The following is a 56,766-nucleotide window of genomic DNA, read 5'->3' on the forward strand; positions in this document are numbered from 1 at the left end:
CGAGACCGTAACAGACGCCGCGATGTTCAGCGCATTCGCCGAGCGCGAAGATCGAAGGATCGGAGGTCGCCATGCCGTCATCGACGACGATGCCGCGATTGGTTTCCAGTCCAGCATCCTTGGCGAGCGCCGCCGCCGGGCGGATGCCCACCGCCATCACCACCATGTCGGCGGAGATGATGCGGCCATCCTCCAGCTCGACGCCTTCGACTTTGCCGCTCCCGAGAATCTGTTTGGTATTGGCCTTGGTGATGATCTCGATGCCGCGATCGTCGAGCGCCTTTTCCAGCAGGTAGGCGGCTGCCGGATCGAGCTGGCGCTCCATGATCGTGTCCATCAGGTGCAGCACAGTGACGCTCATGCCGCGCTGCTTCAGCCCGTAGGCCGCTTCAAGCCCCAGAAGCCCGCCGCCGATGACGACCGCATGGCCCTGCCCTTCGGCGATCTTCAGCATCCGGTCAACGTCATCCAGATCGCGATAGGCCAGCACGCCCGGCAGATCGTGGCCCGGCACGGGGATGATGAAGGGCGAGGAACCGGTGGCGATCACCAGCCGGTCATAAGAGGCCGTTACGCCGTTTTCGGCGGTGACGGCCTTCGCCTCCCGGTCGATCTTCGCAACCTTCGCGCCGCGATGCAGCGTCACGCCGTGTTCCTCGTACCAGTCATCGCCATGGATGATGATGTCTTCATAGGTCTTTTCGCCCGAGAGCACGGGCGACAGCATGATGCGGTCGTAGTTCACCCGGGGTTCGGCGTTGAAGATGGTGACGTCATAGAGGCCGGGGGCGCGCTCGAACAGCTCTTCGAGCATGCGCCCGGGCGCCATGCCGTTTCCGATGATGACAAGTTTCTGGGCCATGATGTCTACTCCGCTGCGACGCGTTTGTTGCAGGTCTGCCGGCTGATGCGCTGGTCGCGCTTCTGCCTGATGGCGGCAAGCTGTTCCTCGGCGGGCGAGGCCCCGCCTTCATAGGCTTCGAGAAATTCCAGCAGTTCTTCGCGGTAGGCGTAATAATCCGGGTGGTCGAGCAGCGCTTTCCGAGAGCGCGGGCGCGGCAGGTCGACCTCCATGATATTGCCGATGCGGGCATTCGGCCCGTTCGACATCATCACCACCCGGTCGGCCAAGAGAATTGCCTCATCGACATCATGGGTCACGCAGATGGCGGTGACCTTGGTGCGCGACCAGACTTCCATCAGCACCTCCTGCAGCTCCCAGCGGGTCAGGCTGTCGAGCATGCCGAATGGCTCGTCGAGCAGCAGCAGCTTAGGCGACAGCGCGAAGGCGCGGGCAATGCCGACGCGTTGCTTCATGCCGTTCGACATGTCGGCCGCCGCACGGTTCATCGCATCGCCAAGACCGACGCGCTCGAGATAGTATCCGACGACATCGCGACGTTCGGCGGGGCTTGCCTTGGGATAGACCCGGTCAACGCCGAGCGCGACATTCTCGCGGGCCGTCAGCCAAGGCATCAGCGAGGGGGCCTGAAACACCACGGCACGATCCGGCCCGGCGCCGGAGATCTCGCGGCCATCGAGAATAATGCCCCCGGCATTGATCGGGTTCAGCCCCGCCGCCATCGACAGCACAGTCGACTTTCCGCAGCCGGAGTGGCCGATGATGGAAATGAACTCGCCCTTCTTCATCTTCAGGTCGAAGCCCTCGACGACGGTCAGCGGCCCCTTGGGCGTCGGATAGATCTTGGTGACGTTGGAGAATTCCACATAGCCGCTCTCGATGGGCGACTGCGCCTTTTCGCGATAGGCCGCCGGCAGCGGCTTCGAGGTCGATTTGAGCGAAATCGGAACGACATTGGGTAGCGTTTCCACCCGCGCGGTTTCAGGCTTGGCGCTAACGCCGACATCCATCAGATATTCGGTGACAGCCGAGCGTAGCCGGATGAAATCCGGGTCGGAATTCATCGCCGCGCGCTCGCGCGGCCGGGCAATGTTCACATCGAAGGAGGGACCGAAAGTGGCGTTGGGGCCGGGCGTCAGCGGCACGATCCGGTCTGCCAGAAGAATGGCCTCGTCGACATCATTGGTGACGAGAATGATGGTCTTCTTCTCTTTCTGCGAGATATCGGCGAGCTCGTCCTGCAGCTTGGCGCGGGTCAGCGCATCAAGTGCGGACAGCGGCTCGTCGAGCAGCAGCAGGTCCGGCTGCATGGCGAGCGCACGGGCGACCGAAACGCGCTGGCGCATACCGCCCGACAGTTCCGACGGCTTGCGGTCGCGGGCGTGTTTCAGGCCCACCATCGCCACATACCAGTCGACGAGTGCGGCCCGCTCCTTCGCCGGCTTTTGCCTATGCACGGCGTCGACGGCAAGTCGCACATTGGCCTCCACCGAAAGCCAGGGCATCAGCGCATAATTCTGGAACACGATGCCGCGCTTCGGCGACGGGCCTTCGACCGGTACGCCACGAAACAGGATTTCGCCGCTGTCCGGCTTATCGAGACCGGCGAGCATCGACATCAGCGTCGACTTGCCCGCGCCGGAAAAGCCGAGGATCGCGATGAATTCGCCCTCTTTGACATCGAGCGAGATGTCGGCGAGGACGTCATGGCGCTTCAGGCCTTCGCCGAAACCCTTGTTGACATCCTTGAGCTGAAGAATGGTCGACATCATGCCCTCCTTAGCGGTTCGCCGAATAGGTGAAGGCGGTCTGCAGCGCGAACATCACCCGGTCGAGGAAGAAGCCGATCAGGCCGATGGTGATCACCGCGACGATGATGCGGGCAAGCGAATCCGAGGAGCCGTTCTGGAACTCGTCCCAGACGAATTTGCCGAGGCCGGGGTTCTGAGCCAGCATTTCCGCGGCGATCAGCACCATCCAGCCCACACCGAGCGAAAGCCGCATGCCGGTGAAAATCAGCGGCAGCGAGGACGGCAGCACCAGCTTGCGGATCGTGGTCCAGGTGGAAAGCTGCAGCACCTTGCCGACATTGACGAGATCGCGGTCGATCGAGGCAACGCCAAGGGCCGTGTTGATGATCGTCGGCCAGATGGAACAGAGCGTCACCGTGATCGCCGAGATCACCATCGACTTCGGCAGAAGGTCGTTCTGGCTTTCGTAAAGCGCGGCCACCACCATGGTCACGATCGGCAACCAGGCGAGCGGCGAGACCGGCTTGAACAGCTGGATCAGCGGATTGATCGCGCCCTCGAAGGTCTTCGACAACCCGCAGGCGATGCCCACCGGAACGGCAATCACCGTGCCGATGAAGAAACCGAGCGCGACCGTCAGCAGCGAGGTCCAGATCTGGTCGAAATAGGTCGGCTTGCCGGTATAGGGCCGCACCTTCACCCGGTCGGCATAGCCTTCGGCGATCAACATCTGGTTGCGCTCATCCTGCCGGGCGTAAAATTCCTCGGCCTTCTGCCGTTCGGCGAAATGATCGTCCATCAGCACCTCGGCCTGCTGGAACACCGCCGCCGGGCCGGGGATCGCGCCGAGCGAGGTATGGACCTTCGGCGCCAGGAATGCCCAGGCCGCCAGAAAAGCGAGGATGCCGATCAGAGGAACGAGCAGCATCTGTTTCAAATCCGCCCATTGCTCGGACGGGGTATCGCCGGCGGCCAGCTTCATAAGCGGCACGACGAAGCCGAGGCCGAAGGGCGCGAGCACCTTGCCCGCCCGGTTGATCCGGGCGATGCGCCGTTCACGGCGGACGGCGATTTCGGGGTCCATCATTTCTGTGGCAATGGTCATAACGTCTGAGCCTTTCCTGTCCGTGCTGGTGTCAATCGCGCTCAGCGTCCGGCAATCTTGTTGCCGTCGATCACTTCATCGCCCTTCAGGCCGATGGGGAAGCTTTCGAGATAGGCGTTCGGATGGCGGCCGTCATAGGTCACGCCGTCGATGAACTCGTTTGTCGCGGGCTTGTAGCCGTCGGTGTCGAACGGGAAATCCGCTTCGGTGGCGTGGCCTTCGTCGATCAGCTGACGGGCGGCCTCCAGATAGATATCCGGCAGATAGACCGAGCGGGCGACCTCGTCATACCAGCCGTCTTCCTGCGGCTCGGCGATCTGGCCCCAGCGGCGCATCTGGGTGAGATACCAGACGGCATCGGAATAATAGGGATAAGTGGCGTAGTGGCGGAAGAAGACATTGAAGTCCGCAGCCGGACGCGTGTCGCCCTTCTCATACTCAAACGTGCCGGTCATCGAGTTGGCGATCACCTCGGCATCGGCCCCGACATATTCCGGCCGCGACAGGATCTCGACGGCCTCCTCGCGATTGGCATTGTCGTTCTCGTCCAGCCACATGGCCGCGCGGATCAGCGCCTTGGTCAGCCCCAGCGTCGTCTGCGGGTATTTCTGCGTGAATTCCTCGGTCAGGCCGAAGACCTTTTCCGGGTTGTTCTTCCAGATATCGTAGTCGGTGACGACCGGTACGCCGATGCCCTTGAACACGGCCGCCTGGTTCCAGGGTTCGCCGACGCAGTAACCGTCGATCGTTCCGGCTTCCATCGTCGCCGGCATCTGCGGCGGCGGGGTGACGGAGAGCAGAGCATCGGCCTGAATCTGGCCGGAGATATCGCCGGGCGAATAATAGCCGGGATTGATGCCGCCGGCCGCCAGCCAGTAGCGCAGCTCGTAATTATGGGTGGAGACCGGGAAGACCATGCCCATCTTGAACGGTTTGCCCTCGGCCTTGTAGGCCTCGACAACCGGCTTCAGCGCATCGGCCTTGATCGGATGTTCGGGCTTGCCATCCGGGCCGACAGGAATATTTTCCTTCATCCGGTCCCAGACCGCGTTCGACACCGTGATCGCATTGCCGTTGAGGTCCATCGAGAACGGGGTGACGATATGCGCCTCGGTGCCATAGCCGATGGTGGCCGCCAGCGGCTGGCCGGCCAGCATGTGGGCACCGTCCAGTTCGCCGGTGATCACCCGGTCGAGCAGCACCTTCCAGTTCGCCTGCGCCTCGAGCGTGACATAAAGCCCCTCATCCTCGAAGAAATGCATCTCCTTGGCGATCGCCAGCGGCGCCATGTCGGTCAGCTTGATGAAGCCGATGGTCAGTTCGTCCTTTTCCGGAAACAGCATTTCGGCATGGGCGGCCGTGACCGCGAAGGTCAGCGAACAGAGCATGGTGGCAGAGCAAAGGAAATGGCGCATGGCGTTCTCCTGATGGATGGGGAAGATCGAAAAAACGAAAAAAGCCGCCTAACGGTCATCGGGCCAGTTGTGGCGCGAATGCGTTGGCGGCGTTGCCTGGCACCCTCCATTGGGCGCCGAATTCTTGAGACTTATGGAAACACACAATGTCTCCTCATACAAGCGGCATCGGCGGATTTTTGCATAAAAAATATATGAATCGAAATTCGGATTAAAATTTATGCAAATGCACCCAGGAAGCGCACAAAATACGGGCTTGGCTCCGCTTGTTGACAGACCTATCCCTTCTACGGACGTCATCCTCGGGCTTGTCCCGAGGATCTAACCACAGTACCGCACGAGCGGCGTTGGCGTTTCGTAATGGACTGTATTCAAACAGACTTTTCATCCGACACGCCTGTCGCGTTGAGACGTGCTTAGATGCTCGGGACAGGCCCGAGCATGACGGAGGTGGCTGGCGCGGGCTTTGTCAGCAGTCTGCTCAGACAGCCCCCTTCTGCTGTTCGATATAAGCGCCGACCTGATCGGGATCGAAGGTCTGACCGTCGAAAAAGCCGTCGGGACCGAGGATGAGGCCGCCGGCGCTCGCCCCCACCGGCGTCGGCGCCTTGAGCGCGCCCTCCACCTTGAGGCTCGCGCCCGGCAGCGGTGTGTGCAGCGGCTGCAGCGCCTTGCGGTAGATATCCGGCCGGTAGCTCATTTTCGCGATCTCGGCGTTTTCGGCGGAGTGATCGCAAAGCCCCCAGCGCACGATCTGGCTGTAGAACCACAGCGCATGGCTCTGCCACGGGAAGGTCGCGGCCTTGGCGGATGTCAGGAAGAAATCCTCGACCGTGGTTTCCGCCTTTTCGCTGATCGCCAGCGTGCCGGAGAACAGCGGCTCGAGCATCGCCCGGTCGACATCGAGATGGCCCGGTTCGGCGAGGATCGCGGCCAGTTCCGGGTGGTTTTCCGGTTCGGCCGCCCATTGCGAGGCCCGGTAAAGGCCGCGCAGCAGCGCCGCCACGGTCTCCTCGTTGGCCTCCACGAAATCGGCGGGCAGCGCCAGCACCTTTTCCGGGCTGGAGCGCCAGATCTTCGCCTTGACGGTGACGATCCTCGCCGCGCCGCGCCGCGCGGCAATCGTGTTCCACGGTTCACCGGCGCAGTAACCGTCGATCCGCCCGGCCTCCACCGCATCCGGCATGAAGGGCGGCGGCAGCACCACGATTTCGATATCGCGATCGGGGTCGATGCCGTTGGCCGCGAGCCAGTAGCGCAGTTCGAGATTGTGCCCGGAAAACACGTAGACGACCCCGAAGCGCAGCGGCGGCAGGCCCTCAGCTCTTCTCACCGCAATCACCCGTTTCAGCGCCGCACCCGCTTTGGCCGGGTCAAGATCGCTCTCATCGCCCTCCGCCTCCATCGCAGCACCGAGCGCCGCCGAAACCGTCACCGCATTGCCGCCAAGCCCGAGCGCGATCGGCGCCACCAGTTTCGGTGCCAGCGGAAACAGGCCGAGATTGGCCGCGATCGGCATCGGCGCCAGCACATGGGCGGCCTGCAGGCTGCCGACCGCGAGCCGGTCGCGGATCGCGCTCCACGAGGTTTCCCGCGTGAGGCGGACCTTGAGCCCTTCCTCGATGAAAAAGCCCTTGGCCTCCGCCGCCAGAACGATGGCGCTGTCGAGAAGCGGCACAAATCCGATTGAAAGGTCCTGCATCTCTATCTCTCCAGCATCTCGAACGTCATGATCAGGCTTTGCGCCACATCGACAATCTTGCGGTTCTGATCCATCGCCGTGCGCCTCATGAGCGCATAGGCCTTTTCCTCATCCATGCCGCGCGATTTCATCAAAAGCGCCTTGGCGCGGTCGACCACCTTGCGGTTCTCAAGCTGGCTCTTCGCCGCCTCCAGCTCCTGCGCCATGCGCGAAAACGCGTTGAACCGCGAAATCGCCATATCGAGGATCGGCTTGACCCGCTCCTGCTTCAGCCCGTCGACGACATAGGCCGAGACCCCGGCCTCGACGGCCGCATGGATGGTTTCGGCATCGGAGCGATCGACAAACATCGCGATCGGCTTTTTTACCGTGCGCGACAGCACGAACAGGCTTTCGAGCATGTCTCGATTGGGGTTTTCGATGTCGATCACGATCACATCGGGCGACAGGCGCTCGATCGTGCGGGCAACGCCGACCAGTTCTTCCACCACGGTGACATTATGATGGCCGGCCTTGAGCAGGCCGTCCCGGATAATGGCGGCGCGGATCGCGTTTTCATCGATGACAAGGATCGCGAGATCACTGGTGTTCATGAGGCGGCTTCCGCAAAACGGTCAATAGACATCGCGCATATAACGTTTTTCCCTGACGAGCGTCTTAACGTAGCCTTCGGCGGCCGCTTGCGAAAGCCCGCCATGGGTCTCGGCAATCGCCCGAAGTGCTACATCCACATCCTTCGCCATGCGGCTCGCATCGCCGCAGACATAGAAATGCGCGCCGTCCTGCAGCCACTTCCAGATTTCGCGCCCGTTTTCCGCCATGCGGTGCTGGACATAAATCTTCTCCGCCTGATCGCGCGAAAAGGCTGTGTCGAAGCGGGTCAGCAAACCGCCCTTCTGCCAGGCCTCGATTTCGTCGCGATAATAATAGCCGCTGTCGCGCGATTGCTCGCCGAAGAACAGCCAGTTCGGCCCGCCCGCGCCCGCCGCCTCCCGGTCCTGCAAAAAGGCACGGAACGGCGCAATGCCGGTGCCCGGACCGACCATGATCGCCGGGGTGTCCGGATCGGCGGGCGGGCGGAAATGCGCCTGTTTCTTCACCGAAACGCGCACCGGCTCGGCCGCCGCCCTGTCCGCCAGAAACACCGAGGCGACGCCCTTGCGGCTCTTTCCGTAACGGGCATGGCGCAGCACCGAAACCGTCAGATGAATTTCATCCGGGCTCGCCTTCGGGCTGGAGGCGATCGAATAGAGCCGCGGCTGCAGCTTTTTCAGATGGTCGCAGAAGTCCTGTCCGGCAACGGGTTTCGGCGCGATGGCGACAATATCGGCGATCTGCCGGCCCCAAAGCCAGTCATTGAGGGCTTTCCGGTCGGCGGCGGCAATCAGGGTATTCAGCGTTTCATGCCCGCTGACATCCGCCCACCATTTGAGGAAATCCGGATGCGACTGACCGATCTCGAAATGATCGCGCAACGCCTCGCCGATGCCGATATCGTGGCCGTTGATGCCGGAAATCGGCGTCTCCGCCGGCAATTGCAGAGAGGTCAGGATTTCATCGACAAGTTCGGGACAATTGCGCGGCATGATGGAAAGCGCATCGCCCGCCTCGTAATCCGCCACGCCATCGACCCGGAACCCGAACTGGCGCACCTCCTTGGCGCTGCCGGAACCGCTCAGAAGCCGGTTGACGCTGAGCCTGGCCGCAACGGTTTGCGGCGGTTTCCAACCATTGGGTCGGACGGCGCTTTCAGCCGCAACCGGTGGGCCATTCGAAGACCCGGAAAGAGCGGCCATCGCCGCTGAAACCGCGTCCCCCTCCTCGCCCGCATCCAGCGTGCGGCATGCCGCCAGACGCACGCCGCCGAGCGCTTCGAGCCGGTCATCCAGTTTCCGGCCGAAGCCGCAGAACTGGTCATAGGAACTGTCGCCCATCGCCACCACGGCGTAACGCAGCCCCTCCAGATGGGGCGCGTCATCGCGCAAAAGCGCTGCCCAGAAATCGGCCGCATGATCGGGCGGATCGCCATCGCCGAAGGTGCTGACGATGAAGAGTACAGGGGCCTTTGTCGCAAGGTCATCCGGGGAAACCGCGTCAAGCGAACGCAACGCCGCGCGGTACCCCGCCGCGCCAAGCGCGTCGCAAAGATCGGCGGCCGCCATTTCCGCCGTTCCGGTCTGCGAGGCGAAGAATACGGAGACAGCGGGCTTTGACGGGTCCGCGTCCGGCTGCGCGCCCTTGCCTTCCGCCAACACCGGCACGGACTCGACCCTGCCCCGCGCAACCTCCGGCGCATCGGCCTCTGCCGCCGCCACGCGGGCGAGCGCAACCGCCGTCACCTTGAACTCCGGCTGGAGCGATATCGGATCGACGGCATTGCCGGTCACAGCATTCACCGCCAGATCATCGCCGAACACATCGTTCCAGTGAAACGGCGCAAACAGCGCGCCCGGCGAAACCCGGTCGGTGACGATGGCAGGCAGTATCGCGCTGCCGTGACGCGAGGTGATCGACAGCCTGTCGTTGTCGCCGATCCCGAGCGCCGCCGCATCGGCCGGGTTGATCTCGACGAACGGCGCGGCATTGAGCTTGTTCAGCCGGGCGACCTTGCCGGTCTTGGTCATTGTGTGCCACTGGTGCTGCAGTCGGCCGGTGTTGAGAATGAACGGATAGTCGCCATCCAGCATTTCGCGCGCACCGGAGTGCAGCCGTGGCAAGAATTTCGCCCGGCCGCTTTCGGTGGCGAATTTCAATCCCGTATCAGGCGCGCGGTAGCGGATCGGATTGCGCGTGGCTTGCCCGGTCTCGGATGCCGGCCACTGGATGCTGCCTTCGCGCAGGCGCGTATGCGTAACCCCGGAAATGTCATAACCGGTCGCGGGATTGGAAAACTGCCGGATTTCCTCGAACACCTCTGCCGCGCTCTCATAGCTGAAGGCCGCCTCATAGCCCATGGCGCAGGCAACTTTCGCGATGATCCGCCAGTCCGGCAGCGCTTCGCCCGGCGGTTTCGCGGCGGCGGCCGTCAGCGCCATGTTGCGCTCGGAATTGACCATGACGCCATCGGCCTCGAAAGACACCGCCGCCGGCAGAAGGATATCGGCATAGGGCGTGGTTTCCGTTTCGGCATAGGCATCCTGCACCGCGACGAATTCGGCGCGTTCGAGCGCCGCCGTCACCGTCTTGCGGTTGGCGACGCTTGCCACCGGATTGGTGCAGATGATCCAGGCGGCCCTGATCTCGCCCGCCGCCATCGCCTCGAACATGGCGATGGTGCCGGTGCCCTCCTCGGTGCGGATGGTGCCGGGCGCAAGGCCCCAGCGGGTCTCGCAGAAGCGACGGTTCTCTTCGACGAGCGCCGAACGCTGTCCCGGAAGACCGGGCCCCATATAGCCCATCTCGCGCCCACCCATGGCATTCGGCTGGCCGGTCAGCGAGAAGGGACCACTGCCGGGGCGACAGATCTTGCCCGTGGCCAGATGCAGATTGCAGATGGCATTGGTGTTGAACGTGCCCTGCACCGACTGATTGAGCCCCATGGTCCAGAGCGTCATGAGTTCACCGGCTGCGAGCACCATGTCGGCAGTCGCCCTGATGTCCTCAACCTCAAGCCCGGTGATCGCCGCGACCCGCTCCGGCGGATAGTCGGCGAGAAATGTGGGCATATCCGCCCAGCCCTCGGTATGGGCGTCAACAAAGGCCTGATCGACGCCGCCCGCTTCGACAATCAGATGCAGAAGCCCGTTCAATAGCGCGAGGTCGGTTCCGGGTTTCGGTGCGAGATAAAGATCGGCCCTTTCGGCGGTCGCCGTGCGGCGCGGATCAACGACGATCAGCTTCGCGCCTTCTCTCACCCGGTCCATCATCCGCAGGAACAGGATCGGGTGGCAATCGGCCATGTTCGAGCCGATCACGAGGAACAGATCGGCCTTTTCGATATCATCATAGGATCCCGGCGGCGCGTCTGCGCCGAGCGACAGCTTGTACCCGGAACCGGCGCTGGCCATGCACAGCCTCGAATTGGACTCGATATGGCGCGTGCGTAAAAACCCCTTGGCGAGCTTGTTGGCAAGATATTGCGCCTCCATCGACATCTGGCCCGAAACATAAAGCGCAACCGCGTCCGGCCCGTGCGTGTCGGCAATGGCGCGCAGCCGCTTCGCCGTTTCAGCAATCGCCACATCGACGGAGGCAGCCTCTGGCGCAACGCCCTCCCCCCGCACAAGCGCATTCTCAAGACGACCGGCAGCGACAATCGCCTCATGCGCGGTCTTGCCCTTGGTGCAGAGCCGCCCGCGATTGGCCGGATGCTCTCTATCGCCGGAAAGTCGGATAATCCGCCCGTCCTCGACATCGAGCACCACGCCGCAGCCGACGCCGCAATAGGGACAGACGCTTTTGACACGTTCTACGCCCATCGCCGTCCCCCGTTCTGACAAGGACTGACGATTGACGGAAACGGGAGATGACGCGCAGAATGGATCACATGCCGGCGTGGCATCGGCTTTCCTCGCTGTCTAAAATGAAAACAAAAAAGCCGCGGCATCATTCGAAGCGCTCCCTTGAAGGAAACGGTTCTCAGATCCGCAGCTTTGCGATGGAATGCCCGCCATTGGACATTGATGCGGTCAACGATAGTCCGACACGCGATGACTTTCAAGTCCACCGGCTGATTTGCCGAAGCGTTACATCACAGGGAGGGAGACAGCACGATGCCGGTGAAGATCAAACGGGTCTATGACGAACCCGACAAGGCGGACGGCCTGCGCGTTCTCGTCGACCGTCTCTGGCCGCGCGGCCTTGCGAAGAACAAGGCCCGCATCGACCTCTGGGCCAAGGAGGTCGCGCCCTCAGGCGAATTGCGCAAATGGTTCGCGCACAGAAAAGACCGGTGGGAGGAATTTCAACGGCGCTATCGCGCGGAGCTTGCGGAGAATGCCGCGCTTGATGAACTTTGCGCAGAGAGCGGGAAAGACACCGTGACCTTGCTCTACGCCACCCGCGACGAATGCATCAACCACGCGCGGGTCCTCGCGGCCGTCATTACGGAAAGGAACGGTCGCGACGCCGAGACGGATCAGCCGGATGAAGGCGCAGTCGAGGTGTCGTCCCCGCCCTGTTTCTTGCACGAACTGGATCCGGCCTGGCTGGGAACGGAACGTCGCGACGACAACGGCCAACCGGCAGATCCCGAAGCCGACGATCAGCCCTCGCACAAGAAAACCGGCCGTTCGCATTAGAGCGCTACCGCTTTTCCTGGAAACGCTTTAGCGCTCAGAGCGAACGCCCGCCGGAGGTGACGATGCTGAATTCGTCGTCTTCGACCCTGCCATCCTCGCGCACGGTCAGCCGCCAGCGGCGGTTGCCGATGCGGAAGGAGAGTCGCCAGCGTCCCGCATCCTCGCCGTCGCCGCGTTCAACCGAAGACCGCACCTGCCCGCGTGCGGTCATGAGCCGCAGATCATCGACGCCGAGGCCGAAGCGGCGGGCAAGCCGCTCCGCGCCGATTTCGAACTGACCCTCCGCATTGCGTTCGATGAAGGTCCCGGCTTCCTGAGCGTTCATGGTTTCGCACCGCCTGACTGACGCGCAAGGTCGGCATATCCGATCGGGCAGAGCCCGGTCGTATCCTCGCCGCGGTGAAAGCCGATGGCCAGACGAAAGGAATGGGCGATGCGCATGGCCCTGTCGAGAAACAGCGACGCCACCTCCTTCGGGCAGATCGCCTCCACGGTTTCGGCAAAGAGTTGCAGCCAGCGGCGGAAATGCCGCTCCTCGATTTCGGGGATCGCCAGATGCGGCGGCAGCGGGCGGCCCTGATAGCGCGCCGTGCGCAGAAGCGTCGCCGACCAGAAGTCGCACATGCGCTCAAGATGGCGCGGCCAGTCATCGGCGGCGATCCGACTGTTGAAGACCGGACCGAGCAGCGCGTCCTCGCGGATACGGTCATAAAAGCCATACACCACGTCGCGAATCATCGCCTCGTCCAGCACCTCGGGAAGTGGCTTGCCGTCAATGATCACCGTGCGCTCCGGCGCGGGACGTCCTCTCATGTCCGAAACTCCTTCTCGAATGGCCGGTTTCAGCCCGGTGGCCGGTGGGCCTTGACCCGTGCCGGATCGGTCTCGATGCGACCGGCACCGATCAGGTCGAGACAATAGGGGATTGCCGGGAAAACTGCATCGAGGCAAAGCCTTATCGACGCCGGGCGGCCCGGCAGGTTGACGATCAGGCTCTTGCCGCGCACGCCGGCAGTCTGGCGCGAGAGGATGGCGGTCGGCGCCTGTTCCAGGCTGACGCGCCGCATCAATTCGCCGAAGCCCGGCAATTCCTTTTCCATTATCGCATGCATCGCCTCCGGCGTCTCATCGCGCGGCGCAGGCCCCGTGCCGCCGGTGGTCAGGATCAGGTCGGCTTTCACATTATCGCACAGATCCGCCAGCGCTTCCCGCACGGAAACCACCCCGTCCGGGATGATGACGCGGTTCAGGGCATAGGGCGACGTGATGGTTTCCGCCAGCCAGGTCTCGATCATGGCGCCGCTTTGATCTTCATATTCACCCCGGCTGGCGCGATCGGAAATGGTCAGTGCGACAATCAGCATTTTAACCTCCAAGCACGGACATCGTCCGCCCGATGCCCTCGACATGGTCATTCGTAATCGAAAATGCATGCCCCTCGGGCTTCATCGCCACCGCGCGCGAAATCAGCGCGGCGACGGGTCGATCGTCATCGCCCGCCCGCAGGGCATCGCGCAGGCCAACTCGCCCCTCATTGCCCATGCAGGTGAAAAGATCGCCGGTGGCGCTGACGCGCAGGCGATTGCAGGTGGCGCAGAAATCGCAGGACAACGGCGTGATGAACCCCAACAGGCCGCCGGTCTCGGCGACCCGAACATAGCGCGCCGGCCCGCCGCTGCTGACGGCAAGCGGCTCAAGGGTCCAGCGCTTCGAAAGCATGTCGCGCAGCTTCGAGAGCGACAAAAAACTCTCCCGACGATCATGCTGCCCCTCGCCGAGTGGCATTTCCTCGATCAGCGTCAGGTCCATGCCGCGTTCATGGGCAAAGCGGATCAGCTCGTCCACCTCGCGTTCGAAAGCGCCGCGCATGGCAACCGCGTTGATCTTGACCCTGAGGCCTGCCGCCTGCGCCGCCTCGATGCCGGCGAAGACCCGCTCGATCCGTCCCCACCGGGTGATCGTCTGATAGCGCTCCGGATCGAGCGTATCGAGCGAGACATTCACCCGGCGCACGCCATGGGCGAACAGCGCTTCCGCATGGCGATCCAGCAGCGTGCCGTTGGTCGTCAGCGTCAGCTCGTCGAGCATGCCACGATTCAGGTCAGCGCCGAGCATGGCAAACAGCGACATGATATTCTTGCGCACCAGCGGCTCACCGCCGGTGATCCGGATCTTGCGCACACCGCGCGCCATGAAGATGCGGGAAAGCCGGTGGAACTCCTCAAGATCGAGGATTTCACGCCGTGGCAGAAACGTCATGTTCTCGGACATGCAATAGGTGCAGCGCAGATCGCAGCGATCCGTCACCGACAGCCGGAGATAGGTCGCGGTGCGGCCGAAGCCATCGACGAGAGGACGCGGCACGGCCTGTCTTATCGCGCTTTCATGCCGCATCGTCAGTCCTTCCCGCGCGAACGACGGCCGAAAGGCTCCAGTCGAGAACCGCTTCGACCTCCGCCGGCAGAGTCTGCGACAGGTCGCCTGCAAAGGCGTGCCAGTCATCGAGATAGGCCTCCTTCACCGAGGTCAGGATCGGCACGCCTGCCACAAAGGCGGCCTCGAAAACCGAGCGCAGCCCGCCGCCCTGCGCTTCCCCCTTGCCGAAACGGTTGAGAATGAGGAGATCCGGCTGCACCCCGATCCGAGTCTGGGCAAAAACGGCGGCGTCCGAAAGCGCGTTGAAATCCAACCGGCAACCGCGCGCATGAGCACCGAGCGCCTGCATGATCTGCCAGCGTCTGCCGGTGGCGATGTCTTCCAGATCGACCGCGCCGCAGCACTGGCCCTCATCCTTTTCGGCATGTTGGATGAAGCCTTCGACGCGATGCCCCTTTGCAATCAACTGCCGTGCCACCGCTTCCAGAACCCGGTCGGCGGCGTCATCCTGCATGAACGGGATATAGGCGAGCAACATGCTTTCACCCGTCCTTGTTTCCGCGTTCACCATCACAAAACCCTTTGCCTTTACTGCACCAGCGGCCCATCGGCGCCGGTGATCTCGATACCCTCGATGGTCGCTTCCGCCGCCAAAACGGCGATGAATTGTTGAACGGCCTTCGACCAGGAGGCAGCCTCCAGCCAGGCGGCGATGCGCGGTCTGACCGCCTCGAACGGCAATTGCGCGCCCTCGATCCGGCGATCCATGCGGATGATATGAAAGCCATAGCGGGTTTCAACCGGCGAACCTGTCACCTCGCCTTCCGGCAGCCGCATCAGCACCGCCTCGAATTCCGGCACGGTGCCGCCCGGCGAAAGCTGACCGAGATTGCCGCCATGTTCCGCCGACGGACAGGCCGAGCGCGCCCGCGCCAGCTCACTGAAGCGAACGGCGCCGGCTTCAAGCTCCGCGATCATTTGCCCGGCCTCCGCGCGCGCCTGCCGCCGGGCGGCCTCGTCGGCCGGACTTGCGGCAAGCAGGATATGGCTCGCCTCGAAGATCGGTTCGGAGCGGAAACGGCTCCGGTTGTTATCATAAAACCGGCGGCATTCGGCCTCATCGGCCGAAGGCGCGTCGACCGATATCTCGATCAGCGCCCGGATCTTCGCATCCTCGGCAGTCTCGGTCTTCCCGTCTGCGGTTGTCTCCGGCGTGCCGGTCACCTGTTCTTCCGCAGCCTTCTGCAGCAGCAGTTCGCGGATGACAAGCGCCTCAGCCGCGGCCCTAAGCGCCGCGCCGGGATTGTCTGCCGGGTGGTTCTGGGCCTCGGCGAGGATGGCGCTTTCGGCAATCGTGACGCCGTTGACGGAAATCTCGGAAAACACCGGCCGCGCCTTGGGCGGAATTTTCGTGTCGACAGCCTGATAGCCGCTGCCGGACTCGGGGCTGGCGCCCGACGTTTGCGGCTGTTGCGGTGTGAAGAGATTGACCATTGTGCGTCACTCCGCCGGTGTGCCGTTGATGCGCGAGCCATCGCCCTTCTGGCGGGCGACCTGATAGCCGGGCCGCCAGATGTAGCGCACCGGAACGCTCAGCATGTGCACCAGCCGCGTGAAGGGGAAGACGAGCAGAATGGTGAGGCCCAGGACAATATGCGCCTTGAAGATCCACGCGGCATCGGCGACGTAGGACGAGGCGGCGAAGTTGAAGGTGAAGATGCCCTGCGCCCAGCTCATGAACTTCACCATTTCATGGCCATCGAGATGATGCAGCGATACGGGAATCGTACCGAGACCGAGCAAAAGCTGCAGCCAAAGCAGGATGATGATCATCGTATCGCTGAAGGTCGAGGCGGCGCGCACCCGCGCGTCGAACAGACGGCGATGGACGAGCAGGGTCGCGCCGACGATGCCGAAAACCCCGGCAATGCCGCCGGCGACGACGGCCAGTATCTGCTTGGCCTCGTGGCTTATGCCGAGCGCATCGAAGACCCAGATCGGCGTCAAAAGCCCGACGAGATGGCCGACGAAGATGACCAGCACGCCAACGTGAAACAGCACGGAGCCCCAGATGAGCTGCTTGCGGCGCAGCAGTTGCGACGAACCCGAGCGCCACGAATAGGGTTCGCGATCATAGCGGATGACGGTTCCCAAGATCAGCACCGTGAGCGCGATATAAGGATAGATGCCGAAAACGAGGGTGTTGAGATAGGCTGACATGGTCTGTCTCCTAGTTCGAAACGGAACCGGCGACATCGCCGGGTTGACGTTCTGAAGCGCGCATGCGGGTCCTGAGCCGGTCCGGCCCGCACGCGCCCTCGCCGGCATTGCCGCCGAAGGTGACGGCTTCTTCCTCCCAGATGCTGTCGAGCGCCTTGAGGTCGTCGGGGTCGTCTTCGGGTGCGGCCATCAGCTCCTTCAGGAGCTTCTTGTCAGCCTCGGCGGATGACAGCAGGGAAAGCGTCGCAAAGGCCGAGGCGTAGACGGATTCACGCTTCCTCAGCCGCTCGCCGATGGCCTCGGTGATATGCGCGGTCTGGCCGAGAAGGTCTTCCGCCTCGGCCTTTGGACGCGTGGAGAGAAACTCCAGAAACAGCGGCAGGTAGTCCGGCAGTTCCTTTGCGTCGATCTCGAAACCACCGGCCTCATATAGCGCCATCAGGTCGACCATGGCCTGACCGCGATCCCGGCTTTCGCCGTGGATATGCTCGAAGAGATGAAGAGACAGCGCGCGGGTGCGGTCGAAGAGATGGACGTAGCGTTCCTGGGCCTCGTAGAGATCGCGGCCGGCCAAGTCGTCGATCAGCCTGCCCAGAGCGACGGCGACGGCTTCGGGAACCGCCGAGGACGCGAGCGCCGCCTTCAGTTCCGGCAATTCATCCAGCAGTTCCTGCTCCGGATAGGACAGGAGCAGCGAGGTGATTTTCAGGGCGATGTTCATCAGACCTGCTCCTTGGAGATATCGGTCGGCGTCTGCACCACCTTGCGGCGGCCGGCGCCGAAGAGTTCCGTGTCGGAATTGCCGCCGGAACAGCCATTGCCGAAGGAGAAGCCGCAGGACCCGCGGACGTCATAGGCGTCTTCGGAGACCTCGCGATGGGTGGTCGGGATGACGAAACGATCCTCGTAATTGGCAATTGCCATCACGTGGTACATATCCTCGATCATCCGGCCGGTGAGGCCGACGCGTTCGGCAATCGCGTTGTCGTCGACGCCGTCGACGGTTTTGGCGCGCATATAGGCGCGCATGGCGAGCATGCGTTCCAGCGCGTTCACCACCGGCTCCTCCTTGCCCGCCGTCAAAAAGTTGGCGAGGTAGCGCACGGGAATACGCAGCGACTTCACGTCCGGCATATCGCCATCGAGACCGAGCTTGCCGGCTTCGGCGGCGGACTGGACCGGCGAGAGCGGCGGTACGTACCAGACCATCGGCAGGGTGCGGTATTCCGGATGCAGCGGGAAGGCCACCTTCCAGTCGATCGCCATCTTGTAGACCGGCGAGTTCCTCGCCGCCTTCAGCCAGTCGTCCGGCACGCCGTCCTTGCGGGCCTGTTCGATGACCGCCGGGTCGTTCGGATCGAGGAACACCTTGAGCTGTTCCTCGTAGAGATCCTGCTCGTTCGCCGTCGACGCCGCCTCCGAAATCCGGTCGGCATCATAGAGAATGACGCCGAGGTAACGGATACGACCGACGCAGGTTTCCGAGCACACCGTCGGCTGGCCGGCTTCGATGCGCGGATAGCAGAAGATGCACTTTTCCGATTTGCCGGAATTCCAGTTGTAATAGATCTTCTTGTAGGGGCAGCCGGAGACGCACATGCGCCAGCCCCGGCACTTCTCCTGGTCGATCAGGACGATGCCGTCATCCTCACGCTTGTAGATCGCGCCTGAGGGACAGGCGGCGACACAGGTCGGGTTCAGACAGTGCTCGCACAGGCGCGGCAGATACATCATGAAGGTGTTTTCGAACTGGCCGTAGATTTCCTTCTCGACGCCCTCGAAATTCACATCCTTCGAGCGCTTCTCGAATTCGCCGCCGAGGATTTCCTCCCAGTTCGGGCCCCATTCGATCTTCTCCATCCGCTCGCCGGTCAGCTTCGAGCGCGGCCGAGCCGTCGGCATGGTCTTGCTCTCGCCGGCGGTCTGGAGATGGCCATAGTCGAAATCGAAGGGTTCGTAATAGTCGTCGATTTCCGGCAGGTCCGGATTGGCGAAGATCTTGGCGAGGATGCGCCATTTGGCGCCCATCTTCGGCTCGATCCGGCCGTTCTTCTTGCGGACCCAGCCGCCATTCCATTTCTTCTGGTTTTCCCATTCCTTGGGAAATCCGATCCCCGGCTTGGTCTCGACATTGTTGAACCAGGCGTATTCAACGCCTTCCCGGTTCGTCCAGACATTCTTGCAGGTGACGGAGCAGGTGTGGCACCCGATGCATTTATCGAGATTGAGCACCATGCCGATCTGTGCGCGGACCTTCATTCTGCGGCCTCCTTTCCTGCAAGGCTTGGGGTCTCGTCCATCCAGTCGACATTTTCGAGTTTGCGGACGACGACGAATTCATCGCGGTTGGCGCCCACGGTTCCGTAGTAGTTGAAACCGTAGGCCTGATGGGCGTAACCGCCGATCATGTGGGTGGGCTTCGGGATCACGCGGGTGACGGAGTTGTGAATGCCGCCGCGCTGGCCGGTCAGCGGCGAGCCGGGCGTGTTCACGATCTTCTCCTGCGCGTGGTACATGAAGATCGTGCCGTCCTTCATGCGCTGCGAGACCACCGCGCGGGCGACCAGCGCGCCATTGGCGTTGTAGACCTCGACCCAGTCATTATCGACGATGCCGGCGCGGGCGGCGTCGGGCTCGGAGATCCACACCACCGGGCCGCCGCGGTTCAGCGTCAGCATCAACAGGTTGTCGGTATAGGTGGAGTGGATGCCCCATTTCTGGTGCGGGGTGATGAAGTTCAGCACCAGATGCGGCTGGCCGTCGAGGCGCGCCTCGATTGCCGGCGTCACGGTTCCGGTATCGATCGGCGGGCGGTAGACGCAGAAGGCCTCGCCGAAGGCCCGCATCCACAGATGGTCCTGATAGAGCTGCTGCCGCCCGGAGAGCGTGCGCCACGGGATCAGCTCGTGGACATTGGTGTAGCAGGCGTTGTAGCAGACCTTTTCCGATTCCAGCCCCGACCATGTCGGCGAGGAAATGATCTTGCGCGGCTGAGCGACGATGTCGCGGAAGCGGATTTTTTCGTCTTCTTTCGGAAGGGCGAGATGGGTGTGGTCGCGCCCGGTGATCGCCGAGAGCGCTGCCCAGGCCTTGACCGCGACCTCGCCATTGGTTTCCGGCGCCAGCGACAGGATCACCTCGGTGGCATGGATATCGGTCTCGATCTTCGGACGGCCCTTCGAGGCCCCCTCTTCCGTCACCGTGCCGTTGAGCTTGCCCAGAAGGCCGACTTCATGCTCGGTGTTCCAGGAAATCCCCTTGCCGCCATTGCCGAGCTTATCGAGAAGCGGGCCGACGGAGGTGAAGCGCTTGTAGAGATTGGGATAGTCCCGCTCGACCACGGCGACCGTCGGCATGGTCTTGCCCGGAACCGGGTCCGTTTCGCCCTGTTTCCAGTCCTTCACATCGAAGGGCTGGGCCAGTTCGCCGGGGGTGTCGTGCAGGGTCGGCACCAGCACGATATCCTTTTCGACGCCCAGCACTTCCGGCGCGACTTCGGAAAACGTCTTTGCGATACCCTTGAAGATTTCCCAGTCCGAGCGCGACTGCCAGGCCGGATCGGCAGCACTTGTCAGCGGATGGATGAAGGGGTGCATGTCGGAGGTGTTGAGGTCGTTCTTCTCGTACCATGTCGCCGTCGGCAGAACGATGTCGGAATAGACGCAGGTGGTCGACATGCGGAAGTCGAGGGTCACCAACAGATCGAGCTTTCCTTCCGGCGCCTCGTCATGCCAGACGGCCTCCTTCACCTCCTGACGGCCCTCGTCGCCGAGATCCTTGCCAAGCAGGCCGTGTGATGTGCCAAGCAGGTGTTTCAGGAAATATTCGTGCCCCTTGCCCGAGGAGCCGAGCAGGTTGGAGCGCCAGACGAACATGTTGCGCGGCCAGTTTTCCTCCGCGTCCGGGTCTTCGCAGGACATGGAAAGCGTGCCGGTTTTCAGCGCATCGGCGACATAATCGGCAGGCTTTTGGCCCGAGGCTTCCGCCGCACGGGCGACCTCCAGCGGGTTGGTGCGCAATTGCGGCGCTGAGGGCAGCCAGCCCATGCGCTCGGCGCGGATGTTGTAATCGATCAGCGTTGCATCCCACGGGCCTTCCGGCGCGGTCGGAGACAGCAGTTCGTCGACCTTCACCGTCTCGTAGCGCCACTGATCGGTGTGGGCGTAGAAGAACGAGGTCGAGTTCATGTGGCGCGGCGGGCGCTGCCAGTCGAGTCCGAAAGCGAGCGGCAGCCAGCCCGTCTGCGGGCGCAGCTTTTCCTGGCCGACATAATGGCTCCAGCCGCCGCCGGACTGGCCGATACAGCCGCACATCACCAGCATGTTGATGATACCACGGTAGTTCATGTCCATGTGGTACCAGTGGTTCAGACCGGCGCCGAGAATGACCATGGAGCGGCCGTTGGTCTTTTCGGCGTTGCCCGCGAAGGCGCGGGCGGTCGCGATGATCTGCTCGCGGGAAACGCCGGTGATCTTCTCCGCCCAGGCCGGCGTATAGGGCGTTCCATCGTCGAAAGAACTTGCGACATTGTCGCCGCCGAAGCCGCGGTCGAGGCCGTAATTGGCGACGAACAGGTCGAAGACCGTGGCGACGATCGCCTCGCCATCCGCAAGCGCCACCCGGCGGACCGGCACCTTGCGCGCCAGAACGTCGTCATGATCAGTGCCCTCGAAATAGTCATGCGCCCGGCTGCCGAAATAGGGGAATGCAACGTCCTCGACGCCGTCATGGCTTTCCGCAAGGCTCATGACCAGATCGATTTCAGCGCCCGCGCCATCCTTCTGCTCGAGGTTCCACTTGCCCTTTTCGCCCCAGCGATAGCCCACCGACCCGCGCGGCGCGACGACGTCGCCGGTCTTCGCGTCGAAGCCGACCGTCTTCCATTCGGGATTGTTGCTCTCGCCGAGACCATCCTTGAAGTCGGAGGCACGCAGAAAGCGTTCCGGCACGAAACGGCCGTCCTTCTTCACCAGCCGCACCAGCATCGGCATGTCGGTGTAGCGGCGACAGTAATCGTCGAAATAGCCGACCGTCCGGTCGAGATGGTATTCGCGCAGGATCACATGGCCGAGCGCCATGGCGAGCGCCGCATCGGTTCCCTGCTTCGGGTGCAGCCAGAGATCGGAGAATTTTGCGGCTTCCGAATAGTCCGGCGAGACGACGACGGACTTCGTGCCCTTGTAGCGCACCTCCGTGTAGAAATGCGCGTCCGGCGTGCGTGTCTGCGGCACGTTGGAGCCCCAGAGCATCAGGAAGCCGGCATTGTACCAGTCAGCCGATTCCGGCACGTCGGTCTGCTCGCCCCAGGTCATCGGCGAGGCCGGGGGCAGGTCGCAATACCAGTCGTAAAACGACATGCAGGTGCCGCCGAGCAGCGACAGGTAGCGGGACCCGGCCGCGTAAGAGACCATCGACATCGCCGGGATCGGCGAAAATCCGATGACGCGGTCGGGCCCCCACCTCTTCGCGGTATAGGCGTTGGCCGCCGCGATGAGCTCGTTGACCTCGTCCCAGGTGGCGCGCACGAAGCCGCCGAGGCCGCGCACCTTGATGTATTCGGCCCGCTTGGCCGGGTCCTCCTGAATGGCGCGCCAGGCGGCGACCGGGCTCTTGTCGGCGCGTTCCCTGCGCCAGAGCTTCAGGAGCCGCGCCCGGATCAGCGGGTATTTCACCCGATTGGCCGAATACATATACCAGCTGTAGCTGGCGCCGCGCGAACAGCCGCGTGGTTCGTGATTGGGCATGTCGGGCCGGGTGCGCGGATAATCGGTCTGCTGGGTTTCCCAGGTGACGATCCCGCCCTTGACGTAGATCTTCCACGAACAGGAGCCCGTGCAGTTCACGCCATGGGTAGAGCGCACGATCTTGTCGTGCTGCCAGCGCTTGCGATAGGCGTCTTCCCAGTCGCGATTTTCATTGGTGGTGACGCCGTGACCATCGGAGAATGTATCGACATTCTTGCGTGCCAGAAAGTTGAGGCGGTCGAGGAGAAGAGACATGATCCGTTCCTTTGTTTCGGGCGATTAGCAGGGCACCGGCGCGTTGCGGCGGGTGTAGTAGAAGAAGGTCAGCACGGCGCAGATGACGTAGAAGATGCCGAAGCCCCACAGCGCCATGTCCGGTCCGCCGGTCATCGAGATCGCGGTGCCGTAGGATTTGGGGATGAAGAATGCGCCATAGGCGGCGATCGCGGAGGTGAAGGCGATGATCGCCGCGCTCTCGCGGTCCGTCTGCTTCTGCAGCGCGCCCGCATCCAGTTCCGGCATCAGTCGGGGCACTTCCTCGCGCATGATCGCCGGGATCATCTGGAAGGTCGATGCATTGCCCACACCAGTGAGGAAGAACAGCGCCATGAAGCAGGCGAAGAAGGCCCAGAAATTACCGCCCTCACCTCCATGCGGCAGGAATTGCAGCACGCCGACCACGGCGACGAACATGCCGACGAAGGTCCAGAAGGTCACCCGCCCGCCGCCGAAGCGGTCGGAAATCCAGCCGGTGCCCGCACGGCTCAGCGCGCCGACCAGCGGGCCAAGGAAGGCGTAGGAGAGCGCATTGACCTCCGGGAACTGCGTCTTCATCAGCAGCGGGAAACCCGCCGAATAGCCGATGAACGAGCCGAATGTGCCGGTATAGAGAATGCACATGATCCAGTTGTGGAAGCGCGAGAAGATCACCGCCTGATCGGCAAAGGAGGCCTTGGCCGAGGCGATATCGTTCATGCCGAAATAGGCGGCGATGGTGGCGGCGATGATGAATGGCACCCAGACAAAGCCGGCATTCTGCAGCCACAGCCGTCCCCCGTCGCTCAGCGCCTGCGGTTCGCCGCCGAGCGCGCCGAAGACGCCCATGGTGATGACCACCGGCACGAGGAACTGCATGACCGAGACCCCGAGATTGCCGAGACCGGCATTCATGGCGAGCGCATTGCCCTTTTCGGCCTTGGGGAAGAAGAAGCTGATATTGGCCATGGACGAGGCGAAGTTGCCGCCGCCGAGACCGCACAGAAGCGCCAGAACGAGGAAGATCAGATAGGGCGTTTCCGGGTTCTGCACGGCATAGCCGATGCCCATGGCCGGCAGCAGCAGCGAGGCGGTGGACAGCGTGGTCCAGAGCCTGCCGCCGAAGATCGGCACCATGAAGGAGTAGAAAATCCTGAGCGTCGCGCCCGAAAGCCCCGGCAGCGCCGCCAGCCAGAAGAGCTGGGCGTCGGTGAAGTTAAAGCCGATCGCGGGAAGCCGCGCGACGACAACCGACCACACCATCCAGACCGAAAAGGCCAGAAGCAGCGCGGGAATGGAGATCCACAGATTGCGCTTGGCGACCTTGCGTCCGGTCTGTTCCCAGAAGGTCTTGTCTTCCGGGTTCCATTCCGTCAGCGTCGCCGCCGACGTCTTCGGCGTCATGCCCTCGAATTCCGGCAGTTCCGGCAGGGTGTCGTCACTGGCCCGGTTGCGGCGTTCCATCTGACGAATGGAAAGGTGCATCCAGGTCAGGGCGACCAGCACCAGCAGAAAGAGGAAGGCGAAGCAGGTGGTGTAGACGCCGGTCAGGTCCAGCAGCGTACCGAACACGATCGGCAGGACGAAGCCGCCGAGCCCGCCGATCATGCCGACGAGACCGCCGACCGAGCCGACATTGTCGGGATAGTAGACCGGGATATGCTTGTAGACGGCCGCCTTGCCGAGGCTCATGAAGAAACCGAGACAGAAGATCATCAGCACGAAGGCGCCGAAGCTCATGGCCGTCGAGAAGACAATATCGCCGCCCTTGGCGTGGATCGTGTAGCTCGTCGGCGGATAGGACAGCATGAACAGCAAGAACAGCGCAAAGCCGAAGGTCCAGTACATCACCGAGCGCGCGCCGAACCGGTCCGAGAGATGCCCGCCATAGGCGCGGAACAGGCTGGCCGAGAGCGAGAAGGCCGCCGCCGCCATGCCCGCAGTGCGGATATCGACGCCGTAGACATCGACGAGGTAATGCGGCAGCCACAGCGCCAGCGCGACGAAAGCGCCGAAGACGAAGAAATAGTACAGCGAGAAGCGCCAGACCTGCAGGTTCTTCAGCGGCGCAAGCTGGGCCGCAACCGTGGTGGCCTTCGCTCCGCTGCGGCGGCGGGCTTCGAACACCGGATCATGTTTCGAAAAAACGAAGAAGATGACGGCGATCGCTGCAAGCGCGAAGGCCCAGACATTGGCCACCGCCTGCCAGCCGAAGGCGACCATGACGAAAGGCGCGCCGAACTTGGTCACCGCCGCGCCGACATTGCCGGCGCCGAAAATGCCGAGCGCGGTGCCCTGCTTTTCCGGCGGATACCAGTGCGAGACATAGGTGACGCCAACGGCGAAGGAACCGCCGGCAAGGCCGACGCCAAGGGCGGCGAGCAGGAAAAGCGGATAGGTTGTCGCGCTGGTCAGAAGAAAGGTCGCCGCGGCGGCCAGTAGCATCTGCAACGGAAACACCAGCCGCCCGCCATATTGCTCGGTCCAGATGCCGAGCATCAGCCGCGTCAGCGAGCCGGTGAGAACCGGCGTTGCCACCAGAATGCCGAACTGGGTTTCGGAAAGGCCGAGTTCGCTTTTGATCTCGACCCCGATGATGGCGAAGATCGTCCAGACCGCAAAACAGACCGTGAAGGCCACAGTGCTGAGACCGAGCGCCCGGCGCTGATCGCTTCGCGAAACACCGTCAACTGCAGACATGAAATGCCCCCTAAGGCTCGAGCGGAAGCCCGCTCATTGGAAATTCTGCCTGAGAGTTAGAAGGCGTTGCAGCCCTGCGAAGTTGACCTAAGTCAAGGTTGACGGGCGGCGCGGGACAAACAAGAACTGCGCGTGAAATTGCCATCCCGCGCTGAAATCATCGTCAAATCGGCCTGTTGCGGATGCCGGCTGTTGCTGCTAAATTTATCAATTGAAGACACGAAAAAAATCAAGGCGATGTGATGCGGTCATCCGATTTGCCCGAGGTGCGCGCGCTCGGCCTGTTCAACAGCATGGGCGAGGAGAATTTCGAGGCGCTGATGCAGGCGGCCTATCTGCAGACCTTCCCGCCGCAACTCGATCTCGTACACGAGGGCGATCCGGCGGATTTCCTCTATGTCGTGATCGAGGGCTGCGTCGAGCTTTACGCCAATGCCAACCGCCGCGAGGCCACCATGGCGATGGTGCATCCGGTCAGCCCCTTCATCCTGGCCGCCGTCTTGAAGGATGCGGTCTATCTGATGTCGGCGCGCACGCGGGCGCGCTCGAAAATCCTGCTGATCCCGTCGGAAGACGTCCGCTCGATCTTCGAACTCGATGACGCCTTCGCAAGGGCGATGGTGCTGGAGATGGCCGGCAGCTATCGCTACGTCATCAAGGAGCACAAGGGCCTCAAGCTGCGCAGTTCCGTCGAGCGATTGGCGAATACGCTGCTTCGGCAGAACCATGAATTCGGCAAGGGTACCGGTGAATTCGAGCTGCCCTACGACAAGCGCACGCTCGCCTCCCTGCTCGGCATGACGCCGGAAAACCTGTCGCGCGCCTTCAACACGCTGAAGCCCTACGGCGTCGAGGTCAACGGAACGACAATCCGGCTTTCCGACATCAAGTCTCTGGAAACCCTCGCCAAACCGACCCCGCTCATCGACGACCCCGGCACCTGAGCCCTCCGCAAGGCAGGGCCACCCTCGCTCCTTGTGTTCGGACCTGCCCGGCAACGGGTATTGGCTCTATGACGGACCGGGCGCCGCGGCATCGAGGCGCAGGCCCGCCAGCGCCCGCTTGATCTCGTTGCCGAGCAGGCGCTCGGGCGGGGAAATGCCCGAGGCGGCGGACATCACGACGCCGATCTTCAGGTTCAGCAGCACATCCTGCTGCAGCGGCACGAAGCACAGGCGGCGCTGCTGGATCTCGTCATAGAACCCGATCTGGGTATAGACCCCCAGACTGCGGCCCGCCAGGATCATGTGCTTGGCGACATGAAGCGTATCCGTGAAGCAGTTGGTGGAGAGCGAGGGCGCGATGCCGGTAAACGCCTGATCGATGATAGAGTTGCGCCCGCGCGCATCAACCGTGCGCACCAGTTTCAGTCCGTCGAGGTCTGCGATCGACAGGCTTGAGCGGGTGGCAAGCGGATGGTCGGGCCGCATGATGATCCCGATCGGCGCGCCCTTCTCCGAAATGATCCTCACGCCGGGATGCACGTCGAAGGTGAAGGTGATCCCGATATCGCAAATGCCGCTCGCCACCGCCTCCATGATGTCATCCGGCTGCGCTGTGGTGACCGAATAGGTGATCTGCGGATAGACGCTGTTGAAATCGAGCAGAATGCGCGGCAGCAGGCCGTAGGTCACGGAATCGATGGCGCAGATATTGATGTGGCCCGAGCGCAGATCGCGAATGTCATCGAGCATCATCTTGGTGCGCTCGTAGCCATTCAGCGTCTCGCGACAGTGTTCCAGCACGATCCGCCCGGCATCAGTCAGCGTCACGCCCTCGGGCGTGCGCTCCAGCAGAAGCACGCCGATCGTCTTTTCCGTGGCGATGATCTTCCGGTTCACCGTGGTCGAGGAGACGTTGAGAACGGCCGCGGCCTTGCGGATCGATCCCTGGCGGGCAACCTCGTCGAAATAGCGCATGAATGTCGAATGCATCGGGCGCTCCGCCATAAGTGGTGCATTTTATGCCTCACTGTTAGCAGGTTTTTGCACTTTTTGCAGCGCCATATGCTCCGTACACTTCCTTCACTGATAACCGGCAGGGGAACACCGGGTCAGTGCATCAGCAACCAGTGGCAGGGAGAACATCAATGCCGCAATTCAATTCGAACGGGCTAAGCCGTCGTTCGCTTCTGAAATCCATGGGCGCCGCCGCCGGCCTTGCCGGCGCGGGTAGCCTGATTTCATTCACGCCATCACGGGCAGCGGATACCTTCAAGGTCACCATGCAGCTCGGCTGGCTCGCCTCCAACGGCAATCTCGGTGAGATCTGCGCCAACAAGCTCGGCTATTTCGCCGAGGAGGGTCTCGAATTCGAGATCATTCCGGGCGGCCCGAACATCGATGGCGTCGCCTCCGTCGCCTCCGGCCGCGCCAATCTCGGCCAGGTGTCGTCCAGCCCGTCGCTGATGCTGGCGCGCGCGGCCGGCATTCCGGTGAAATGCATCGCCGCCGGCTATCAGCAGCATCCCTACACCTATTTCTCGCTGAAGGAGAAACCGATCACCAAGCCGGAGGACATGATCGGCAAGAAGATCGGCACCCAGGCCACCGGACGCATTCTGTTCAGGGCGCTGCTCGCCAAGAACAACATTCCGGAAGATCAGGTCGAACTGGTGATCATCGGTTCCGACATGAACCCGCTGATGACCGGCCAGGTCGATGCGATCACCGGCTGGAAGACCAATGTGAAGGCGCTCGAGATACTGGGCGACCAGCGCGTCGACATGACGCTCTGGGACGCCGGCATCAAGCTTTACGCCAACCCTTTCTACGTGACCGACAGCACGCTTGCCGACCACGGCGACAAAGTGGATGCGATGATCCGCGCGATCTCCCGCGGCTGGGGCTTTGCCCGCGAAAACCCGGAAACAGCAGTCGACTATCTGGTCGAGGCCTATCCGAATTTCGACAAGGCCGCGGAGATGCAGGCCGTGCCGCTGGTGCTCGATTACTCCTTCAACGAGACCACGAAGGAACACGGCTGGGGCACGATGACCACCGAAAACTGGCAGGACCAGATCGACATCTACAAGGCGCTCGACCAGTTCGAGGGCGGCGCGCCGACCGTTGACGAGGTCATGACGCTCTCCGTTCTGGAAGCCACCGCCGATACGCGGCCCAAGCTGGGGTAGATGCCATGAACGCGCCAAACACGGCGACAGCATATCGGGAGGCAGGCGCTGAGGCGCTTGCTGCCCGGCTGCGCAATGCATGGGTGAAATTCGGTGATTTCACCGCGATTCAGGACCTCAGCCTCGATATCGCAGAGGGCGAGTTCTGGTCGATCCTCGGCCCTTCGGGATGCGGCAAGTCCACGCTGCTGCGTCTCGTCTCCGATCTCATTCCGCCGGCCTCCGGCGAGGTGAGCGTGTTCGGCAAGTCAACGGAGGAAGCAAGGCTTGCCCGCGAATTCGCCTTCGTGTTTCAGGATGCCAGCCTGTTGCCGTGGCGCAGCGCTCTCAAGAATGTCGAACTGCCGCTCGAGGTCGGGCGCAGCCGTGGCATCAAACTGCCTGTCAGCGACAAGACCCCGCGTGAACTGCTGGAGCTCGTCGGGCTGAAAGGCCGCGAGGACGCGCTGCCGCACGAGCTTTCCGGCGGCATGCGCCAACGCGTGGCGATTGCCCGGGCGCTGGTCTGTCACCCCAAGCTGCTGCTGATGGATGAGCCCTTCGGCGCGCTTGACGAGATGACCCGCGACCACCTCAACCTGCAACTGCTGAAGATCTGGGAAGAAACGGGGGCGACGATCCTGTTCGTCACCCACTCGATCCCGGAAGCCGTCTTCCTCGGCCAGAAGGTGCTGATGCTGCAGGCCCATCCGGGCCGGCTGCGGAAAATCGTCGAGATCGATATTCCCGGCCCCCGGTCGATTGCCCAGCGCGAAACGCCGGAGTTCATCCGCCATGCGGCGGAACTGCGCCAGATTCTGGAGACATGCTGATGGCGATCTCTCAGATATCCGCCGATATGGAAGCGCGGGACAATGTCGCCGCAATCCGCGCGGCCCGGCTGTCGCGGCTGATTTCGGTGGCGATACCCGTCGGCACCGCGATCTTCCTGCTTTTGATATGGCAGGCCGGCGTCCGCCTTTTCGGCGTGCCGTCCTACATCGCGCCGGCGCCGAGCGACGTGGCACTCGTCTTCGTCAAGGATTTCGCAACGCTGATGGCCAATTTCTGGCCGACATTGCTGGAAGCGGTCCTCGGCTTCCTGTTCGGCAATCTGGTCGCGGTGCTGATCGCGATCGCCTTCGTGCACAGCCGGATGGTCGAACGGGCGTTCTTCCCGCTGGCCGTCTTTATCAATACGGTTCCGATCCTGGCGATCGCACCGATCCTGGTGCTGATCTTCGGTTCCGGGCTGACGGCCAAGGTGATGATCGCGGCGCTGATCTGCTTCTTTCCGACGCTGGTCAACATGGTGCGCGGCCTCAATTCGGCAAGTCCGCAGATCCTGGAGCTGACGCGGGTGCTGTCGGCATCCAAATCGGAAGTGTTCTGGAAGGTGCGGCTGCCGTCGTCGCTGCCGTTCCTGTTCTCGGCGCTGAAGATTGCGGCGACCACCTGCGTCATTGGCGCGATCGTCGGCGAATGGGTGGGAGCCAATATGGGGCTCGGAGCGCTGATCCTCGATGCCACCTTCAATTTCCGCTCCGCGCTGCTCTACGCAACGGTGTTCCTGTCGTCCGGGCTGTCGGTGCTGCTGTTTGCCTGCGTGACGCTCGCCGAACGCCTGATCGTGCGCTGGTAGGAAAACCTCAACCGGAATTTCAAGACGGGCGATCTGCCCGGGGAAGAGCTGTGCCAAGATGAAAGAGACATACGGACATATCACCCTGAAACGGGACGAGCAGATACCGCTGGTCGCCGATTGCGATGTCGTGGTCATCGGCGGCGGTCCGGCGGGCGTGAGCGCCGCGGTGTCGGCCGCGCGCAACGGCTGCTCGGTCACGCTCATGGAGCGCTATCACCATCTCGGCGGTATGGCGTCCGGCGGCATGGTTCTGGTGCTGGATGACATGGTCAATGACGGCAACGAGATCGTCACCACCGGCATTGTCTCCGAATTCGTCGACAGGATGGCGGCGGAGGACGGCGCGGTCTATCCCCCGCCGGAAGACTGCCTGACGAACTGGGAGATGTGGCGCAAATGGTCGCGCTGGGGTGCGATCGACTTTCACAAGACCGGCATGCCGCAACCGATCATCCACGCCGTCGCCTTCGATCCCGACTGCTGGAAGCGCACCAGCCTCAACCTGGTCCGGGAAGCCGGCGTCAATCTCAGGCTTCATTCCTGGTTCTCCGAAGCGCTGGTGGAGGACGGCTGCGTCACCGGCATCATCTGCCAGACCAAGGTCGGCCGTCAGGCGATCCGCGCGAAGATGGTGATCGATGCCAGCGGCGATCTTGATGTCGCCGCCTCGGCGGGCGCGTCGTTCCTCACCGGCCAGTATATCGTCACCACCGTGTTCCGGCTTTGCGATGTCGATACCGAAAAGGCGGAGGCCTTTGAATTCGAACATCCGGAGGAATACAAGGCGCTCGACCGGCAGGTGCGCCGGGTCATCGGCGGGGCATGGGGCATGTGGTGGCTGAAGACGCCGCTGCCGGGCATCGTCTGGTGCAACTGCCCGCATATGCCGGGCTATGACGGCCTCTCGCCGGAGGACATGCTGGCCGCCGAGATCGAGGGCCGCGAGCGGATGATGAAGCTGCTGCACTTCGTGCGCGCCAACCTGCCGGGGTTCGAGGACGCCAAGATGCTGGGTGCCGCCGAACAGCTCGGCATCCGTCAAACCCGGTTGTTGCAGGGCGAATATGTCGTCACCCGCGACGATGTGAAGAGCCGCCGCCACTTTACCGACAGCGTCTGCCGGGGCCGGGATTACTACACGCCCTACCGCGCCCTGCTGCCGAAGGGGATCGACAACCTGATCGTCGCCGGTCGCCACTATTCGGTGGAAAGCGAGGCGCAGAAACTGTCGCGCGAGATCCCGCCCTGTATGGCGCAGGGCGAGGCGGCAGGCGTGGCCGTCGCCGTGGCGCTCGAACAGAACGTGGCGCTGCGCGATGCCGATGTCGCCACCATCCAGAAGCGCATGCGCGCGCAGGGCGCCGATCCCGGCGATATCCCCTCGGCGAACGCCCGCGTCGAAAACACCGCAGCAGCAGAATGAAAGACAATGCCATGAATACCGATAGCCTTCCTCTCTCCGGCATCCGCGTGATCGATTTCACGCAGGTGATGCTCGGTCCCTGCGCGACGCAGATGCTGGCTGATTTCGGGGCGGACGTGATCAAGATCGAGCGTCCGGGGGCCGGCGACCTGTCGCGCCATTTCTTCGACGACCACACCGAGGCCGGCCGCAACAATGCGGTCTACTGCTCGCTGAACCGCAACAAGCGCTCCGTCGAGATCAACACCAAGACGGCAGAGGGCAAGGCGATGGTCTATGATCTCGTGCGCCAGGCCGATGTCGTGGTCGACAATTTCCGCGCCGGCGTGATGGAGCGTCTCGGTTTCGGCTACGAGGCCCTGAAGGCGATCAACCCGAAGATCATCTGCGCGTCGGGCACGGGTTTCGGTTCGACCGGTCCCTATGCGCACAAGGGCGGACAGGATGTGCTGGCGCAGGCGATGACCGGGGTGATGGAAAAGACCTCCGACCCCTCTATCCCGCGCTCGATCTACCCGACCACGCTTTGCGACTATACCGCCGGCATGCATCTGGTGCAGGGCGTGCTCGCGGCCCTTCTCTCCCGCGAGAAGACCGGCCACGGCCAGCGCGTCGAGGTTTCGCTCTACGATTCCATGATCGCCATGCAGATGCAGGAGGCGGCCCAGTGGAGCAAGCATCATGCCGTTTTGAACTGGGCCGCGATGCCGTTGACGGGGGTATTCGACAGCACCGATGGCGCCCTGGTGATCGTCGGGGCGTTCAAGGCCAACCCGTTGCGCGATATCTGCGCCGCGCTCGGTATCGAGGACCTGTCGCCGACCTATCCGGATCTTGCCAGCCAACGCGCCAACAAGCCCTATCTGCAGACACGCTTCGCCGAAGTGATTGCCACCAATACCACCGCGCACTGGATCGAACGGCTCGAGAATGAGGATTTGCTCTGCGCCCCGGTACGCGCGCTCGGCGAGGCGCTGGACGATCCGCAGACGGCCATCAACGGCATGCTGCTCGATTTCGAACATGATCTCCTCGGGCCGCTGCAGGTCGTCGCCTCTCCGGTGCATTTGAGCGACGCGCCCGTGGTGCTGCGTCACAAGCCGCCCAAACTCGGCGAGCACACTGCCGAGGTAATCGCCGAGTTCGGCCTTGACGCGAAGGTAAGGGCAGCCGGATGAGCGTTCTGTTTTCCATCGAAAGCCATGTCGCGCGGGTCACCATCAACCGGCCCGATAGGATGAACGCCGTCGATCAGCGAACCGAGGCCCGGCTGGAGGAAATCTGGACCGCCATCGAAGGCGACCCGGATATCCGCTGCGTGGTGCTGACCGGGGCCGGCGAGCGCGCCTTTTCCGCGGGCGCGGACCTCAAATCCGGCTCCGGCGCTTCGGGCCTCGAATACTGGGCGCGGATGAACCCGAACGGCTTCGGCGGCATTGCGCTGCGCCAGAGCCTCACCGTGCCGGTGATCGCCCGCGTCAACGGGTTAGCACTCGGCGGCGGGCTGGAAATGGTGCTCGGCGCCGATATCGTGATCGCGAGCGACACCGCCCGCTTCGGCCTGCCCGAGGCGAAGGTCGGCCGCCTTCCGCTCGATGGCGGCATGGTCGCCCTGCAACGGCTGATTCCGCGTAACATCGCAGCCGGCCTGATGATGACCGGGCGGATGATGAGCGCCGCCGAAGCGCAGGCCGCAGGCCTCGTCAACGCGGTCGTGCCGCCGGAAAACCTTGATGCCGAGGTCGATGCCTGGGTCGCCGATATACTGAAATCGGCACCCCTGTCGGTAAAGGCGATCAAGGCGACCCTGCGCAGGACCGCACATCTTTCGCCCATGGAAGCCCGCGCGGTGCAGACGCCGGAACTGATCGCGGCGCTGGTTTCCGAGGATTCAGAGGAAGGGGTCGCAGCCTTCCGGGAAAAGCGCGCGCCGGTCTGGCGCGGCAGGTAGAGTTTCATGGCGCTGGTGATCAAGAGCGAATGCATCGATATCAAGGACGGCGTCTGCGCCACCGTCTGTCCGGTTGACTGCATCTATGAGGGCGAGCGGATATTCTACATCCACCCGACCGAATGCATCGAATGCGGCATGTGCGAGAGCATCTGCCCGGTTGACGCCATCCGTTACGACGACGATCCGGGCGCGGAAATCGCACGCTTCAACGCCATCAGCCGTGCCGTGTTCGACGATGGCGAAGGCGGGCTCAGGGAACCGGGCGGCAGGTCCAGGTCATCGCCGCCGGTAAACGACCACCCGCTGGTCCGGAACTGGCCAACGAAATCAGAAAAGGAAAATCAGTCATGAAGGGCATTATCGCGGCGGTGCCGACGCCGGTCGACGGGGACGGCAGGGCCTTGCAGGAACCGTTTCTGGAACATTGCCGCTGGGCGCTCGCGAATGGCTGCGACGGGCTCAACGTGCTCGGCACGACGGGCGAGGCCAATTCGCTCGGCATTGCGGAGCGCAAGGCGGTCATGGGCTGGGCCGCGCAAAACCTTGATCCCGCCCGCCTGATGGTCGGCACCGGCCTGACCTCGCTTGCCGATACGCTGGAACTGACCCGGGCCGCGGCGGATATGGGCTATCGCATCGCTCTGGTTCTGCCGCCGTTCTACTACAAGCCGGTCAGCGATGACGGCCTCTATGCCTGGTACAGGGCGCTCGACGAAGCCCTCGGTGAAAGCCCGATCGCGATCTGGTTCTACAATTTTCCGCAGATGACCGGCGTACCGATCCCCGTCGATGTCGTCGCGCGGCTTGCCGCGGCTCGCCCGGCACGCTTCGCCGGCATCAAGGATTCGTCCGGCGATCTCGCCTATTGCCGGAGCCTTGTTGCCGCTGTGCCGGGGCTTTCCGTGTTTCCGAGCTCCGAAACCGCGCTTGCCGAAATGCAGGCATCCGGCTTCGCCGGCTGCATTTCGGCCACCGTCAACATTTCCGCGCCGCTCTGCGCCGCCTATCTTGCCGCCCCCGACGAGGCGCTTGCCGCGCGGATCGCAGAGACCCGCAGGAAGATCGCGGCCCACCCTCTGGTGCCGGCCGTCAAGTATCTCGTCGGAAAACGCAGCGGCGATCCTGTCTGGGAGAATGTCCTGCCACCCTTCACCCAAGCGGACACGCCGTCGCGCGCGGCGCTTGATGCCATTTGATGTCAACAACGATGAGAGAGATTCGCCATGGCTGATGAAGCGACCTGGTCCAAACGGTTCCGCGCACTGTGCGACGAGACGGCCTCGTGGTCCGAGGATCGCGATTTCAAGGTTGGCGCGGTGATCGTCGGACCCGGGCACGAGGTGCGCGCCACCGGCTATAACGGCCTGCCGCGCGGCGTCTCCGACGAGGACCCCGCCCGCTTCGACCGCGCCAGCGGCGAGAAATTCTTCTGGATCGAGCATGCCGAGCGAAATGCCGTCTATAACGCCGCCCGCTCCGGCGCGGCTCTTGTGGGCTGCACGATCTATGTCAACCGCTTCCCCTGCGCCGACTGCGCCCGCGCCATCATCCAGAGCGGGATCACATGCGTCGATTGCCCGCCCAAGCCGGAAAACGATGGCAAGCTGGATCACAGCTTCGATGTGTCCGAGACCATGCTGCGCGAAGCCGGGATCGCGATCAAGACCGGATGAGGCAGCTAGCCCCCTGTCGCGGCAAGGCTCGTCTGCTGTGCCCGCCGGCGGGTTAGCGCAACACGGCGTCGGCGGATTTCGGCCAATGCGCTTCCGCCGCGTCAAGATTGCGGTCGAGCGAGGATAGTTTCGCCGTGCCGATCAGCACGGAAGCCGCCTGCGGATGGGTGAGCGCGAAGCGCAACGCGGCCTCGGCAAGCGAGACGCCGGCGGCTTCGGCGCGGTCCTGGAGTGCTTCGACCCTGGCGAGGATATCGTCCGGCGCGGGACCGTAGTCGTAATGCGAGCCGGGGACCGGTCCGGTCGCCAGAATGCCGGAATTGAAGATGCCGCCCAGCACGAGGCTGACCTGCTTTTCGCGGCATAACGGCACGAGTTCCGCCTCCGCCGAACGGTCGAGCAGCGTCAGCCGGCCGGCGAGCAGGATCACGTCGATCTCGGTCTCGGCCATGATATCGAGGCAGACGCGGTTTTCATTGACGCCGAGGCCGAAAGCACCGATGCGGCCGGCCGCCTTGAGCGTCTGCAGCCGGTCGATACCCGAGCCTATCAGATCCGCCATGTGCCGGTCATTGTCATCACCATGGGTGTAAACGCCGATGTCGTGGACATAGACGATATCGATGCGCGCGGTGCCAAGCCGTTCGCAGCTCTGCTCGAAGGCGGCCTCGATGCCGTCGCCGGAATAATCGTAGCGCACGGCATTGGGCAGCGGCTCGAAAAATCCATCCGCCTCGGCAAGCGCAGGACCGGGCGAGAGGAGCCGCCCGACCTTGGTGGACAATACGTAGTCGGCCCGCTCGCGCGTCCTGAGGAACCGGCCAAGCCGCTGTTCGGAAAGGCCGCGCCCATAATGCGGCGCGGTGTCGAAATAGCGGATGCCGCGTTCCCAGGCCCGGGCGAGAATGGCCTGAGCGGTCTCATCATCAACCTTGCGGAACAGATTGCCGAGGCCCGCGCAGCCGAAGGAAATGTCGGTGACCTCCACCGTCGTGCGGCCGATCCGGTTGGTTTTCATGTGCGTGCCTCCTCTTCGACAATCCGCTTCAACCGCGGCTGATCGCCGGTGACGCCGAGCGCCCTGCCCCAGTCGATGAAAGCGCCAATGCGACGTTGGGTCTTCTCGCCATGGTTCTGCGCGATATCCGAAAGCCGGTGCACCAGAAACGGATTGGCGAAACGTTCAAGCGTGGTAGCGACATAGTCTTTGGCCTCATCGCCATAGCCGGCGGCAAGGAAGGTCGGCAGCACTTCCTTTTCGTAAAGGTCTGCCAGATCGGCACTTATGGCCGCATCGGCGATTTCGTCGCGCACCAGCCGGTCCCGCTCGCCGCCGCGCGCCAGCCAGCGGGCGACCAGATAGGTATGGCCGAGATTGAGAATATGGAGCTTGAGTTTCTCGATCCGCCCGAGATCGGGCACCACTTGGATAGCGGGGTGCGTGCAGGGCAAGGTCAGGTTCGGGGCATCCTCGATAGCCCAGAGCGCATAGGGCTCGGCCACCGCGCCCGCCGGCTCCAGCGGCTCGGACACGATGCGATCGACCAGCGAATTGGCGAAAACCACGCTTTCGCCCACCCAGGCCGCAAAATCGGCCGATAGCGGCGCGGAAAGTTCCAGAACCCGCGCGCGCAACGTCTCGCCATTGCGGGCGATCAGTTCCGCGGGCATGACCGTCAGTTTCTGTCCGCCGGCCTGAAAGCGCGCGAACAAAAGCTGCATCAATTTCGCGGGATAGGACATGGCCTGCGAAAAATAGGGCAAGGCATCTTCGGCTTGCGGCTTCCAGCCCGCATCGCCGGTATTGGAAAGAATGACCTGCGTCTCCTCCGCGGCAATGCGGACGATCTCCGGCCAGTCCGTTTCCGTGGTCAAGGCACGGGCAATCGCGGTGACCCGCACCTCCCGCTCGACCGGCACGCCATTCTCGATGCCCTTGACCAGCACCGGGTAGCCCCCGGGCGCGGCGAGCGCCTCAAGCCGTTTGCGCCGCGCCGGGTCGCCGCTTGATTGCACCACCGTCACCGGTCCCAGCGCCCGCCCCTCGGCCATCGCCTCGGAGATGAACAGATCGGCATGGGCTTGCAGAAACCGGCTGGTGCCGAATTGCAGGACAATTGACATGTGCTCCCCCAGATCATTATTGCTCTTGATTTACGGCCTGTAGACCGGCGCCGCGCTACATCACCGCGCCGATCTGCCAGGGGATGAACTCCACCCGACCAAACCCCTGCGCCTCGCTCTTGGTCGGGCGGCCAGAGGCGACGTCGAGCATCATGCGGTAGATTTCCGCGCCCTTGTCGGCCAGCGGCACGCCGTCGATCACATCGCCGCAATTGATATCCATATCCTCACCCATGCGCGCCCAAAGATCGTTGTTGGTGGCGATCTTGATGCAGGGCACCGGGCGATAGCCCGAAACCGAGCCGCGGCCGGTGGTGAAGACGATCAGATTGGCGCCCGAGGCCACCTGCCCCGTTACCGAACAGGGATCATAACCCGGGCTGTCCATGAACACGAAGCCCCGCCGGTCGACGGGTTCGGCATATTTGTAGACCGCTTCCAGCGGGGCCGATCCGCCCTTGGCGACAGCGCCGAGCGATTTTTCCAGGATCGTGGTCAGCCCGCCACGCTTGTTGCCCGGCGACGGGTTATTGTCCATCTCGCCGCCATTGCGGGCGCAGTAATCCTCCCACCAGGCGATGCGCTCCATCAGCGCGGCCGCGACCTCGGGCTTAGCCCTTCGGGTCAGCAGATGTTCCGCGCCATAGATTTCCGAGGTTTCCGACAGGATCGAGGTGCCGCCCTGCGCCACCACCATGTCCGAGGCGATGCCGAGCGCGGGATTGGCGGTGATGCCCGAAAGCCCGTCCGAACCGCCGCACTGCATGCCGATGACCAGGTGTTCGGCCGAAACCGGCTCGCGGCTCGTCCTGTTTGCCGTTTCGGCCAGTTGACGCAGCACCGGCAGCGCGGCCTCGACCGTCTTGCGCGTGCCGCCGGCATTCTGGATCGTCAGAAACTGGAAGCGGCTCGGGTCCCGCAGCTCCTTTTTCGCGGCGAGCACGGGAAGCTGCATCACCTCGCAACCGAGCCCGACCAGCAGGATCGCGCCGAAATTCGGATGCTGGGCGTAACCGGCCAGCGTGCGCATCAGCGTCTCGTAGCCCTCGCCCTGCCCGGCCATGCCGCAGCCCGAACCGTGGGCGATCGGCACCACACCATCGACATTTTCGAGGTCGGCCAGAAGGCCCAAGCGCTCGGCCTCCTCGGCAATGAAATGGGCCACCGAGCCCGAACAGTTCACGGTCGTCAGAATGCCGATGAAGTTGCGGGTTCCGACCCGGCCATCCGGGCGTTTGTAGCCCAAGAAGGTGTCACGAACGGACGCCGGCGCAATCGGCTGAATTTCCGAGGTGCCCGCGTCGCCGCCGCGCTCCGTGCCAACACCGAGATTTTGCGTATGCACATGGGCGCCGGCGACGATATCGACCGTCGCAACGCCGATGATCTGGCCGTATTTGCGCACGAACGCGCCTTCCGGGATGGCCACGAGCGCCATTTTGTGGCCACGCGGAATGGCTTCGCTTGCACCCGCCTCGCCCGGCTTCAGATCGACGAGCGCGATGCAGACATTGTCGTCGGGATGAAGCCGGAGAATCTGGGCGCCGCTCATGGCCGCACCACGGCCTTGATCAGCCCGCTGCGGTCGGAGGCGAGCGCGGCGAAGCGCTCCGGCAGGTCGGCCAGCGGCAGTTCGGCCGACAGCAGCGCATCGGTGTCTATCTTTCCGCTGCGGATCGCCTCCATGACCCGCATGAAGTCGGCTTTCAGCGCGTTGCGGCTGCCGATAATGCGGGTCTCGCGCTTGTGGAACTCGGCATCGTTGAAGGTGATGTCGTCTTTAACCACGGATACGAGCACATAGGTCGAGCCATGCGCCAGCAACGGGAAGCCGGCCTCGATCGCGCGAGCCGAGCCGGTGGCGTCGAAGACGATGTCGAAGCCCGAGGCCAGGTCGCCGGTCAGGATACCGGCCGGGTCGCTGTCATTGTGCAGATGTTCGAAGCCGAATTTATCAGCCGCCATGGCCAGACGCTCCTTGCTCAGGTCGAGCAGATGCACGTCCGCGCCCGCGAGCCGGGAGAAAAGGGCCGCGCCGATGCCGATCGGCCCCGCGCCGGTGACGAGCACCCGGTCGCCTTCCTCAATGCCGGAGCGCGCCACGGCATGGGCGCCGATGGACAGGAATTCCACCATCGCCGCCTGTATCTCCGTCAGCCCCTCGGCGGGATAGAGATTGCCCTCCGGCACGGCAATCCGCGCGCTCATGCCGCCATCGCGATGAACGCCGAGCACCTCGATCTTTTCGCAGCAATTGGGCTTGCCGCGTTTGCAGGCGTGGCAGGTCCCGCAGGAGACATAAGGATTGACGACGACCAGATCGCCGGCCGCGAGCCCGGCGGCATCGGCAACCAGCCTGCCGCTCAGTTCATGACCGATAACGCGCGGGTAATTCAGATAGGGATGCTTGCCCTCGAAGATATGATAGTCCGTACCGCAGATGCCGACCGCGCAGATATCCACCAGCGCCCAGCCCGCGGGCGCTTCCGCCGGCAACGGCATTTCGCGCAGCTCGAAAAGGCCGGGTTCGACGCAGACGCCGCAGGTCATGGTGTCGGCATGCATTTTCTCGGGGCGGTTCATTGCAATTGTCCTTGGTTCCGGGGTGCCCAGTCCATGGGGAGTTCGCCCTTGATGATCAGGCTCAGAATATCGTCCTTGGTAACCTCCTCGATGCCGTGCGCGCCGACCTGCTCGCCCCGGTTCATCACGATGACGCGGTCGCACAGATCGAAGACGTCATGCATGTCGTGGCTGACGAGGAAGATGCCGATGCCCTCGTCGCGCAATTGCCGGATAAGATCGGCAACCATGGCGGATTCGGAAGGGCCAAGGGCGGCGGTGGGCTCATCCATGATCAATATCTTCGCATTGAAATAGAGCGCGCGGCCGATGGCGATCACCTGTCGCTGTCCGCCCGAAAGGCGCGAGACCGGATCCCCGAGATTGCGGAAATTCGGGTTGAGCCGGGCCAGCACCTTCTTGGCTTCCGCCATCATCCGCCTGTCATCGAGATTGCCCCAGCGGGTTTTCAGTTCGCGCCCGAGGAACAGATTGGCCGGCGCATCGAGATGGTCCGCGAGCGCCAGCGTCTGGTAGATGGTTTCGATGCCGTGACGACGCGCATCGTGCGGCGTCTCCAGCCTGACCTCCGTTCCACCGACGCGGATCGTCCCGCTGCTTGGAACCATGGCGCCGGAAAGGATGCGCATCAGACAGGATTTGCCCGCCCCGTTATGGCCGAGAACGCCAACCACCTCGCCGGGATAAAGATTGAGCGACACGCCGTTGACGGCGTTCACACCACCGAAGTGCTTTTCGATGTCAATCATCTCAACAAGCGGGGTCATGGGACTTGTCCTGCGTCATCTTGCATGGGTAGATCGCGCGGGATGCCTGTGCGCCCCGCGCGAATTAGCCAGTCTTAGTAAAGCACGTTCTGGGCTTCGTCGGAGTCGATATTGTCCTTGGTGACGAGCACGACGCCGGTATCGATCTGGGGCTCGACGGACTTGCCGTCCATCAGCTCCATGATCGCCTGGACGCCCTTTTCACCCATCTGGAACGATCCCTGCACCAGAATGGCGTTGAGCGTGCCATCCTTGACGAAGTCCTGGAGGTCCTTGTTGCCGTCAAAGCCGATGGCGGCGACCTGTCCGGCCTTGCCGGCCTGCTTGATGGCGCGGCCCATACCGACGGCGGTCGGCTCATTGGCCCCGAAAATGCCCTTCAGGTCCGGATTGGCGGCCAGAACGTCGGTGGTCTGGTTCAGCGCGGTCGCCATCTGCGACTGCGAGTAATAGGGACCGACGATCTCGATCTTGGAATCCGCCTTGATCTTGTCAACGAAGCAGCCGACGCGACCGATTTCCGAGCCGACGCCCGCCACATAGGACATGACGGCGACCTTGCCTTCACCGCCCGTCAACTCGATCATCCGGTCGGCGGCAAGCTTGCCGGCGGCGCAGTTATCGGTGGACAGGAAGGTCTGGTAGGTGCCCTTGCCGGCATCCGAAAGCGACGAGTCGATGATCGCGACCGGGATGCCGGCTTCATTGGCGCGCTTGACGGCGGGCACCAGCGCATCCGGGTCGGACGGGGCCAGCACGATACCGGCAACGCCCTTGTTGACGGCGTTGTCGACCATGTTCACTTCCGCCGCGATATCGGACTCCGAAGCCGGACCGTCGAAGGTCATGGTGATATCCGACTGGCCGTCAACGGCCGCCGTCGCGCCCTTGTTGACGTTCTGCCAGAAGTTGGAATTGGTCGTTTTGACAATGACCGCGATTTCCGCCGCGCTCGCCGTGGCAAACGGCACGGCGGCAATGGCACTGGCTGCAAGCACTGCTTTCAAAATCGTCTTCATGGTTTCTCCTCCCTTTAAAGACATGGATTTACTGGTTTATCGGCGATTGCTGCGCAACTGGTCGATGAAGACGGCTAGGATGACGACAAAACCGATGATGATCTGCTGGATGAAGGCCGATACGCCGGACATGTTGAGCCCGTTGCGCAGCACGCCGATGATGAAGGCGCCGATCATGGTGCCGGAAATGCCGCCGACGCCGCCCATCAGCGAGGCGCCGCCGATCACCGCAGCGGCGATAGCGTCGAGCTCGTACATCACGCCCTCATTGGGCTGGGCGGTCACGAGACGCGACATCAGGACGTTTCCGGCAACGCCGGCAAGCGCGCCGGACAGGACATAGGCGGCGATCTTGGTCGCGTCGACATTGACGCCCGACAACCGTGCCGCCTCCTCGTTGGAGCCGGTGGCATAGATATGGCGGCCAAGCGCGCGCCGGCGCAAGAGATAGGCCCCGCAGATGGCAACGATCAGCAGCAGGATGGCCGGATAGGGAATGCCCGGGAACACCACCCTGGACAGGCCATTCGGGAGCTTTTCGACGTGACGGAACAATGCGCCATTGCCAAGAACGCCGAACGCCTCGCCAAGCTGGGAAATCGGTGCGGCCCCCGTCAGTTGCAGGGCCGTGCCGCGGGCGATCATCATCATGCCGAGCGTGGCGACGAAAGGCGTGATGCGCATCTTGGTGATGACGACGCCATTGATGAACCCGCAGAATGCGCCCACCAGCACCGCCGCCGACATGGCGACCGGCACCGGCAGGCCGGCCTTCACCATAAGCCCCGCGGCCGTGCCCGAAAGCGCCAGAACGGAGCCGACCGAAAGATCGATGCCGCCGGTGATGATGACCATCGTCATGCCGATGCCGATCAGCCCGATCACCGAGGTCTGCAACAGCACCGTCAGGCCGTTATTGACCGACAGGAAGGCCGCATTGCCGAAAGCGAAAATCGCGATCAGCATCGCCAGCGTCATCAGGGCGGATAGCTGGTGAAACGTGCCCGCGCTGATCCTGCCGATTCTTCCCAGGGGATGCGGCTCCTCCGCTGCCACCGACATAGGCTCCTCCAAATTCGGTGCAATATAATTAAGTACAAAACTATCCATGGAAACGTCGTTGTCAATTGTTTTTTATCATTGTCGACAAAACAATCCGCGTGTTAGAGCGGAAAAACGCGGAGAAACAGGCATGGCAAGAACTGACGAGCGTTTCCGGGAGGCCTATAACCAGCTTCTGGATTATTGCGCCGGCAGGCAGGCAGGCGATCAGTTGCCGGCCGAACTGGCGCTGGCGCAACAACTCGATGTCAGCCGCACGGTCGTGCGCTCCGCCCTTGAGCGACTCAATGCGGAAGGCCTGATCAGTTGGGAAGGTCGCTCGAAAACCCTGCTCCGGCTTCCAAGTGAAACAGACAGGCTCGCCGTTCAGTCCACCCAGCCGTCGGAGGATGAGTTGGAGCGCCAGTTTCTCGACTGGGTCCTGCGCTTCGACGTGCCGCCCGGAACGGCGCTGAACGTGACGGAACTGTCGCGCAAATTCGGCGTGCAGGCCTATGGCCTTCAGGAGTTTCTCGCCTCGCTGAGCCGTTTCGGGCTGGTGCGCAGGCGACCCAGGGGCGGATGGGAACTGGTCGGCTTCACCCGCGATTTCGCGATCGAGCTTTCCGACTTCCGCACCATACTCGAACTCAATGCCGTCTCGCATCTCGTTGCCCTGCCGCAGTCCCATGGCATATGGAAACAGCTCGAGGACCTCAGAAACGACCACATCCGGCTCGCCGAGGATATCGATCAGCGCTATCACGATTTCTCGCTGCTCGATGAACGCTTCCACACCGCCATCGGCAGCGTCGTGAAGAACCGTTTCGTCGCGGAATTCCAGAAGGTCATCACGCTCGTCTTCCACTACCACTATCAATGGGACAAGAAGGACGAGCGCGACCGTAACCTCGCCGCGATCGGCGAGCATCTGAGAATTATCGACGCGCTGAAAGCGCGCGAGGAACAGGCCGCCCTGGCGACGGCCCGCGACCACCTGAAGACCTCGAAACAGACGCTCCTGTCATCGATGCGCAGCCACGCCTTGCTCTGAACGGCTCTCACGCCAGGGCGATACGGCCGAAATGCTTGCCGCCGGCGATGCAGAGGCTTCGTACCTACCCGGCTTCAAGTTCATACCAGCGGTAGACCTCCGCCGGCGTGTCATGGACTTTCAGCACATCGATCATCATACGGTACAGGTTTGCGGCGATGGCGGCGTCCTCGATCGGCGCCTGCTGGCGCGGATCCGCCTTCAAGTCATACAGCCGGGTGCCGAGATCATCGAAGCCCTTGCCGTCATTATAGGGCACACGCTTGGCGTCGCGGCGTGCTTCGATCGCGAGCACCGGAACGCCTTTCGTAAAATCGAAGCCCGGATGAAGCCGCGCGGTGCGCAGTTCCTCGATCGTGAACGGGGCCGTCATGTGGTTCGCAACAAGCGTATATTCGCTGAGGCCCTCGCGGGAAAGGTCCGGCGGATAATGGTAGAGCGCGTGTGCGCCATCGGTCACGCCGATGGGGCCTGAAAAAACCCCGAAGACGGCCGCATCGCGGATGGCCTCATCGCGCGCCAGGAGCGGCATGATGCTTCGCCCGGTCACCTCCTGCGGCACGTCCAGACCGTGGATATCCATGAAGGTCGGCATCAGATCGGTCGTCTGCGTCAGATGCTTGCGGCGAGTGCCCGCATGTTGCTGGTGATCGGGATGATGGATCATCAGCGGAATGTGGGATACCTCGTCATAATAGGGCATTCGGCATTTGCCCCACCAGTCATGTTCGGAAAGCAGGAACCCGTGGTCAGTCGACAGCACGACGCATGTGTCCTTCCACATATCGTGTTCGTCCATATAGTCGATCAACCTGCCGAAATATTCATCGCACATGGCGACGAGCGCCGCGTAGTTCGCGCGGATCTCCGCGATTTCCTCGGGGCTTTCAGTCACGCGGTCATAATGCGGCCAGTCGAGCACGCCGCCATTGTAGCCCGTCTCGTAGGCTGCCTTGAAACGGTCGGGCGCGTGGAAGGGTTCATGAGGATCGAAGCACTCCAGCATCAGGAACCAGTCGTCGGCCGTACGGTTGCGGTCGAGGAACTCGAAGGCCGATGCGAAGCATCGCGGGCCGGGAAAATCCTCTTCCGCCACGATTGTCTCGCGATTGATCGCGTGCTGCAAACGCTTGTCAGGCTTCTCGGTGTTGTAATGGCGCGCATCGAACTTTTCCCGGATTCGGTCCAGCGGCGGCTTCACCATGGCAACCCAAGGATCGTATTCCTGTCCGCGGATAAAATCGTAGCTTGAAAAGCGCGTGTGAAACCCATGCCCGCCATCCTCGAAATAATGCAGATGGTCCGTGATCAGATGGGTGTAGACGCCGCTCCGCTTCATGATATCGGCAAAGGAATTGTCGAATGGTTCCAGAGGTCCCCATGAGCGGTGGGTGAAGTTCAGACGCCCCCCATGCATGTCGCGACGCGCGGGCATGCAGGGCAGCGAGCCGACATAGTGACTGTCGAACGTCACCGCGCGGGCGGCGAAACGATCGAAGTTCGGCGTCTTCACCGCAGTTCCGCCGTAAGCGCCGAGCGCGGCGCGGTTCAGACTATCAAACAAGACGAAAATGGTTCTCATGAATGCTCCTTCCGCAGGAATATGGCGGAGCTATCCATGAAATGATAATGAATGTTGGTTGGCCCGCAATAACTGAAAGATATCGCCCTGACCCGGCCCGTGCCCGGTTCCCGGCATATTGAGAATCCCCAGGCCTCCGGGCGACCGACCGCGCGCGAACCGTCGCCGAAAAGAAACGCCTGAGCCGCCCCCACGCTGACGGAAAACCTCTCGTTGCCCGGGACAGGCCCGGGCATGACGAAGCCTACTCAACAAAAGAAAGGGGCGGATCGCTCCGCCCCCTGCTCAATGGCTTATGAAAAATGGACCGTACTGGTCGCTTACTTCCAGTCGCGGATGTCCACGAAATGGCCCTCGATGGCGGCGGCGGCGGCCATGGCGGGCGACACCAGATGGGTGCGGCCCTTGTAGCCCTGACGGCCCTCGAAATTGCGGTTCGAGGTCGAGGCGCAGCGCTCCTCCGGCTTCAGCCGGTCGTCGTTCATCGCCAGGCACATGGAACAGCCCGGCTCGCGCCATTCGAAACCGGCCTCGAGGAAAATCTTGTCGAGGCCTTCGGCTTCCGCCTGTTCCTTGACGAGTCCGGAGCCCGGCACGATCATGGCGTTGACAGTGCTTGCCACCTTGCGGCCCTTGGCGACGGCGGCGGCCGCGCGCAGATCCTCGATGCGGCCATTGGTGCAGGAGCCGATGAACACGCGGTCGACGGCAACGTCAGTCATCTTGGTTCCGGGCGTGAGCCCCATATATTTCAGCGCCCGCCACTTGGAGCTGCGCTTGTTCTCGTCCTTGATGTCGTCCGGGTTCGGCACTTCGCCGGTGATGGCGATGACATCTTCCGGAGACGAGCCCCAGGATACGATCGGCGGCAGGTTGGCGGCATCCAGCACCACCACGCGGTCATATTCCGCGCCCTCGTCAGTCGTCAGCGACTTCCAGTATTCAACCGCCTTGTCCCAGGCCTCGCCCTGAGGCGCGCGCGGACGGCCCTTGATGTATTCGAAGGTTTTCTCGTCCGGCGCGATCAGGCCGGCGCGGGCGCCGCCTTCGATCGTCATGTTGCAGACCGTCATGCGGCCTTCCATGGAAAGGTCGCGGATCGCCTCGCCGGCGAACTCGATGACATGGCCGGTGCCGCCTGCCGTGCCGATCTCGCCGATGATCGCCAGAATGATATCCTTGGCGGTGACGCCTTCCGGCGCCTTGCCATCGACGCGCACCAGCATGTTCTTGGCCTTGGACTGGATCAGCGTCTGGGTGGCGAGCACATGCTCGACCTCCGACGTGCCGATGCCGTGCGCCAGCGCGCCGAAAGCGCCATGCGTCGAGGTGTGGCTGTCGCCACACACGATCGTCATGCCCGGCAGCGTGAAGCCCTGTTCGGGGCCGACGATGTGGACGATGCCCTGGCGCTTGTCCTTTTCGGAGTAATATTCAACGCCGAAATCGAGCGCGTTCTGCGCGAGGGCGGCCACCTGGATGCGGCTTTCCTCGTTCTTGATGCCGTTGACGCGGTCCGGCGTGGTCGGGACGTTGTGGTCGACGACGGCAAGCGTCTTGACCGGCGCGTGGACCTTGCGGCCCGCCAGACGCAGCCCTTCGAACGCCTGCGGACTGGTGACTTCATGCACCAGGTGGCGATCGATGTAGATGAGACAGGTGCCGTCATCCTGGCTGTCGACCAGATGATCGTCCCAAATCTTGTCGTAAAGTGTGCGCGCTTTGCTCATGGTTTCATGACCCATATGTCGAGATAAAAGGAAAAATACGGCGGGAAGCCGACTGTGACGCTGAAGGCGATCAGCTAAGTCGGGCGTTGAGCGCGCCGGAAATCATCGCAAAGAACCGTCCCGGCAGGCGCTTCCTGTCCTGCAGAACGAAGGGCCGCGGCGATACGGCCTGATTGCGATGGTCTATGGTCCTCATGGACCGGGTTATTAACAGCTTTCCGCGGGGACGGCAATCACTTCCGGCGCGGCTCAAAACCGGCCCGACCCCGTCACGCTGGCGGGAAAACGCCCGGGGAGGCATCGCGCGCAAGTCTGGCCTTCTGCCGCATCCGGCGTTCGATGCCGCGCAGGATCAGCGACAGGCCGATGGTCAGCAGCAGGTAGATATAGGCGACGATCGAATAGGTCTCGAAGAAGCGGAACGAGCTTGCCGCATAGACCTTGCCCATCTGGGTGATATCGGCGACGCCGAGCACGGACACCAGCGAGGAATCCTTCACCATCGACACGAAATCGTTGGAGAGCGGCGGGAAGATGGTGCGGATCGCCTGCGGAAACACGATCAGCCGGAACCGCTGAAACCGGGTAAGGCCCAGCGCCTGTGCGGCCTCGATCTGGCCCTCGTCCACCGCCTGGATGCCGGCGCGGAATATTTCCGCGATGAAGGCTGCGTAACCAATGGTGAGCGCGATGATCGCCCGCCACATCAGCGAGAAATCCCGCACCACGATCTTATCCATCACGCCGGAATCGATCAGCGGTGTCAGCAAGAAATTGGCAAATGCCACCATGGCCGGCGCGCCGACGAAGGCGACGTAGAACAGCAGCACCAGGATCGGTATGCCGCGAATGATCTCGACATAGAAACGCGCGGACTGGCGCAGCGCCACATGGCCTGAAAGCCCCATCAGCGCGATCGCCATGCCGATGACCGTTGCCAGCGCGAAGGCGACCAGCGTCACGAACACGGTGACGCCGATGCCCTTGGCGACGATCGCGAACACCTGAGCGTAAAGCCCGTTGACTGCAATCGCGATGCCTGCGGCGCCGGCGAGCGCCAGGAAGGCGTAAAGCCACCACGGCCGCTCGCCCGCATTGCCGGCAGGCAGTTTCTGGAAGCTCATGGCCCGCCTACTGACCCATGGCGTAATCGACGAACCATTTCTGGTTCAGCGCATCGAGCGTGCCGTCGGCCGCCATATCGGAGATCGCGGCATTGAACGGCGCCACGAGATCCGAACCGGGCGGGAAGATGAAGCCGAAATCCTCGGCGCCGAGCGGCTCGCCGATCAGCTTCAGCGCGCCGTTCGAGACTTTCACATAGCCGTTGGCGGCCGTGCTGTCGGTCAGCGCCAGATCGACATCGCCGATCCTCAGAGCCTGGATCGCCGCTCCGATGGTTTCGTAAAGCTTGATGCGCCGGTTCTGCTCGTCGCCGTCCAGCACCTCGTAGACGGCGGTGTAGAACGGCGTGGTGCCGGGCTGGGAGCCGATCAGGCCGTCCTCGAAGGCCGCGAAGCTTTCTGCATCGTCGAATCGGTCCTCGTCGCCGCGCGCCAGCATCATCATTTCGGAATGCATGTAGGGCTCGGAAAAATCGACCATCGCCTTGCGGTCGTCGCGGATGGTGATGCCGTTCATGGCCATGTCGTACTGGCCGTCATGGATCGCCTGGATCATCGCGTCCCAGCTTGTCGTGGTGTATTCGATATCGAGGTTCAGACGCTTTGCGATCTCGGCGACCGCGTCATATTCCCAGCCGATCGCCTCGCCGGTCTTGGGATCGATGAATTGCAGCGGCGGATAGGTGTTTTCGGAAACGACGGTGACAGTCCGTCCGCCAAGGTCGGGCAGTTCGGCGGCAAAGGCCGGGCTTGCAAACGCGCCCAGCGAAACCAGAACCGCGGCGCAAAGGGCGCGTCTCGACAGCATGCTATAACTCCTTGCAGCAGATGATTGCCGCAAGGTGTCATATCCGGACGTAACCGCGCAAGCCCGGCGCAGCCCGAAACCGCTTCAGCGAGATCAGTGCAGGCGCTCGCTTTGCTTCTCGGTCTCTTCAAGGGGGCGTCGACTGGAGGGATCAGGATCGTCTTCACTCAGGAATTCGAACACGTCGCGCGTGAGCGCTCTGGCGTGCAGCACGGGTGTGGCAATGGTTCCCAGCGTCGGGGTTGCGCCAGCCACTTTGGCGCGCTTCATGAACATCTCTGCTCCGTTTCGCCGGTCGTCTTTCGGCGGCAATCGGCTTTTCGTTTCAAGGACGCTGTAGATAGGAAGCGATTTCGACTTTTTCTTGTCAAACAAAGCCGCCGCAACCCGGAAATGCAAAAGAGCCGCGCGATGGCGGCTCTTCAGCTATGCGAATTCTACTGGAAGCTTATGCTTCGTTCGCCTTTTCGGCGGCAGCGGCTTCCTTCTCGGCCTTGGCGGCGGCGCGGGCTGCGGCCGCAATTTCGCGGGCTTCGTCGTTCAGGCGACGCGAACGCACCGAGGTGTTCTCGGCAATACGGGCCGACTTGCCGCGACGGTCGCGCAGGTAATAAAGCTTGGCGCGACGGACCTTACCGCGGCGAACGACTTCAACGCCCTCGACCTGCGGCGAGTAAACCGGGAATACGCGCTCGACGCCTTCGCCGTAGGAAATCTTGCGAACCGTGAAGTTCTCGTGGATGCCGCCGCCGGAACGGGCGATGCAGACGCCTTCGAAGGCCTGCACGCGGGTGCGGGTGCCTTCCGTGACGCGAACATTGACGCGCACGGTGTCGCCAGCTTCGAACGGGGGCAGTTCGCGCAGTTCGTTGATGCGCGCGGTTTCTTCAGCTTCGAGCTGCTCGATGATGTTCATCGGTCTTACCTCTTGTCAGTCTTGCTTCAACAGCCAGAGCGCCCGACAATCATCCTTTGGTCAAAGCCGCCGGATTGGCCTCAAAGGGCCGGAGCGTTACGCGGTTCTTCATTTAGGTAACCGGAAACACCGGTCAGGGCGGGCCTATAGACGATTTTTCGGGGCCTGTCACCCCTTTTCAGCGGCTTTCCCATTCCGAGCGCAGCAGGCTCATCATGCATGTGTCCCAGCGCTCGTTCAAAAACCGCGCCGAAGAGCGGCGAACCCCTTCCATGCGGAACCCGAAGGCCTGATAGGCGCGGATCGCCGTTTCATTGAAATCATAGACATTCAGTTCGACCCGCTCGATCGAAGCGTCCTTCAACGCCTCGTCCACAAGACAGGTCAGCATCGGTCGCGCAAGTCCCTGCCCCCGGTGCGCGGGCGCAACCACGATGCGGCAGAGCCGGGCGACGCCATCGAAATGATCATAGAAAATCTCGCAATGGCCAACCACAGCATCGCCCTTTCTCGCCGTGAAGTAGACCCATGCGGGGCGCTCGCCGGTTGAAAGCGCGAGCATCGCGCGCATCTGTGCCGCATCGAGCGGAAAGGTAAGCCGCGTACTCCCCCACTGGGCAAGCGCACGCGCATTGGGAAACCAGCCCGCAAGCGTTTCGAAATCATCTTCGGTAAACGGAACCAGCCGCACCGGTTCAGACATCGTCACCCTCCAACAGGTCCGGCCGTCGCGCGCGAGTCAATTCAAGCGCCTGTTCATGCCGCCATTTGTCGATCGCGGCGTGATTGCCGGAGGTCAGCACCTCGGGAATGCCCTGCCCTTCCCACTCGGCAGGCCGGGTATAATGCGGATGTTCCAGAAGGCCGTTCTCGAAGCTTTCATGGGTGCCGGATTCGGCATTGCCCATCACGCCCGGCAGGACCCTGACGACCGCATCGAGCAGCGTCAGCGCCGCCGGTTCGCCGCCCGACAGGATATAGTCCCCGATCGAAACCTCCTCGAGATTGCGCCCGTCAATCACCCGCTGGTCAACGCCCTCGAAGCGGCCGCAGACGATAACCGCACCGGGGCCTTCGGCCAGCTCCCGCACCCGCTGCTGCGTCAGCGGCCGTCCGCGCGGGCTCATCAGCAGCCGGGGCCGGGCGTCATCGCCGGAAACGGCGTCGATCGCCTTGGCCAGAACGTCGGCGCGCAGCACCATGCCCGCCCCGCCGCCGGCAGGCGTATCGTCGACGCTTCTGTGCCTGTCCTCGGCAAAATCGCGGATATTGACGGCATCGAGCGACCAGTCGCCGCGCTCGGCAGCCTTGCCCGCGAGCGAGAAGCCCAGATGGCCAGGAAATATCTCCGGGTAGAGCGTCAGCACTGTTGCCTTGAAGCTCATGGCGCGGCCTTCACGCGCCGCCGGCGCCGGGAAAATCCGGGTTGTCATCGTCGTTTTCGTCGATCAGGCCGGCGGCCACCGGATCGATCAGGATGCGCCCGTCCTCGAAATCCACCTCCAGCACCGCGTTCTCGTTGAACGGGATCAGCACCGGGCGGCGGCCGGGGCCTTTCAGCTCCAAGAGATCGCCGGCGCCGAAATCGAACACCGCGCTGACCGCGCCGTAATTGTTGCCGGCGTCGTCGAAAACGTCGAGGCCTTCGAGATCGGCATAGAAATATTCGTCGTCGTCGAGCTCGTCGTCGGGCAGGTTCTCGCGTTCGATGTAGAGGTCGAGACCGCGCAAGCCCTCGGCGGCGGTGCGGTCATTGACCCCGCGAAAGCGGATTACCACCATGTTGTTCTTGCCCGGCCGGATTTCGAGAATCTCGAAACTGCGGCCGTCTTCGGCATGAAGATGGCCGTAATCGCCGACGGAAAGCGGATTGGCGCTGAAGCAGCGCACCCGCACATCGCCGCGCAGCCCCTGCGCCGCGCCGATGCTCGCCATCAATACCGGGTCTTTCAGCTTCACCATGGTCCCACCTCGAAATTTATCTATGCCGTTTCGGGCCAAAGGAAAAGGGCCGGACGCGAGCGCCCGGCCTTTTATCAGCTACCCCATTCCCGGCGTCACCCTCGGGCTTGACCCGAGGGTCCAGGCGACGTTCTCCGAGCGGCCTGGATGCTCGGGTCAAGCCCGAGCATGACCCACGAGAGAACGAGGCATTACAAGCAATAGCGCAGCACCCTGCCCCAAGGCAGCACCGATGCGCCGGCCCCCGCCTTATTCCGAAGCTTCGGCGGTCGCTTCGGCAGCGGCAGCGGCGGCTTCTTCGGCCTTCTGCTTCTTCTCGGCGGCGCGCTCTTCGGCCTTCTTGCCAGGCTTTGCCTTGTTCGGGTTGTTGCGGGCCTTGCGCTCGACAATGCCGGCTTCGGCGAGGAAACGAAGAACACGGTCGGTCGGCTGGGCGCCGGTGCCGAGCCAGTACTTCACGCGCTCTTCATCGAAGGTGACGCGCTCTTCCGAATCCTTCGGCAGCATCGGGTTCCAGTGGCCGAGCTTCTCGATGAAGCGGCCATCGCGCGGGGAGCGCTCGTCGGCGGCGACGATGTGGTAGTACGGACGCTTCTTGGAGCCGCCGCGGGCGAGACGAATCTTGATTGCCATTTTCTTTTCTCCTTAGGTGGCCTGTTTGGCCTTACTGTTCGATGCCGCTGTGTTCGGCGGCGATCTGCTCATGGTGCCGAATAACTTCCTTGATAATGAAATTCAGGAATGTCTCGGCAAAGTCGGGATCGAGGTCGGCGCTTTTCGCCAGAGCCCGAAGCCTCGAAATCTGCTGTTCCTCCCGCGCCGGATCGGCTGGCGGAAGATCATGCTCGGCCTTCAGGTGCCCCACCGCCTTGGTGCAGCGGAACCGTTCGGCCAGGATATGCACCAGTGCGGCATCGAGATTGTCGATCGACTGGCGGTATTGCAGAAGCTGCTGGCGGATTTCAGTGTCGTTCATTTATTTCTTCCCCTTGCCGAAACCGCCGAGCCCCGGAAGCTTCGGCCCGCCAAGGCCAGGAAGCCCGCCAGGCATGCCGCCGCCGAGACTGCCGGCCTGCTTCTGCAGTTCGGCAAGCTGGTTGGCGTCGAGCTTGGAAAGGTCGGGCATGCCGCCCATTCCGCCCGGAAGGCCGCCCGGCATGCCACCGCCGCCACCGAGCATGCTCATCATCTGCTTCATCTTGCCTTTGCCCTTGCCGCCCATGGCCTTCATCATGTCGGCCATCTGGCGGTGCATCTTCAAAAGCTTGTTGATGTCGGCGGCAGACGTGCCGGAGCCGGCGGCGATGCGCTTCTTGCGCGAATTCTTCAAAACGTCCGGATGGGCGCGCTCATATCTGGTCATCGACGAGATGATCGCGAGCTGGCGCTTGAACACGCTGTCGTCCATGCCGGCGGCCGCCAGCTTGTCCTTCATGCCGCCCATGCCCGGCATCATACCCATGATGCCGCCCATGCCGCCCATATTCTGCATCTGCTTCAGCTGTTCGGCCATGTCGTTGAGGTCGAACTTGCCCTTGGCCATTTTCTCGGCCATGGCGCGGGCCTTGTCGGCGTCGATCGTCTCGGCGGCCTTTTCCACCAGCGAGACGATATCGCCCATGCCGAGAATGCGATCGGCGATGCGCTTGGGGTGGAACTCCTCCAGCGCATCCATCTTTTCGCCGGTGCCGATCAGCTTGATCGGCTTGCCGGTGACCGCGCGCATCGAAAGCGCAGCGCCACCGCGACCGTCGCCATCCATGCGGGTCAGCACCAGGCCGGTAATGCCGACGCGGCTATCGAAATTACGCGCCAGATTGACGGCGTCCTGGCCGGTGAGACTATCGGCCACAAGCAGGATTTCATGCGGGTTCGAGACCTTGCGGATATCCGCCATCTCGACCATCAGCGGCTCGTCGATATGGGTGCGGCCGGCGGTATCGAGGATGACGACGTCGTGGCCGCCGAGCTTCGCCGCCTGCACCGCGCGCTTGGCGATCGCGACCGGGTCCTGGCCCTTGATCACCGGCAGCGTGTCGACCTTGGTCTGCTCGCCGATCTGCTTCAGCTGCTCCTGCGCCGCGGGCCGGCGGGTGTCGAGCGAGGCCATCAGCACGCGCTTGCGGTCGCGGTTCGTCAGCCTTGCGGCGATCTTGCCCGTCGTCGTGGTCTTGCCCGAGCCCTGCAGGCCGACCATCATGATCACGACCGGCGACGGCGCGTTGAGATCGATGGTGACGCCCTCGGCGCCCAGCATCTCGACCAGTTCGTCATGCACGATCTTGACGACCATCTGGCCGGGCTTGATCGATTTCAGAACATCCGCGCCAACGGCCTTTTCCTTCACCTTCGCGGTGAAGTCGCGCACCACTTCCAGCGCGACGTCGGCCTCCAGCAGGGCGCGCCGAACCTCGCGCAGGGCCGCCGAAACATCGGCTTCCGAAAGCGCGCCGCGTCCGGTCAGTCCCTTGAGGACGGAACCAAGGCGGTCCTGGAGGTTTTCAAACATGGCCCATTCCCCTTTCGTTTCGGCTTGTCGTCAGGTCGAAACGTTGGCACAGCAGCCGGCAAATACAAGACGCAAAGCAAAAATCCATCCGAGGGCGCATCGCGCTGTCGGATGTTGACCTCCGGGCTCTCTTTATACCTTTGCGGGCCCCGGTCGGCTGCTGAACGTCTTGCTGTCAGCTGATTGAGGCGGATAAACAGGAAGATTGCGGCAAAGTCAAGCCTGCCCCGGCGACCGCCCCCATGGAACTTTCCTCGGCCCAACCGCATATAACGGTATCGACAATGCATCCGGGCGCTCCCGGCGAAGAAAGGTCAAGGGCTCCATGATCCCGGTCAGAACCGTCTTACAGTCAAAGAACCGCTATTACACCGGCCCCAAAAGCGATCATTTCGACGGAAAACTGTTCTTCAATCCCGACGGCATGAACCCGCCCGGCTTTCGCGAAGTCATCAAATGGCAGATCAACAACAAGAAGTCGCTCTGGCCGAAGCAGGTCGAATGTGCGTTCACGCCGGCGAAGCCGGATGAACGGGTGACGGGCGACGCCATGCGGGTCACCATGATCGGCCATGCCACGCTGCTGATTCAGGTTGCCGGAATCAATATCCTCACCGACCCGATCTATACCGAACGGGCAAGCCCGTTCGAGGTCGCCGGCCCCAAGCGGGTGTGCGCCCCCGGCATTCCCTTCGAGGACCTGCCGCCGATCGACGTCGCGCTGGTCACGCACAACCATTACGACCACCTAAGCCTGCCGACGCTCGCCCGGCTGCACGAAGCCCACAAGCCGCGCATCGTCACGCCGCTTGGCAATGACACGATCATCCGCTCCAAGGTCCGCGAGGCCGATATCACCGTGCTCGACTGGGGCGCGCAGGCGCCGCTTCCGGGCGGCCTCAGGGTCTTTGCCGAGCCCTGTCACCACTGGTCCGCGCGCGGGGTCGCCGACCGGCGCATGGCGCTCTGGGCCGCCTTCGTGATCGAGACGCCGGCCGGGCTGATCTACCATATCGGCGACACCGGCTTTCACGAGGGCCGCAATTACGAGGCGGCGGCAAAGAAATACGGCGGCTTCCGGCTCGCCAACCTGCCGATCGGCGCCTATGAGCCGCGCTACTTCATGAAGAACGAGCATCAGGATCCGGTCGAGGCCGTCAGCGGCTACGAGCTCTGCAACGCGGCTTACGCCTGCGGCCACCATTTCGGCACATTCCAGCTCACCGACGAAGGACGGGACGATCCGGTCAAGCTGCTGAAATCAGCCCTTGCGGATGCCGGCATTGCCGAAGACAAGTTCCGCCCGCTCGAACCGGGCGAGGCCTTCGACGTGCCGGAGACCGACTAAGATCAGCCCTTCAGCCGCGCCAGCCGTTTCGGGTCGCTGAGATATTTCACCGCGTCGCGGCCGATCCAGCGGCGAGTTCTGTCCTCCGAGCCCGCCAGCTTTTCGGCTAGCGCGAGGGCGGCGGCATGGCAGGGCCTGTTCCGCATGCCGATGTTGCGCAGCGCCCAGTTCACGGCCTTCTTCACGAAATTCCGGTCGTCACCGGCATGGGCCTCGATCAGCGGCAGGAAGGCGATGAAGGTTTCATCCGGCTCGCTCTTGCAGTGAACGGCCGCGCCCGCGACCATGGCGAAGGCCGTGCGGCGCGCGAATTCCCGGTCGTCGGCCGCAAACCGCGCGATCAGCGCCGGATCAAGCCCGGCCTCCACGAACAGGTCGGCGGCCATATCGACCATCTCCCAGGAGGTGAAATCACCGGCGAGCGCGAACATCTCGTCCGGCTTCAGCCTCTCGGGATCGAATGTGAGCAGCGCCAGCAGCTTCGCCTCGCGCACCGGGCTTTGCCACAGCGCGACGGCCCGCCCGTGTTCGACGCCGATCTCGCGGGCGATCTGCCGCAGGGCCGGATTGGAAAGCCCGATGGCGTGTTCCGTCCGGATGCCGACGCGGTCCATGCCCGCAATCAGCGCCGGATCGGCGCTTGCCTCCAGAGCGGCCAGGACGGCATCCGCCGAGGAATTACGTGACAGCATCTGTAAACCTCCGATTCCAATCTCACCGGCCCGCCAGCGAGGCGCCCGTGGATGCCGCGATCTCCCGTTTCCTCAGGGCGTGTTCCCGCCAGATGGTGAAGAACCCGGCGCCGACCACGATCGCAGCCCCGGCCAGCATGTTCATCGTCAGCGTCTCGTTGAACAGCAGCACCCCGAAAAGCAGACCGTAGACAAGCTGCAGATAGATAAAAGACTGCACCGTGACCGCCTCGGTGATCGCAAGCGCACGGATGAGACAGTAGTGACCGGCAATCCCGGTAAAGCAGAGCGCCGTCAGCCAGAACCAGTCGACCGGCAGCATCTCTTCCC

Annotated in this window: 53 protein-coding genes (2 of these 53 running past the window's edge); 13 read left to right on the forward strand and 40 right to left on the reverse strand. The window is 63.0% G+C overall.

Annotated features, from left to right (window positions below):
- The 7 genes from nirB to Mame_RS20905 all read right to left on the reverse strand — a co-directional run.
- Positions 1-862, reverse strand: the 5' end (the start) of a protein-coding gene (gene nirB / locus Mame_RS20875; RefSeq protein ID WP_018064477.1) for a nitrite reductase large subunit NirB. The gene continues 1,586 nt to the left of window position 1, outside the view; only the first 862 of its 2,448 coding nucleotides appear in the window; it begins with the start codon at positions 860-862; its stop codon lies off the left edge, out of view.
- A gap of 5 nt (positions 863-867) precedes the next feature.
- Positions 868-2,634: an ABC transporter ATP-binding protein gene (locus Mame_RS20880; RefSeq protein ID WP_018064476.1), complete on the reverse strand. Its 1,767-nt coding sequence runs from the start codon at positions 2,632-2,634 to the stop codon at positions 868-870.
- Positions 2,635-2,641: 7 nt separating this feature from the next.
- A complete protein-coding gene (locus Mame_RS20885; protein WP_018064475.1) occupies positions 2,642-3,718 on the reverse strand; it encodes an ABC transporter permease in 1,077 nt (358 codons plus the stop codon).
- Positions 3,719-3,759: 41 nt separating this feature from the next.
- Positions 3,760-5,133 carry a CmpA/NrtA family ABC transporter substrate-binding protein gene (locus Mame_RS20890; RefSeq protein ID WP_018064474.1) on the reverse strand — a complete coding sequence of 458 codons (1,374 nt, stop codon included), beginning with the start codon at positions 5,131-5,133 and terminating at the stop codon, positions 3,760-3,762.
- A 481-nt stretch (positions 5,134-5,614) separates the two neighbouring features.
- The gene (locus Mame_RS20895) at positions 5,615-6,835 is read right to left on the reverse strand and encodes a CmpA/NrtA family ABC transporter substrate-binding protein (RefSeq protein WP_018064473.1); all 1,221 of its coding nucleotides are present in this window, start codon (positions 6,833-6,835) and stop codon (positions 5,615-5,617) included.
- A 2-nt stretch (positions 6,836-6,837) separates the two neighbouring features.
- Complete coding sequence (locus Mame_RS20900) at positions 6,838-7,428, reverse strand: ANTAR domain-containing response regulator (protein WP_018064472.1); 591 nt, start codon at positions 7,426-7,428, stop codon at positions 6,838-6,840.
- A 21-nt stretch (positions 7,429-7,449) separates the two neighbouring features.
- Positions 7,450-11,253 carry a bifunctional nitrate reductase/sulfite reductase flavoprotein subunit alpha gene (locus Mame_RS20905; protein ID WP_018064471.1) on the reverse strand — a complete coding sequence of 1,268 codons (3,804 nt, stop codon included), beginning with the start codon at positions 11,251-11,253 and terminating at the stop codon, positions 7,450-7,452.
- Between the two features lie 294 nt (positions 11,254-11,547).
- Here Mame_RS20905 and Mame_RS27640 point away from each other — a divergent pair, with 294 nt between their 5' ends.
- Positions 11,548-12,075, forward strand: coding sequence for a DUF488 domain-containing protein (locus tag Mame_RS27640; RefSeq protein WP_018064470.1), 528 nt, complete (start codon positions 11,548-11,550; stop codon positions 12,073-12,075).
- A gap of 34 nt (positions 12,076-12,109) precedes the next feature.
- On the opposite strand, the gene Mame_RS20915 is transcribed toward Mame_RS27640, so the two are convergent.
- From Mame_RS20915 to Mame_RS20965, 11 genes are read right to left on the reverse strand one after another with little or no spacing between them, the layout of a single operon-like run.
- Entirely contained in the window at positions 12,110-12,400 is a 291-nt protein-coding gene (locus tag Mame_RS20915) for a DUF6522 family protein (protein WP_018064469.1), read from the reverse strand.
- Positions 12,397-12,888: a group III truncated hemoglobin gene (locus tag Mame_RS20920; RefSeq protein ID WP_018064468.1), complete on the reverse strand. Its 492-nt coding sequence runs from the start codon at positions 12,886-12,888 to the stop codon at positions 12,397-12,399. Before Mame_RS20920 ends, Mame_RS20915 begins: the two co-directional genes overlap by 4 nt.
- A 29-nt stretch (positions 12,889-12,917) precedes the next feature.
- Positions 12,918-13,439, reverse strand: a complete 522-nt coding sequence (gene mog / locus Mame_RS20925) for a molybdopterin adenylyltransferase (protein WP_018064467.1) — start codon at positions 13,437-13,439, stop codon at positions 12,918-12,920.
- 1 nt (position 13,440) lies between these two features.
- On the reverse strand, positions 13,441-14,469 hold the full coding sequence (gene moaA / locus Mame_RS20930; RefSeq protein ID WP_018064466.1) for a GTP 3',8-cyclase MoaA: 1,029 nt from the start codon (positions 14,467-14,469) through the stop codon (positions 13,441-13,443).
- Positions 14,459-14,989, reverse strand: coding sequence for a DUF2478 domain-containing protein (locus tag Mame_RS20935; RefSeq protein ID WP_026173418.1), 531 nt, complete (start codon positions 14,987-14,989; stop codon positions 14,459-14,461). The genes moaA and Mame_RS20935 overlap by 11 nt, the downstream gene beginning before the upstream one ends.
- Positions 14,990-15,039: 50 nt before the next feature.
- The gene (locus Mame_RS20940) at positions 15,040-15,945 is read right to left on the reverse strand and encodes a peptidylprolyl isomerase (RefSeq protein ID WP_018064464.1); all 906 of its coding nucleotides are present in this window, start codon (positions 15,943-15,945) and stop codon (positions 15,040-15,042) included.
- Positions 15,946-15,951: 6 nt separating this feature from the next.
- Positions 15,952-16,671, reverse strand: coding sequence for a respiratory nitrate reductase subunit gamma (narI, locus tag Mame_RS20945; protein ID WP_018064463.1), 720 nt, complete (start codon positions 16,669-16,671; stop codon positions 15,952-15,954).
- Between the two features lie 10 nt (positions 16,672-16,681).
- Positions 16,682-17,392, reverse strand: a complete 711-nt coding sequence (gene narJ, locus Mame_RS20950) for a nitrate reductase molybdenum cofactor assembly chaperone (RefSeq protein ID WP_018064462.1) — start codon at positions 17,390-17,392, stop codon at positions 16,682-16,684.
- Positions 17,392-18,930, reverse strand: coding sequence for a nitrate reductase subunit beta (gene narH / locus Mame_RS20955; RefSeq protein ID WP_018064461.1), 1,539 nt, complete (start codon positions 18,928-18,930; stop codon positions 17,392-17,394). The genes narJ and narH overlap by 1 nt, the downstream gene beginning before the upstream one ends.
- Positions 18,927-22,670, reverse strand: coding sequence for a nitrate reductase subunit alpha (locus Mame_RS20960; protein WP_018064460.1), 3,744 nt, complete (start codon positions 22,668-22,670; stop codon positions 18,927-18,929). The genes narH and Mame_RS20960 overlap by 4 nt, the downstream gene beginning before the upstream one ends.
- Positions 22,671-22,694: 24 nt before the next feature.
- Entirely contained in the window at positions 22,695-25,370 is a 2,676-nt protein-coding gene (locus tag Mame_RS20965) for a nitrate/nitrite transporter (protein WP_018064459.1), read from the reverse strand.
- 242 nt (positions 25,371-25,612) lie between these two features.
- Here Mame_RS20965 and Mame_RS20970 point away from each other — a divergent pair, with 242 nt between their 5' ends.
- A complete protein-coding gene (locus tag Mame_RS20970) occupies positions 25,613-26,314 on the forward strand; it encodes a cyclic nucleotide-binding domain-containing protein (protein WP_018064458.1) in 702 nt (233 codons plus the stop codon).
- Between the two features lie 66 nt (positions 26,315-26,380).
- Here the strand turns inward: Mame_RS20970 and Mame_RS20975 are convergent, their stop codons facing one another.
- Positions 26,381-27,304 carry a LysR family transcriptional regulator gene (locus Mame_RS20975; protein WP_026173415.1) on the reverse strand — a complete coding sequence of 308 codons (924 nt, stop codon included), beginning with the start codon at positions 27,302-27,304 and terminating at the stop codon, positions 26,381-26,383.
- A 155-nt stretch (positions 27,305-27,459) separates the two neighbouring features.
- On the opposite strand from Mame_RS20975, the gene Mame_RS20980 reads away from it, so the two are divergent.
- Genes Mame_RS20980 through Mame_RS21020 form a run of 9 tightly spaced genes read left to right on the forward strand, consistent with a single transcriptional unit; the run spans position 27,460 to position 35,177 of the window.
- The gene (locus Mame_RS20980) at positions 27,460-28,503 is read left to right on the forward strand and encodes an ABC transporter substrate-binding protein (RefSeq protein ID WP_018064456.1); all 1,044 of its coding nucleotides are present in this window, start codon (positions 27,460-27,462) and stop codon (positions 28,501-28,503) included.
- Between the two features lie 5 nt (positions 28,504-28,508).
- Positions 28,509-29,315, forward strand: a complete 807-nt coding sequence (locus tag Mame_RS20985) for an ABC transporter ATP-binding protein (RefSeq protein WP_018064455.1) — start codon at positions 28,509-28,511, stop codon at positions 29,313-29,315.
- Positions 29,309-30,124: an ABC transporter permease gene (locus Mame_RS20990; RefSeq protein WP_018064454.1), complete on the forward strand. Its 816-nt coding sequence runs from the start codon at positions 29,309-29,311 to the stop codon at positions 30,122-30,124. Before Mame_RS20985 ends, Mame_RS20990 begins: the two co-directional genes overlap by 7 nt.
- Before the next feature lie 58 nt (positions 30,125-30,182).
- Positions 30,183-31,550: an FAD-dependent oxidoreductase gene (locus Mame_RS20995; protein WP_018064453.1), complete on the forward strand. Its 1,368-nt coding sequence runs from the start codon at positions 30,183-30,185 to the stop codon at positions 31,548-31,550.
- Between the two features lie 11 nt (positions 31,551-31,561).
- Complete coding sequence (locus Mame_RS21000; RefSeq protein WP_033409984.1) at positions 31,562-32,728, forward strand: CaiB/BaiF CoA transferase family protein; 1,167 nt, start codon at positions 31,562-31,564, stop codon at positions 32,726-32,728.
- The gene (locus Mame_RS21005; RefSeq protein ID WP_018064451.1) at positions 32,725-33,501 is read left to right on the forward strand and encodes an enoyl-CoA hydratase-related protein; all 777 of its coding nucleotides are present in this window, start codon (positions 32,725-32,727) and stop codon (positions 33,499-33,501) included. Before Mame_RS21000 ends, Mame_RS21005 begins: the two co-directional genes overlap by 4 nt.
- A 6-nt stretch (positions 33,502-33,507) precedes the next feature.
- Positions 33,508-33,855: a 4Fe-4S dicluster domain-containing protein gene (locus Mame_RS21010; RefSeq protein WP_018064450.1), complete on the forward strand. Its 348-nt coding sequence runs from the start codon at positions 33,508-33,510 to the stop codon at positions 33,853-33,855.
- Positions 33,852-34,700: a dihydrodipicolinate synthase family protein gene (locus Mame_RS21015; RefSeq protein ID WP_018064449.1), complete on the forward strand. Its 849-nt coding sequence runs from the start codon at positions 33,852-33,854 to the stop codon at positions 34,698-34,700. Before Mame_RS21010 ends, Mame_RS21015 begins: the two co-directional genes overlap by 4 nt.
- 27 nt (positions 34,701-34,727) lie before the next feature.
- Positions 34,728-35,177 carry a deoxycytidylate deaminase gene (locus Mame_RS21020; protein WP_018064448.1) on the forward strand — a complete coding sequence of 150 codons (450 nt, stop codon included), beginning with the start codon at positions 34,728-34,730 and terminating at the stop codon, positions 35,175-35,177.
- Between the two features lie 52 nt (positions 35,178-35,229).
- Here Mame_RS21020 and Mame_RS21025 read toward each other — a convergent pair whose 3' ends face one another.
- The 7 genes from Mame_RS21025 to Mame_RS21055 form a co-directional block, all read right to left on the reverse strand.
- The gene (locus Mame_RS21025; RefSeq protein ID WP_018064447.1) at positions 35,230-36,195 is read right to left on the reverse strand and encodes an aldo/keto reductase; all 966 of its coding nucleotides are present in this window, start codon (positions 36,193-36,195) and stop codon (positions 35,230-35,232) included.
- A complete protein-coding gene (locus Mame_RS21030) occupies positions 36,192-37,301 on the reverse strand; it encodes a mannitol dehydrogenase family protein (RefSeq protein WP_018064446.1) in 1,110 nt (369 codons plus the stop codon). Before Mame_RS21030 ends, Mame_RS21025 begins: the two co-directional genes overlap by 4 nt.
- 55 nt (positions 37,302-37,356) lie before the next feature.
- Positions 37,357-38,853 (reverse strand): UxaA family hydrolase, encoded by a 1,497-nt coding sequence (locus tag Mame_RS21035; protein ID WP_018064445.1) that lies wholly within the window; start codon positions 38,851-38,853, stop codon positions 37,357-37,359.
- Positions 38,850-39,884, reverse strand: coding sequence for a zinc-binding alcohol dehydrogenase family protein (locus tag Mame_RS21040; RefSeq protein ID WP_018064444.1), 1,035 nt, complete (start codon positions 39,882-39,884; stop codon positions 38,850-38,852). Before Mame_RS21040 ends, Mame_RS21035 begins: the two co-directional genes overlap by 4 nt.
- Positions 39,881-40,651 carry an ATP-binding cassette domain-containing protein gene (locus Mame_RS21045; protein ID WP_018064443.1) on the reverse strand — a complete coding sequence of 257 codons (771 nt, stop codon included), beginning with the start codon at positions 40,649-40,651 and terminating at the stop codon, positions 39,881-39,883. The genes Mame_RS21040 and Mame_RS21045 overlap by 4 nt, the downstream gene beginning before the upstream one ends.
- 74 nt (positions 40,652-40,725) lie before the next feature.
- The gene (locus Mame_RS21050; protein WP_018064442.1) at positions 40,726-41,670 is read right to left on the reverse strand and encodes an ABC transporter substrate-binding protein; all 945 of its coding nucleotides are present in this window, start codon (positions 41,668-41,670) and stop codon (positions 40,726-40,728) included.
- A 36-nt stretch (positions 41,671-41,706) separates the two neighbouring features.
- Positions 41,707-42,732, reverse strand: coding sequence for an ABC transporter permease (locus Mame_RS21055; RefSeq protein WP_018064441.1), 1,026 nt, complete (start codon positions 42,730-42,732; stop codon positions 41,707-41,709).
- Between the two features lie 130 nt (positions 42,733-42,862).
- On the opposite strand from Mame_RS21055, the gene Mame_RS21060 reads away from it, so the two are divergent.
- The gene (locus tag Mame_RS21060) at positions 42,863-43,765 is read left to right on the forward strand and encodes a GntR family transcriptional regulator (RefSeq protein ID WP_018064440.1); all 903 of its coding nucleotides are present in this window, start codon (positions 42,863-42,865) and stop codon (positions 43,763-43,765) included.
- Between the two features lie 64 nt (positions 43,766-43,829).
- On the opposite strand, the gene Mame_RS21065 is transcribed toward Mame_RS21060, so the two are convergent.
- The 12 genes from Mame_RS21065 to ffh form a co-directional block, all read right to left on the reverse strand.
- Positions 43,830-45,347: a sulfatase gene (locus Mame_RS21065; protein ID WP_018064439.1), complete on the reverse strand. Its 1,518-nt coding sequence runs from the start codon at positions 45,345-45,347 to the stop codon at positions 43,830-43,832.
- 320 nt (positions 45,348-45,667) lie between these two features.
- The gene (leuC, locus tag Mame_RS21070) at positions 45,668-47,077 is read right to left on the reverse strand and encodes a 3-isopropylmalate dehydratase large subunit (RefSeq protein WP_018064438.1); all 1,410 of its coding nucleotides are present in this window, start codon (positions 47,075-47,077) and stop codon (positions 45,668-45,670) included.
- A gap of 269 nt (positions 47,078-47,346) precedes the next feature.
- Positions 47,347-48,201 (reverse strand): amino acid ABC transporter permease, encoded by an 855-nt coding sequence (locus Mame_RS21075; protein ID WP_018064437.1) that lies wholly within the window; start codon positions 48,199-48,201, stop codon positions 47,347-47,349.
- A gap of 7 nt (positions 48,202-48,208) precedes the next feature.
- Entirely contained in the window at positions 48,209-49,009 is an 801-nt protein-coding gene (locus Mame_RS21080) for a transporter substrate-binding domain-containing protein (protein ID WP_018064436.1), read from the reverse strand.
- Between the two features lie 93 nt (positions 49,010-49,102).
- A complete protein-coding gene (locus Mame_RS21085; protein ID WP_155122163.1) occupies positions 49,103-49,384 on the reverse strand; it encodes a hypothetical protein in 282 nt (93 codons plus the stop codon).
- A 73-nt stretch (positions 49,385-49,457) separates the two neighbouring features.
- The gene (gene rplS / locus Mame_RS21090; protein WP_018064434.1) at positions 49,458-49,925 is read right to left on the reverse strand and encodes a 50S ribosomal protein L19; all 468 of its coding nucleotides are present in this window, start codon (positions 49,923-49,925) and stop codon (positions 49,458-49,460) included.
- Positions 49,926-50,103: 178 nt separating this feature from the next.
- On the reverse strand, positions 50,104-50,628 hold the full coding sequence (locus Mame_RS21095; protein ID WP_018064433.1) for a GNAT family N-acetyltransferase: 525 nt from the start codon (positions 50,626-50,628) through the stop codon (positions 50,104-50,106).
- The gene (trmD, locus tag Mame_RS21100; protein WP_026173410.1) at positions 50,621-51,310 is read right to left on the reverse strand and encodes a tRNA (guanosine(37)-N1)-methyltransferase TrmD; all 690 of its coding nucleotides are present in this window, start codon (positions 51,308-51,310) and stop codon (positions 50,621-50,623) included. The genes Mame_RS21095 and trmD overlap by 8 nt, the downstream gene beginning before the upstream one ends.
- 10 nt (positions 51,311-51,320) lie before the next feature.
- Positions 51,321-51,887: a ribosome maturation factor RimM gene (gene rimM, locus Mame_RS21105; protein ID WP_026173409.1), complete on the reverse strand. Its 567-nt coding sequence runs from the start codon at positions 51,885-51,887 to the stop codon at positions 51,321-51,323.
- Positions 51,888-52,136: 249 nt separating this feature from the next.
- Entirely contained in the window at positions 52,137-52,520 is a 384-nt protein-coding gene (rpsP, locus tag Mame_RS21110) for a 30S ribosomal protein S16 (RefSeq protein WP_018064430.1), read from the reverse strand.
- Positions 52,521-52,551: 31 nt separating this feature from the next.
- Entirely contained in the window at positions 52,552-52,863 is a 312-nt protein-coding gene (locus Mame_RS21115) for a chorismate mutase (protein ID WP_018064429.1), read from the reverse strand.
- Positions 52,864-54,396 carry a signal recognition particle protein gene (gene ffh, locus Mame_RS21120; RefSeq protein ID WP_018064428.1) on the reverse strand — a complete coding sequence of 511 codons (1,533 nt, stop codon included), beginning with the start codon at positions 54,394-54,396 and terminating at the stop codon, positions 52,864-52,866.
- Between the two features lie 325 nt (positions 54,397-54,721).
- Here ffh and Mame_RS21130 point away from each other — a divergent pair, with 325 nt between their 5' ends.
- Positions 54,722-55,744, forward strand: coding sequence for an MBL fold metallo-hydrolase (locus tag Mame_RS21130; RefSeq protein ID WP_018064427.1), 1,023 nt, complete (start codon positions 54,722-54,724; stop codon positions 55,742-55,744).
- Positions 55,745-55,746: 2 nt separating this feature from the next.
- Here Mame_RS21130 and Mame_RS21135 read toward each other — a convergent pair whose 3' ends face one another.
- Together Mame_RS21135 and Mame_RS21140 are read right to left on the reverse strand one after the other, a co-directional pair.
- A complete protein-coding gene (locus Mame_RS21135; RefSeq protein WP_018064426.1) occupies positions 55,747-56,436 on the reverse strand; it encodes a DNA alkylation repair protein in 690 nt (229 codons plus the stop codon).
- Positions 56,437-56,458: 22 nt separating this feature from the next.
- On the reverse strand, positions 56,459-56,766 hold the 3' end of the coding sequence (locus tag Mame_RS21140) for a DMT family transporter (RefSeq protein ID WP_018064425.1). The gene runs 592 nt beyond the window's last position; only the last 308 of its 900 coding nucleotides appear in the window; its start codon lies beyond the right edge, outside the window; it ends in the stop codon at positions 56,459-56,461.

The sequence above is a fragment of the Martelella mediterranea DSM 17316 genome (genome assembly GCF_002043005.1).
GTDB lineage: Bacteria > Pseudomonadota > Alphaproteobacteria > Rhizobiales > Rhizobiaceae > Martelella > Martelella mediterranea.

Coding starts and splice junctions, on each gene's coding strand:
- Mame_RS21065 (WP_018064439.1), bottom strand. CDS start 45,347: ATGAGAACCATTTTCGTCTTGTTTGATAGTCTGAACCGCGCCGCGCTC.
- Mame_RS21010 (WP_018064450.1), top strand. CDS start 33,508: ATGGCGCTGGTGATCAAGAGCGAATGCATCGATATCAAGGACGGCGTC.
- Mame_RS20965 (WP_018064459.1), bottom strand. CDS start 25,370: ATGTCTGCAGTTGACGGTGTTTCGCGAAGCGATCAGCGCCGGGCGCTC.
- Mame_RS20990 (WP_018064454.1), top strand. CDS start 29,309: ATGCTGATGGCGATCTCTCAGATATCCGCCGATATGGAAGCGCGGGAC.
- Mame_RS20995 (WP_018064453.1), top strand. CDS start 30,183: ATGAAAGAGACATACGGACATATCACCCTGAAACGGGACGAGCAGATA.
- moaA (WP_018064466.1), bottom strand. CDS start 14,469: ATGCGGCATGAAAGCGCGATAAGACAGGCCGTGCCGCGTCCTCTCGTC.
- narJ (WP_018064462.1), bottom strand. CDS start 17,392: ATGAACATCGCCCTGAAAATCACCTCGCTGCTCCTGTCCTATCCGGAG.
- Mame_RS20900 (WP_018064472.1), bottom strand. CDS start 7,428: ATGAACACCAGTGATCTCGCGATCCTTGTCATCGATGAAAACGCGATC.
- Mame_RS20980 (WP_018064456.1), top strand. CDS start 27,460: ATGCCGCAATTCAATTCGAACGGGCTAAGCCGTCGTTCGCTTCTGAAA.
- Mame_RS21030 (WP_018064446.1), bottom strand. CDS start 37,301: ATGTCAATTGTCCTGCAATTCGGCACCAGCCGGTTTCTGCAAGCCCAT.
- Mame_RS21095 (WP_018064433.1), bottom strand. CDS start 50,628: ATGTCTGAACCGGTGCGGCTGGTTCCGTTTACCGAAGATGATTTCGAA.
- Mame_RS20890 (WP_018064474.1), bottom strand. CDS start 5,133: ATGCGCCATTTCCTTTGCTCTGCCACCATGCTCTGTTCGCTGACCTTC.
- Mame_RS20975 (WP_026173415.1), bottom strand. CDS start 27,304: ATGCATTCGACATTCATGCGCTATTTCGACGAGGTTGCCCGCCAGGGA.
- Mame_RS21025 (WP_018064447.1), bottom strand. CDS start 36,195: ATGAAAACCAACCGGATCGGCCGCACGACGGTGGAGGTCACCGACATT.
- Mame_RS21115 (WP_018064429.1), bottom strand. CDS start 52,863: ATGAACGACACTGAAATCCGCCAGCAGCTTCTGCAATACCGCCAGTCG.
- Mame_RS20905 (WP_018064471.1), bottom strand. CDS start 11,253: ATGGGCGTAGAACGTGTCAAAAGCGTCTGTCCCTATTGCGGCGTCGGC.
- Mame_RS21060 (WP_018064440.1), top strand. CDS start 42,863: ATGGCAAGAACTGACGAGCGTTTCCGGGAGGCCTATAACCAGCTTCTG.
- Mame_RS21020 (WP_018064448.1), top strand. CDS start 34,728: ATGGCTGATGAAGCGACCTGGTCCAAACGGTTCCGCGCACTGTGCGAC.
- Mame_RS20960 (WP_018064460.1), bottom strand. CDS start 22,670: ATGTCTCTTCTCCTCGACCGCCTCAACTTTCTGGCACGCAAGAATGTC.
- Mame_RS20985 (WP_018064455.1), top strand. CDS start 28,509: ATGAACGCGCCAAACACGGCGACAGCATATCGGGAGGCAGGCGCTGAG.
- Mame_RS20940 (WP_018064464.1), bottom strand. CDS start 15,945: ATGGTCAATCTCTTCACACCGCAACAGCCGCAAACGTCGGGCGCCAGC.
- narI (WP_018064463.1), bottom strand. CDS start 16,671: ATGTCAGCCTATCTCAACACCCTCGTTTTCGGCATCTATCCTTATATC.
- rimM (WP_026173409.1), bottom strand. CDS start 51,887: ATGGTGAAGCTGAAAGACCCGGTATTGATGGCGAGCATCGGCGCGGCG.
- Mame_RS21075 (WP_018064437.1), bottom strand. CDS start 48,201: ATGAGCTTCCAGAAACTGCCTGCCGGCAATGCGGGCGAGCGGCCGTGG.
- Mame_RS20895 (WP_018064473.1), bottom strand. CDS start 6,835: ATGCAGGACCTTTCAATCGGATTTGTGCCGCTTCTCGACAGCGCCATC.
- trmD (WP_026173410.1), bottom strand. CDS start 51,310: ATGAGCTTCAAGGCAACAGTGCTGACGCTCTACCCGGAGATATTTCCT.
- Mame_RS21035 (WP_018064445.1), bottom strand. CDS start 38,853: ATGAGCGGCGCCCAGATTCTCCGGCTTCATCCCGACGACAATGTCTGC.
- rpsP (WP_018064430.1), bottom strand. CDS start 52,520: ATGGCAATCAAGATTCGTCTCGCCCGCGGCGGCTCCAAGAAGCGTCCG.
- Mame_RS21040 (WP_018064444.1), bottom strand. CDS start 39,884: ATGAACCGCCCCGAGAAAATGCATGCCGACACCATGACCTGCGGCGTC.
- Mame_RS21015 (WP_018064449.1), top strand. CDS start 33,852: ATGAAGGGCATTATCGCGGCGGTGCCGACGCCGGTCGACGGGGACGGC.
- Mame_RS21005 (WP_018064451.1), top strand. CDS start 32,725: ATGAGCGTTCTGTTTTCCATCGAAAGCCATGTCGCGCGGGTCACCATC.
- leuC (WP_018064438.1), bottom strand. CDS start 47,077: ATGAGCAAAGCGCGCACACTTTACGACAAGATTTGGGACGATCATCTG.
- Mame_RS21135 (WP_018064426.1), bottom strand. CDS start 56,436: ATGCTGTCACGTAATTCCTCGGCGGATGCCGTCCTGGCCGCTCTGGAG.
- Mame_RS27640 (WP_018064470.1), top strand. CDS start 11,548: ATGCCGGTGAAGATCAAACGGGTCTATGACGAACCCGACAAGGCGGAC.
- Mame_RS20885 (WP_018064475.1), bottom strand. CDS start 3,718: ATGACCATTGCCACAGAAATGATGGACCCCGAAATCGCCGTCCGCCGT.
- Mame_RS21055 (WP_018064441.1), bottom strand. CDS start 42,732: ATGTCGGTGGCAGCGGAGGAGCCGCATCCCCTGGGAAGAATCGGCAGG.
- Mame_RS20935 (WP_026173418.1), bottom strand. CDS start 14,989: ATGTTGCTCGCCTATATCCCGTTCATGCAGGATGACGCCGCCGACCGG.
- mog (WP_018064467.1), bottom strand. CDS start 13,439: ATGCTGATTGTCGCACTGACCATTTCCGATCGCGCCAGCCGGGGTGAA.
- Mame_RS21000 (WP_033409984.1), top strand. CDS start 31,562: ATGAATACCGATAGCCTTCCTCTCTCCGGCATCCGCGTGATCGATTTC.
- Mame_RS21045 (WP_018064443.1), bottom strand. CDS start 40,651: ATGACCCCGCTTGTTGAGATGATTGACATCGAAAAGCACTTCGGTGGT.
- Mame_RS21050 (WP_018064442.1), bottom strand. CDS start 41,670: ATGAAGACGATTTTGAAAGCAGTGCTTGCAGCCAGTGCCATTGCCGCC.
- rplS (WP_018064434.1), bottom strand. CDS start 49,925: ATGAACATCATCGAGCAGCTCGAAGCTGAAGAAACCGCGCGCATCAAC.
- Mame_RS20970 (WP_018064458.1), top strand. CDS start 25,613: ATGCGGTCATCCGATTTGCCCGAGGTGCGCGCGCTCGGCCTGTTCAAC.
- Mame_RS20880 (WP_018064476.1), bottom strand. CDS start 2,634: ATGATGTCGACCATTCTTCAGCTCAAGGATGTCAACAAGGGTTTCGGC.
- ffh (WP_018064428.1), bottom strand. CDS start 54,396: ATGTTTGAAAACCTCCAGGACCGCCTTGGTTCCGTCCTCAAGGGACTG.
- Mame_RS20915 (WP_018064469.1), bottom strand. CDS start 12,400: ATGAACGCTCAGGAAGCCGGGACCTTCATCGAACGCAATGCGGAGGGT.
- Mame_RS20920 (WP_018064468.1), bottom strand. CDS start 12,888: ATGAGAGGACGTCCCGCGCCGGAGCGCACGGTGATCATTGACGGCAAG.
- Mame_RS21080 (WP_018064436.1), bottom strand. CDS start 49,009: ATGCTGTCGAGACGCGCCCTTTGCGCCGCGGTTCTGGTTTCGCTGGGC.
- narH (WP_018064461.1), bottom strand. CDS start 18,930: ATGAAGGTCCGCGCACAGATCGGCATGGTGCTCAATCTCGATAAATGC.
- Mame_RS21130 (WP_018064427.1), top strand. CDS start 54,722: ATGATCCCGGTCAGAACCGTCTTACAGTCAAAGAACCGCTATTACACC.